Annotated in this window: 52 protein-coding genes (1 of these 52 running past the window's edge); 31 read left to right on the forward strand and 21 right to left on the reverse strand. The window is 66.6% G+C overall.

Translation table 11 applies throughout. The features are described 5' to 3' along the window. Nucleotides 1-176: 176 nt before the first annotated feature. From IE191_RS14365 to IE191_RS14375, 3 genes are all read left to right on the forward strand, one after another. Nucleotides 177-1142 (forward strand): CDP-alcohol phosphatidyltransferase family protein, encoded by a 966-nt coding sequence (locus tag IE191_RS14365; protein WP_229815402.1) that lies wholly within the window; start codon nt 177-179, stop codon nt 1140-1142. A 297-nt stretch (nt 1143-1439) separates the two neighbouring features. Continuing rightward, nucleotides 1440-2543 carry an inositol-3-phosphate synthase gene (locus IE191_RS14370; protein WP_191325073.1) on the forward strand — a complete coding sequence of 368 codons (1104 nt, stop codon included), beginning with the start codon at nt 1440-1442 and terminating at the stop codon, nt 2541-2543. A 2-nt stretch (nt 2544-2545) separates the two neighbouring features. After that, nucleotides 2546-3337 (forward strand): phosphocholine cytidylyltransferase family protein, encoded by a 792-nt coding sequence (locus IE191_RS14375; RefSeq protein WP_191325074.1) that lies wholly within the window; start codon nt 2546-2548, stop codon nt 3335-3337. A 111-nt stretch (nt 3338-3448) separates the two neighbouring features. Here the strand turns inward: IE191_RS14375 and IE191_RS14380 are convergent, their stop codons facing one another. The 4 genes from IE191_RS14380 to IE191_RS14395 all read right to left on the reverse strand — a co-directional run bounded on the left by IE191_RS14380 (nt 3449) and on the right by IE191_RS14395 (nt 9644). Further along, complete coding sequence (locus IE191_RS14380; protein WP_191325075.1) at nt 3449-5104, reverse strand: trimethylamine N-oxide permease; 1656 nt, start codon at nt 5102-5104, stop codon at nt 3449-3451. Next, nucleotides 5101-6771 carry a choline dehydrogenase gene (gene betA / locus IE191_RS14385; protein ID WP_191325076.1) on the reverse strand — a complete coding sequence of 557 codons (1671 nt, stop codon included), beginning with the start codon at nt 6769-6771 and terminating at the stop codon, nt 5101-5103. The genes IE191_RS14380 and betA overlap by 4 nt, the downstream gene beginning before the upstream one ends. Beyond that, the gene (gene betB, locus IE191_RS14390) at nt 6758-8170 is read right to left on the reverse strand and encodes a betaine-aldehyde dehydrogenase (RefSeq protein WP_191325077.1); all 1413 of its coding nucleotides are present in this window, start codon (nt 8168-8170) and stop codon (nt 6758-6760) included. Before betB ends, betA begins: the two co-directional genes overlap by 14 nt. A gap of 193 nt (nt 8171-8363) precedes the next feature. Then, nucleotides 8364-9644 carry a cyclic di-GMP phosphodiesterase gene (locus tag IE191_RS14395; protein ID WP_191325078.1) on the reverse strand — a complete coding sequence of 427 codons (1281 nt, stop codon included), beginning with the start codon at nt 9642-9644 and terminating at the stop codon, nt 8364-8366. 112 nt (nt 9645-9756) lie between these two features. Here IE191_RS14395 and IE191_RS14400 point away from each other — a divergent pair, with 112 nt between their 5' ends. The 21 genes from IE191_RS14400 to IE191_RS14505 all read left to right on the forward strand — a co-directional run bounded on the left by IE191_RS14400 (nt 9757) and on the right by IE191_RS14505 (nt 26868). Next, on the forward strand, nt 9757-10146 hold the full coding sequence (locus tag IE191_RS14400) for a nuclear transport factor 2 family protein (protein ID WP_191325079.1): 390 nt from the start codon (nt 9757-9759) through the stop codon (nt 10144-10146). 572 nt (nt 10147-10718) lie between these two features. Further along, nucleotides 10719-11132 carry a hypothetical protein gene (locus IE191_RS14405; RefSeq protein WP_191325080.1) on the forward strand — a complete coding sequence of 138 codons (414 nt, stop codon included), beginning with the start codon at nt 10719-10721 and terminating at the stop codon, nt 11130-11132. Beyond that, a complete protein-coding gene (locus IE191_RS14410; RefSeq protein WP_191325081.1) occupies nt 11132-11581 on the forward strand; it encodes a terminase small subunit-like protein in 450 nt (149 codons plus the stop codon). Before IE191_RS14405 ends, IE191_RS14410 begins: the two co-directional genes overlap by 1 nt. Before the next feature lie 84 nt (nt 11582-11665). After that, entirely contained in the window at nt 11666-13174 is a 1509-nt protein-coding gene (locus IE191_RS14415) for a terminase (RefSeq protein ID WP_191325082.1), read from the forward strand. A gap of 129 nt (nt 13175-13303) precedes the next feature. Beyond that, nucleotides 13304-13504 (forward strand): hypothetical protein, encoded by a 201-nt coding sequence (locus IE191_RS14420; RefSeq protein ID WP_191325083.1) that lies wholly within the window; start codon nt 13304-13306, stop codon nt 13502-13504. After that, complete coding sequence (locus IE191_RS14425; protein ID WP_229815404.1) at nt 13497-15170, forward strand: portal protein; 1674 nt, start codon at nt 13497-13499, stop codon at nt 15168-15170. The genes IE191_RS14420 and IE191_RS14425 overlap by 8 nt, the downstream gene beginning before the upstream one ends. A gap of 282 nt (nt 15171-15452) precedes the next feature. Further along, nucleotides 15453-16109 (forward strand): hypothetical protein, encoded by a 657-nt coding sequence (locus IE191_RS14435; protein ID WP_229815405.1) that lies wholly within the window; start codon nt 15453-15455, stop codon nt 16107-16109. 12 nt (nt 16110-16121) lie between these two features. Further along, nucleotides 16122-17138: a major capsid protein gene (locus IE191_RS14440; protein WP_191325086.1), complete on the forward strand. Its 1017-nt coding sequence runs from the start codon at nt 16122-16124 to the stop codon at nt 17136-17138. A 79-nt stretch (nt 17139-17217) separates the two neighbouring features. Continuing rightward, nucleotides 17218-17661, forward strand: a complete 444-nt coding sequence (locus IE191_RS14445) for a Bbp16 family capsid cement protein (RefSeq protein ID WP_191325087.1) — start codon at nt 17218-17220, stop codon at nt 17659-17661. Between the two features lie 89 nt (nt 17662-17750). After that, nucleotides 17751-18656 (forward strand): hypothetical protein, encoded by a 906-nt coding sequence (locus IE191_RS14450; RefSeq protein ID WP_191325088.1) that lies wholly within the window; start codon nt 17751-17753, stop codon nt 18654-18656. Nucleotides 18657-18669: 13 nt separating this feature from the next. Next, nucleotides 18670-18837: a hypothetical protein gene (locus IE191_RS14455; protein WP_191325089.1), complete on the forward strand. Its 168-nt coding sequence runs from the start codon at nt 18670-18672 to the stop codon at nt 18835-18837. Between the two features lie 66 nt (nt 18838-18903). Next, a complete protein-coding gene (locus IE191_RS14460) occupies nt 18904-19554 on the forward strand; it encodes a phage connector family protein (protein ID WP_191325090.1) in 651 nt (216 codons plus the stop codon). Then, a complete protein-coding gene (locus IE191_RS14465; protein WP_229815407.1) occupies nt 19551-20201 on the forward strand; it encodes a hypothetical protein in 651 nt (216 codons plus the stop codon). Before IE191_RS14460 ends, IE191_RS14465 begins: the two co-directional genes overlap by 4 nt. After that, nucleotides 20201-22009 carry a phage tail protein gene (locus IE191_RS14470; RefSeq protein ID WP_191325091.1) on the forward strand — a complete coding sequence of 603 codons (1809 nt, stop codon included), beginning with the start codon at nt 20201-20203 and terminating at the stop codon, nt 22007-22009. The genes IE191_RS14465 and IE191_RS14470 overlap by 1 nt, the downstream gene beginning before the upstream one ends. After that, nucleotides 22006-22509, forward strand: a complete 504-nt coding sequence (locus IE191_RS14475) for a hypothetical protein (protein ID WP_229815410.1) — start codon at nt 22006-22008, stop codon at nt 22507-22509. Before IE191_RS14470 ends, IE191_RS14475 begins: the two co-directional genes overlap by 4 nt. Continuing rightward, nucleotides 22509-23006 carry a hypothetical protein gene (locus IE191_RS14480; RefSeq protein WP_191325092.1) on the forward strand — a complete coding sequence of 166 codons (498 nt, stop codon included), beginning with the start codon at nt 22509-22511 and terminating at the stop codon, nt 23004-23006. The genes IE191_RS14475 and IE191_RS14480 overlap by 1 nt, the downstream gene beginning before the upstream one ends. Nucleotides 23007-23103: 97 nt before the next feature. Beyond that, entirely contained in the window at nt 23104-25230 is a 2127-nt protein-coding gene (locus IE191_RS14485; RefSeq protein ID WP_191325093.1) for a glycosyl hydrolase family 28-related protein, read from the forward strand. A gap of 38 nt (nt 25231-25268) precedes the next feature. After that, on the forward strand, nt 25269-25730 hold the full coding sequence (locus tag IE191_RS14490) for a transglutaminase-like domain-containing protein (protein ID WP_191325094.1): 462 nt from the start codon (nt 25269-25271) through the stop codon (nt 25728-25730). Continuing rightward, the gene (locus IE191_RS14495) at nt 25727-25957 is read left to right on the forward strand and encodes a hypothetical protein (RefSeq protein WP_191325095.1); all 231 of its coding nucleotides are present in this window, start codon (nt 25727-25729) and stop codon (nt 25955-25957) included. Before IE191_RS14490 ends, IE191_RS14495 begins: the two co-directional genes overlap by 4 nt. 126 nt (nt 25958-26083) lie before the next feature. Then, on the forward strand, nt 26084-26344 hold the full coding sequence (locus IE191_RS14500) for a Pam3-gp28 family putative phage holin (protein ID WP_191325096.1): 261 nt from the start codon (nt 26084-26086) through the stop codon (nt 26342-26344). Then, nucleotides 26341-26868 (forward strand): hypothetical protein, encoded by a 528-nt coding sequence (locus tag IE191_RS14505; RefSeq protein WP_191325097.1) that lies wholly within the window; start codon nt 26341-26343, stop codon nt 26866-26868. The genes IE191_RS14500 and IE191_RS14505 overlap by 4 nt, the downstream gene beginning before the upstream one ends. Here the strand turns inward: IE191_RS14505 and IE191_RS14510 are convergent, their stop codons facing one another. After that, nucleotides 26869-27297, reverse strand: a complete 429-nt coding sequence (locus IE191_RS14510; protein ID WP_191325098.1) for a VOC family protein — start codon at nt 27295-27297, stop codon at nt 26869-26871. Between the two features lie 182 nt (nt 27298-27479). Here IE191_RS14510 and mtgA point away from each other — a divergent pair, with 182 nt between their 5' ends. Next, complete coding sequence (gene mtgA, locus IE191_RS14515; RefSeq protein ID WP_373299300.1) at nt 27480-28178, forward strand: monofunctional biosynthetic peptidoglycan transglycosylase; 699 nt, start codon at nt 27480-27482, stop codon at nt 28176-28178. 406 nt (nt 28179-28584) lie between these two features. On the opposite strand, the gene IE191_RS14525 is transcribed toward mtgA, so the two are convergent. Both IE191_RS14525 and IE191_RS14530 read right to left on the reverse strand, forming a co-directional pair. Next, entirely contained in the window at nt 28585-31257 is a 2673-nt protein-coding gene (locus IE191_RS14525; RefSeq protein WP_191325100.1) for a TonB-dependent receptor, read from the reverse strand. Nucleotides 31258-31638: 381 nt separating this feature from the next. Next, nucleotides 31639-32454, reverse strand: coding sequence for a metallophosphoesterase family protein (locus IE191_RS14530; protein WP_191325101.1), 816 nt, complete (start codon nt 32452-32454; stop codon nt 31639-31641). A 250-nt stretch (nt 32455-32704) separates the two neighbouring features. Here IE191_RS14530 and IE191_RS14535 point away from each other — a divergent pair, with 250 nt between their 5' ends. Continuing rightward, complete coding sequence (locus IE191_RS14535; RefSeq protein WP_191325102.1) at nt 32705-33499, forward strand: TorF family putative porin; 795 nt, start codon at nt 32705-32707, stop codon at nt 33497-33499. Between the two features lie 91 nt (nt 33500-33590). Here the strand turns inward: IE191_RS14535 and IE191_RS14540 are convergent, their stop codons facing one another. From IE191_RS14540 to IE191_RS14550, 3 genes are read right to left on the reverse strand one after another with little or no spacing between them, the layout of a single operon-like run. Then, nucleotides 33591-35126: an efflux transporter outer membrane subunit gene (locus IE191_RS14540; RefSeq protein ID WP_229815411.1), complete on the reverse strand. Its 1536-nt coding sequence runs from the start codon at nt 35124-35126 to the stop codon at nt 33591-33593. Next, nucleotides 35123-38308: an efflux RND transporter permease subunit gene (locus IE191_RS14545; RefSeq protein WP_191325103.1), complete on the reverse strand. Its 3186-nt coding sequence runs from the start codon at nt 38306-38308 to the stop codon at nt 35123-35125. Before IE191_RS14545 ends, IE191_RS14540 begins: the two co-directional genes overlap by 4 nt. Continuing rightward, the gene (locus IE191_RS14550) at nt 38308-39546 is read right to left on the reverse strand and encodes an efflux RND transporter periplasmic adaptor subunit (protein WP_191325104.1); all 1239 of its coding nucleotides are present in this window, start codon (nt 39544-39546) and stop codon (nt 38308-38310) included. Before IE191_RS14550 ends, IE191_RS14545 begins: the two co-directional genes overlap by 1 nt. Before the next feature lie 242 nt (nt 39547-39788). Here IE191_RS14550 and IE191_RS14555 point away from each other — a divergent pair, with 242 nt between their 5' ends. Then, nucleotides 39789-41099, forward strand: a complete 1311-nt coding sequence (locus IE191_RS14555) for a dicarboxylate/amino acid:cation symporter (protein ID WP_191325105.1) — start codon at nt 39789-39791, stop codon at nt 41097-41099. Nucleotides 41100-41258: 159 nt separating this feature from the next. Here the strand turns inward: IE191_RS14555 and IE191_RS14560 are convergent, their stop codons facing one another. The 3 genes from IE191_RS14560 to dapB are packed head-to-tail and all read right to left on the reverse strand — an operon-like array spanning nt 41259 to nt 43118. Beyond that, nucleotides 41259-41657 (reverse strand): hypothetical protein, encoded by a 399-nt coding sequence (locus IE191_RS14560; RefSeq protein ID WP_191325106.1) that lies wholly within the window; start codon nt 41655-41657, stop codon nt 41259-41261. 31 nt (nt 41658-41688) lie between these two features. Beyond that, entirely contained in the window at nt 41689-42378 is a 690-nt protein-coding gene (gene nth / locus IE191_RS14565; RefSeq protein WP_191325107.1) for an endonuclease III, read from the reverse strand. Continuing rightward, on the reverse strand, nt 42375-43118 hold the full coding sequence (gene dapB, locus IE191_RS14570) for a 4-hydroxy-tetrahydrodipicolinate reductase (RefSeq protein ID WP_191325108.1): 744 nt from the start codon (nt 43116-43118) through the stop codon (nt 42375-42377). The genes nth and dapB overlap by 4 nt, the downstream gene beginning before the upstream one ends. Before the next feature lie 211 nt (nt 43119-43329). On the opposite strand from dapB, the gene IE191_RS14575 reads away from it, so the two are divergent. Beyond that, entirely contained in the window at nt 43330-45153 is a 1824-nt protein-coding gene (locus IE191_RS14575) for a methyl-accepting chemotaxis protein (protein ID WP_191325109.1), read from the forward strand. Here IE191_RS14575 and IE191_RS14580 read toward each other — a convergent pair. Further along, nucleotides 45136-46050: a LysR family transcriptional regulator gene (locus IE191_RS14580; protein ID WP_191325110.1), complete on the reverse strand. Its 915-nt coding sequence runs from the start codon at nt 46048-46050 to the stop codon at nt 45136-45138. The genes IE191_RS14575 and IE191_RS14580 overlap by 18 nt on opposite strands. A 113-nt stretch (nt 46051-46163) precedes the next feature. On the opposite strand from IE191_RS14580, the gene IE191_RS14585 reads away from it, so the two are divergent. Both IE191_RS14585 and IE191_RS14590 read left to right on the forward strand, forming a co-directional pair. After that, nucleotides 46164-47213, forward strand: coding sequence for an NAD(P)-dependent alcohol dehydrogenase (locus IE191_RS14585; protein WP_191325111.1), 1050 nt, complete (start codon nt 46164-46166; stop codon nt 47211-47213). A 57-nt stretch (nt 47214-47270) separates the two neighbouring features. Next, nucleotides 47271-47990 carry an NAD-dependent deacylase gene (locus IE191_RS14590; RefSeq protein WP_191325112.1) on the forward strand — a complete coding sequence of 240 codons (720 nt, stop codon included), beginning with the start codon at nt 47271-47273 and terminating at the stop codon, nt 47988-47990. A gap of 331 nt (nt 47991-48321) precedes the next feature. On the opposite strand, the gene IE191_RS14595 is transcribed toward IE191_RS14590, so the two are convergent. After that, entirely contained in the window at nt 48322-49158 is an 837-nt protein-coding gene (locus tag IE191_RS14595) for a HesA/MoeB/ThiF family protein (RefSeq protein ID WP_373299299.1), read from the reverse strand. Nucleotides 49159-49194: 36 nt separating this feature from the next. On the opposite strand from IE191_RS14595, the gene IE191_RS14600 reads away from it, so the two are divergent. Continuing rightward, a complete protein-coding gene (locus IE191_RS14600) occupies nt 49195-49356 on the forward strand; it encodes a hypothetical protein (RefSeq protein WP_191325114.1) in 162 nt (53 codons plus the stop codon). A gap of 234 nt (nt 49357-49590) precedes the next feature. Here IE191_RS14600 and dnaA read toward each other — a convergent pair whose 3' ends face one another. The 6 genes from dnaA to IE191_RS14630 form a co-directional block, all read right to left on the reverse strand. After that, on the reverse strand, nt 49591-51138 hold the full coding sequence (dnaA, locus tag IE191_RS14605) for a chromosomal replication initiator protein DnaA (protein ID WP_191325151.1): 1548 nt from the start codon (nt 51136-51138) through the stop codon (nt 49591-49593). Between the two features lie 611 nt (nt 51139-51749). Further along, nucleotides 51750-52010, reverse strand: a complete 261-nt coding sequence (rpsT, locus tag IE191_RS14610; protein WP_022675888.1) for a 30S ribosomal protein S20 — start codon at nt 52008-52010, stop codon at nt 51750-51752. 324 nt (nt 52011-52334) lie between these two features. Continuing rightward, nucleotides 52335-53483, reverse strand: coding sequence for a cytochrome P450 (locus tag IE191_RS14615; protein WP_191325115.1), 1149 nt, complete (start codon nt 53481-53483; stop codon nt 52335-52337). A 98-nt stretch (nt 53484-53581) separates the two neighbouring features. After that, nucleotides 53582-54634 (reverse strand): ferrochelatase, encoded by a 1053-nt coding sequence (gene hemH, locus IE191_RS14620; protein ID WP_191325116.1) that lies wholly within the window; start codon nt 54632-54634, stop codon nt 53582-53584. Further along, complete coding sequence (locus tag IE191_RS14625; protein ID WP_229815413.1) at nt 54634-56955, reverse strand: molybdopterin cofactor-binding domain-containing protein; 2322 nt, start codon at nt 56953-56955, stop codon at nt 54634-54636. Before IE191_RS14625 ends, hemH begins: the two co-directional genes overlap by 1 nt. Nucleotides 56956-56965: 10 nt before the next feature. Next, on the reverse strand, nt 56966-57035 hold the final stretch of the coding sequence (locus IE191_RS14630) for an Mrp/NBP35 family ATP-binding protein (protein WP_229815420.1). It continues 719 nt past the right edge of the window; only the last 70 of its 789 coding nucleotides appear in the window; its start codon lies beyond the right edge, outside the window — the gene reads right to left on this strand; its stop codon occupies nt 56966-56968.

Genomic DNA, 57035 nt, shown 5'->3' on the forward strand with positions numbered 1-57035 from the left:
GCTGAGGGGGCCGACCTCCCAACGATAGTACCCTATGGGAGGTCGGGTGGGGGAGCGGGCCGGTGCCGCAAATCCGGCAGAGCCGGATTTCCAAACGGTCACTAAGCCCGAAGGTCGACCGCCACGGTTACGGTTTGCAATTGGCGCAGCGCAGGCTGCGGTATAGGGTGCGGGTGATGAACCCGTCACGTCCCATGGCCCAGGCCGAAACCGTTCCACAAAGCCCTGCCCCATCCGATCCGGCCGCCAGTGGCGAGGCCGGCAGCGCCCGCCTCGCGCGCCCGCCCCGGCCGCTGCGCCCGGCAGAATTGCAGGACTGGCTCAACAGCCGCATCTATCATCCGCTGTCCTGGCGCATGGCCTGGGCGCTGGCGCCCACGCCGATCACGCCGAACATGGTTTCGGTGTTCGGCGCGGTAATGGTGGTAGTCGCCGGGGTGATCTATTGCCAGCCGGGCTGGCCCTGGACCGCGCTGCTCGGGCTGGTGCTGCACATGGGCTGGCACGTGGTGGACGGCGCCGACGGTGACCTGGCGCGGCTGACCAAGCGCAGCGGGCCGAACGGCGAAATGGTCGACGGGCTGTGCGACTATGGCAGCCATACCGTGGTCTACCTGATGCTGGGCTGGTGGCTGCAACAGCATGTCAGCGCCTGGTGCTGGATCGCGGTGGTCGGCGCCGGGCTGAGCCGCATTGTCCAGGCCAACCATTATGAAGTGCAGCGGCGGCAATACCAGTGGTGGGCCTATGGCAACCCCTGGCTGCGACAGGATGACGTGCCGATCACCGGGCCGGGCACGGCCCTGGCGCGCCTTTACCTGCTGCTCGGGCGGGCACTGGCGCCCGGCGGAGCAGAGGTGGACGCGGCCTATGACCGGCTGGTGGCCGACCCTGCGCAGACCGAGGCGGCCCGCAGCATTGCCCGCGCGCATGCCGGAGATCTTCTGCCCAAATGGCGCATCCTGGGTGCCAACAGCCGCACCATCCTGCTTGGGCTGGCCATGCTGGCGGGATCGCCGCTCTATTACTTCCTGTTCGAGGCGATCGCGCTCAACGCGGTCCTGCTGGCCTCTATCACGCATGCAGCGGGCGCCGCGGCGCGCCTTCGCAACGATCTGACGGCGGCAACACGGACTACCTGATGGCACCGAGCCACCGCGACCGGGCGTTGCAGGAGAGCGATGAGCCGAGTAGCTATCTACAACAAGAGCGCAGTATGGCAGTCATAATGTAACAACTGCCCCGCGCTCCATTGCCATGGCCCGAGGATTGCTCTATTTTGACCGCTTCCGGTCCGGACCGTCCGGGTTCAACCTGTTCGCCTTGTGCAAAGGCAGGATGGGCAGCACCGCGAAAAGGCAGTTTCGTTTGAGTGTCAGGCAGGCACCCAGCTCATGACGAGTTGGATTGCGGGCGTGGCCGCAGGAGAATTACCTAAAATGCCATCGATCAAAGTCGCGGTTATTGGCGTCGGCAACTGCGCCAGTTCACTGGTTCAGGGTGTTTTCTATTACAAGAACAACAACTCTTCCCAAGGCCTGATCCATGACGTCATCGGCGACTATGTGCCGGGCGACGTGGAATTCGTGCTGGGGATCGATGTCGATGCCCGCAAGGTTGGCAAGGACCTGGGCGAAGCGATCTTCGCGGCCCCGAACAACACCACCGTGTTCTACAGGGACGTGCCGACCATCGGCGCCAAGGTGATGCGCGGTCGCGTGCTGGACGGCGTGGCCGACCACATGACCGTGGCGGGCGAGCGTGGCTTCATCGTCGCCGAAGGCGAAGACCCGAGCCAGGCCGACATCGTCGCCGCGCTCAAGGCGTCGGGCGCTGAAATCCTGTTGAACTTCCTGCCCGTCGGCTCGCAGAAGGCCAGCGAATTCTACATGGAATGCGCGCTGGAAGCGGGCGTGGCCGTGGTCAACTGCATCCCGGTGTTCATCGCCAGCAACCCGGAATGGGAAGCGCGCTTCCGCGCCGCCGGCCTGCCGATCGTGGGCGACGACATCAAGGCCCAGGTGGGCGCCACCATCGTGCACCGCACGCTGTCCACGCTGTTTTCGGCGCGCGGCGTGACCACCGAGCGCACCTATCAGCTCAACACCGGCGGCAACACCGACTTCCTCAACATGCTCGATCGCCATCGCCTGTCGAGCAAGAAGGAATCGAAGACCGAAGCCGTGCAGGCCATGCTGGCCCAGCGCCTGGCCGAGGAAAACATCCTGATCGGCCCGTCGGAATATGTTCCGTGGCAGAAGGACAACAAGATCTGCTTCCTGCGCATGGAAGGCGTGCAGTGGGGCAACGTTCCGGTGAACCTGGAACTGCGCCTGTCGGTGGAAGACAGCCCCAACGCCGCGGCTTGCGTGATGGATGCGATCCGTTGCTGCAAGGTGGCGCTGGAGCGTGGTGAAGGCGGCGCGCTGATCGGCCCGTCGGCCTATTTCTGCAAGCACCCGCCCGAGCAGTTCATCGACGATGTCGCGCTGCGCATGGTCGACGAATACATCGCTGCTGCCGTTCCGCAGGCGGCCGAGTAAGCATGGAAACCGCTGCCGGGCTGCGGCCCGCCGAACGCGCCGCCGCGCCCCGGCACGCGGTTATCCTGGCGGCTGGATTGGGATCGCGCCTGCGCGATCTCAGCCAGTCCAAGCCGCTGACCCCGGTCTGCGGTTTCCCGCTGCTGGAACTGGGCGTGCGCCAGGCGGCTGCCGCCGGCATTGCCCACATCGTGGTGGTGACCGGGCATGAAGCCGCCCGGGTGGAAGCCGCCCTGCCCGATCTGGCTGCGCGCTGCGGCGTGACGATCGATGCCGCCCGCGTGGCGGACTGGACCCTGCCCAATGGCCATTCGGTGATCGCCGGAGCCGCCAAGGTAGATGGTCCGTTCCTGCTGATGATGGCCGATCACATTTTCTCGGCTGAAATCCTGCAACGGCTGACCCACGAAGGCGCGAATACGCGCGACGTGACGCTGGCGATCGACCGCCGGCTCGACAATCCGCTGGTCGATCCCGACGATGCCACTTGGGTGAAGACGCGGGACAACGGCACGATTGCCACCATCGGCAAGACGATCTTCCCTTATGACGCGGTGGATTGCGGCGCTTTCCTGGCCACCGCCGCCCTGCCCGCGGCGATTGCCCAGGCCGTGGCCATGGGCAAGCCCGGATCGCTGTCCGACGGGATGCAGGTGCTGGCCGATGCCGGCCGCGCCGCGACGATGGAAATCGAAGGCGCCTGGTGGATCGACGTGGACGATCCGCGCGCCCATGCCCAAGCCGAGGCTGATTTGCGCCAGGCCATCCCGGCCTTGTTCAGCGCGGTGGTTTGATTTTTCAAGAACAACGGTGTTTGCTGCAACGCCCAGCATGGTCGCCAACGCTGCGCCAGCCAAAGATAGTGGGGTGAAGGGGGCTCTGCCCCCTTCGTCATAGCCTTTTCTTTAGCCCATGTGATGCAGCGCAAAAGCGTGCGTCACCGCAATCAGCGCAGCACACCCTGCCAGCGCCAGCCAGGGCAGCCAGCCGGCGCGGCGGGTCATCCGGCCCGAGGCATCGCGCGCATAGTCTTCGACCAGGGCATGGGGAAACACGCCCTTGTCCTGCACATAGTGGCGCCAGGCGAAGACTGGCACGATCAGCAGCAGGGCGATCAGGCCGTTGCGCAGCGTGCCCGCACCCCAGACATCGGCCCCGGCGCCCATGAAGGCCATGTTGACGAAGCCGAAGGTGCAGCCCAGCGCCAGCAGCCAGGTGGGGCAGCGGAACGGGCGATCTTTCTCGCCCCGGTCGATGCGGTGAATCCAGCCAGCCTGGAGATTGAGGAAATTGAACGCGAGGTAGCAGACATTGCTGATCATCAGCACGGCGAAATAGTCTGACGCCAGCAACAGGATGAGATTGAAGCCAAGGTCGGTCCACATCGCGGCCGTGGGCGCGCCGTGGCTGTTCACGCGCGAGAGGTAGCGCGGCAGCCAGCCATCGACCGAGGCCTGGTAGAGCGTGCGTGACGAGCCCATCATCGAGGTCATCACGATGAGCAGCAGCGACAGGATCAGCATGGCGATGAACAGGTTGGCGATCAGCACCCCGGCGGGGCTGGAGGCGACAAGGCCTAGCCCCTTGACCACGATGGCGGCCAGCGCCTGCGCCACGCCCGAGCCATCGTAGATGGCCGGAGAGAGCATGCCATCGAGGCCGAGCGAAGCCTGGAACGCCAGCGGCACGAGCGCGAAGACGAGGATGCACAAGACGCCCGAAGCGATGATCGCGCGCGGCGTGTCGCGGGCGGGATCGCGGAATTCGCGGGTGTAGCACACCGCCGTTTCAAAGCCGTAGGTGGACCAACCGGCACCGAACATGGCGCCCATCAGGAGCACGAGGCCATAGCCGTTCCAACTGCCAAAGCCGGCATGGCCCGCCGCATCGCGCAGCATGGGCAGCAGCGGGAAAAGATGATCGCGCGGCAGGTTGCCGGTGAAGACCGGGATCAGCCCAACCAGGATCAGCGGCGCGAGGCAGACCAGGCCGAGGATCTTTTGTGCGTGCGCGGCGCGAGCGGCCCCGCCATGCTGCAACACAAACGTGAGCAGCAGGAAGCCGGTGGCGATGAGCGAGACGGCGTTGATCCGCAGGCTGAGGCCTGGCCGCACGAAGCCGAGATCGACCAGCTTGATCTGCCAAGCCATGATCGCGGCATCGGGCGCGAACAGGCTGGCCATGATGTATCCCGCCGCCAGGCTGGTGGCGAGCGTGAGCACCGGCGACCAGGCCAGCCAGTTCGCCCAGATCGAGATCGGGGCGACAAAGCGGCTGTAGGGCAGCCAGGCCGCCGCGCCATAGACCGAGGCGCCACCCGACTTGTGCGGATAGAGCCCGGCAATCTCGGCATAGACGAAGCTCTGGATGAAACCCATCAGGATCGAGACGATCCACACCACCCAGCTTGGCTGCCCGATCGTGGCGGCAATGCCCCCCATGGTGAGCAGGACACCCGCCGGAACCCCCGACGAGGCCCAGAACGCCCCCTTCCAATCCAGCGACCGATGCAGTTCGCCCGAGGGCGCATCCAGGGCCAAGGCATGGTCTTCACCGATCATCGTTGGTGCGTTTCCCAGTGGGGGTGAACGTAGAAAGGTTCATTGGACGCGGGCAGCAGCGGCTTGCCGAGGATGTGATCGGCGGCCTTTTCGCCGATCATGATCGTGGGCGCGTTGAGATTGCCGGTGGTGATCGAGGGCATGACCGAGCTATCGACCACGCGCAGGCCGGAAACGCCGATCACGCGCAGTTCGGGATCGACCACTGCCAGCGGATCATCGGGGTGGCCCATGCGCGCCGTGCACGAGGGGTGCAGCGCGCTTTCGACCTTGTCGGCGATGAAGGCGTCGATCTGTTCATCCGTCACGCAATCGGCGCCGGGCTGGATTTCCCGGCCGCGATAAGGGGCGAAGGCCGGCTGCTGGAAGATTTCGCGGGTGAGGCGCACGCAGGCGCGCATCTCCGCCCAATCATCAGGATGGCTCATGTAATTGAAGCGGATCACCGCCTTGTCGCGCGGATCGGGACTGCGCAGCGTGACCGTGCCACGGCTTTTCGAGCGCATCGGCCCGACGTGGGCTTGGAAGCCATGCTCGGTGGCGAGCGAGGAGCCATCGTAATTGATGGCCATCGGGAAGAAGTGGTACTGGATATCGGGATAGCGGATGCCGGCGCGGCTGCGGATGAAACCGCAGGATTCAAAGTGGTTGGACGCGCCCAGGCCCTTGCGGCGCAGCAGCCATTCGAGGCCGACCCTGGCCTTGCCCAGCAGGTTGGCATGGCCGAACAGGGTGATCGGCTGGGTGCAGGCCATCTGGAAGTAGAACTCCAGGTGATCCTGGAGATTGGCGCCGACGCCGGCGCGATCGGCCAGCACGGGGATGCCGTGCCCGGCCAGTTCCTGCGCCGGGCCGATGCCCGAGAGCTTGAGCAATTGCACCGAATTGATCGGCCCGCCCGACAGGATCACTTCACGGCCAGCGCGCACGGTGTGCAGCGTTCCGCCGCGTTCGTATTCCACGCCCACGGCACGGGTTCCGTCAAACAGGATGCGGGTGGCGAGCGCATGCTGCACGACCTGGAGATTGGGCCGCTTGACCGCGTCGTAGAGGTGCGCCTTGGCCGAGGAACAGCGCTCCCCGTTGCGCACGGTCATGTCCATGCGGCCGAAGCCTTCCTGCCGGAAGCCGTTGTAATCCTCGGTCAATTGGTAGCCAGCCTGGCGCGCGGCCTCCATCCAGGCGTGGTGCAGCGGATTGTCGAGCGTGCCATAGGTGGTGGAGAGCGGTCCATCGCCGCCGCGATAGGCATTGCCACCTTCCAGGCGGGTTTCGGCGCGCTTGAAGTAGGGCAGCACATTGGCATAGCCCCAGCCGCGCGCGCCCTGTTCCTGCCAATGTTCGAAATCGAGCGGATTGCCGCGCACATAGACGAGGCCGTTGATCGAAGACGAACCACCCAGCCCCTTGCCACGCGGGCAATGCAGGCGCCGGTTGTTGAGATGGGGCTCCGGCTCGGATTCGTAGCGCCAGTTCCACCGTGTGGTGTTCATCGGATAGGCGAGCGCGGCGGGCATCTGGATGAAGATCGAGCGGTCCGAGCCGCCGAATTCGAGCAGCAGGACGCGATGGCGACCATCAGCCGTCAGCCGGTTGGCCAGAACGCAGCCGGCCGACCCGGCGCCGACGATCACATAGTCGAAGGTTTCCGCGTCAGTAGGGGGCATCGATCGGCTCCATGGCGACGTAGACGCTCTTGAGGCGCGTATAGTGCTCGATGGCGGCGCGGCTGTTTTCGCGGCCCAGGCCCGATTGCTTGACCCCGCCGAACGGCAGCTCGATCGGCGTGATATTGTAGGTGTTGATCCAGCAGGTGCCGGCGTCGAGCGCGGCGACGACGCGGTGGGCGCGGGTGATATCCTGGGTGAAGACCGCGCCGGCCAAGCCGAATTCGGTGGCATTGGCGCGGGCGATGACGTCGGCCTCGTCGGTGAACGGCAGGACGGCCATGACCGGGCCGAAGATTTCCTCCCGCACGATGACCATGTCATCAGCGCAGGCGGCAAAGATCGTGGGGGCGACGAATGCGCCCCTGTCACAGCCATTGGCCATGACGCGGTGCCCGCCAGTGACCAGGGTTGCCCCTTCGGCCTTGCCCTGCTCGATATAGCCCAAGACCTTGTCCATGTGGGCCTGGCTGATCAGCGCGCCGACATGGGTGGCCGGATCGGCCGGATCGCCCACCACCATCGCTTCGGTGCGCGTCTTCAGCCGGGCCAGGAAATCGTCCATCACGCTGGCGTGAACGAAGACGCGGGTGCCGTTGGAGCAGACTTCACCGGCCGAATAGAAATTGGCGAGCAAGGCCCCTGACACGGCGTTGTCCAGATCGGCATCGGGAAACACGATCAGCGGGCTCTTGCCGCCCAGTTCGAGCGTGACCTGCTTGAGCGTGGCGGCAGCATCGGCCATGACCTTGCGGCCCGTGCCCACCTCGCCGGTGAGGGAGATCTTGGCGATGCCGGGGTGGCGCGAGAGCAACTGGCCGGTGGCGGCAAAGCCCTGGACGACCTGGAAGACACCCTCGGGCACGCCGGCTTCGAGATAGATCTTTTCCAACTCGATCGCGGTGAGCGGCGTCAGTTCGGCTGGCTTGAAGATCATGGCATTGCCGCAGGCCAGCGCCGGCGCGCTTTTCCAGCAGGCGATCTGGAGCGGATAGTTCCATGCCCCGATCCCGGCGGTGATGCCGAGCGGCTCGCGCCGGGTATAGCCGAAGGCGCCGGGGCCGAGATCGACGTGCTCGCCCGCGATCGTGGCCGCGACATTGGCATAGTATTCGATGCAATCGGCGCCGGAAAGCACATCGACCGCGATGGTTTCCTGGATCGGCTTGCCGGTATCGCGCGTTTCGAGCAGCGCCAGTTCATCGTTGCGGGCGCGGAGGATATCGACCGCGCGGCGCAGGATGCGGCCTCGCTCCGTTCCCGTCAGGCGTGCCCATTGCCGCTGGCCGACACGCGCACGCTCCACCGCCGCGTTGACCTCGGCCTCTCCGGCGATGGGAATGGTGGCGAGCACTTCGCCCGTCGCAGGATTGATCGTGTCGAAGGAAGCCGGTGCCATCGTGCCCTCTGTCTGGCGGTATGTGCCCGACAGAATACGACAAGCCGGCGGGGAATCAATTTTCCCGTCCGTTCGGAAAATTCCACGATCCTGAAAATATCATTTTAAAACATATGCATATTTTTGGATTTCCATCACCTTGGGCGATATCCTGCATAAAGTTTGCTTATGCCGCTGCACGGCCTGCCACCGATCAGGCCGGCAGCGCTTCTGGCGCACCGCGCCACAGCCGGCCACGCAGCCGATTCCAGTCCGGCACGCCCCACTCTTGTGCGCAGGCATGGCCGACGATGCTGTCGAGCGGGTTGGTGTCATCCAGCAGCATGTCTTGCGGAGGCAGGCATTCCCCCTCCCGCGTGGAAAAGAACGCGGTGACGTGCGGGCCGGTGTCATGGCGACGGCCCGGCTGCACAAGTGCCAGGCGATTGCTGCGCAGCCGCACGACCATGCCTGGCGGGAACACGCCGATGCTCTGCATGAAGATGAACAACAAGTCGCGGTCGAAATGTCCGTCCCAGCTCCACATCGCGGCCAGCGCTTCGGGCGGAGACCAGGCCTGCTTGTAGATGCGATCGGAGGTGAGCGCGTCATAGCAATCGCAGATGGCGCCGAACGCGGCGGCGCGACTGATCTGGCTGGCGGCAAGGCCCTGGGGATAGCCCCTGCCATCCTGCCGCTCGTGATGATGGCGGCATACGTCGAGCGCCGTGGCGCAGACATCGCCGGATGCTTCGAGCAGGCGGTAGCCGTGTTCGGGATGATCGCGCACGCAGGCGAATTCCTCTTGGGTGAGCGCGGCGGGCTTGTTGAGCACCTCTTGCGGAATGCCGACCTTGCCCAGATCGTGCAGCAGGCCGGCCTGGCCATAGTCGCGCGTTTCCTGCGGATCGAGACCGAGGAACGTGGCGACATTGATCATCAGGGTGCAGACCGCGACGGAATGGGCGAAGGTGTATTCGTCCTTGGACTTGAGGCGCACGACATCGATCACGGTGCGCGGGCTGTTGGCGACGGCATCGGCGATGTCCTCGACCAGTTTGTGCGTATCGGCCACGCGCACGGCCCGACCCATGCGGGCATCGTCGAACAGGCCACGCATGGTCTGGCGCGCCTCGCCCACCATGCGCTGCACCTGGCGACGCCGCTGGCGGGTGATGGTCTGCATCAGGGTCTGCGACCGATCAGGCGGTGGCAAGGGCACGCGGCGGCAGCGCACAGGTGCCCCAGCGGAACTCGACGGCGTTGGCGCAACAGAGGTGGGGGCGGGTGGATCCTCGAGCTTGCGGCCCCGGGCTTCATCGATGATCACGTAAGGCACGGCAGAAGCTTGGACCTTTTCCAGATCCTCGGCGCTGGCGAGCACGAAGCGGGTGCGCCAGAATGGGTGATCGAACCACGATCCACCGAATCCGTAGATGAACATGCCAATCTTGACGTGCTCGGGGGGAATCTGGCGGATCATGCCCGGCAGCATGCGGGCTCGGGCTTCCCGCGCGCTTAAGGCGACCCTGGGGTAATACCCTATTAGAATGGTTAAATGCGCCAGACTGTTGCCGATGCGGCGTCAAAATCGTCTGTGCAGGACCATGACTCATCCCGCAGACCTTGCCATCCGCCTGCGCCGCGCCGCATTCAACCAAGCCCTTGCCGAGGCCGACCTGGCCGCGATCGGGCCGCTACTGGCCCCGGATGTGGTGCTGGTAACCGGCAGCGACAGCGCGGTCATCGCCGGGCGCAAGGCCCAGTTGTTGGCGTGGAAGCGGGAATTCGCAGCGAGGCCGCGCAGCATCTATCGCCGCACACCGAGCACGATCGAGATATCGCCGGTGGCACCGATCGCGCTGGAAGAGGGCGACTGGCAGGGCCAGCATGCCGACAGCGGCGAGGTCTACGCGGCGGGGCGCTATAGCGCGAAATGGCGCGAGATCGACGGTGCGTGGGTGATCGTGGCGGAGATCTACGTCACCATGGCGTGATGCCGACAGGCTCCGGCTCGACGACCAAGCCCGGCGCGAGGAACCGGCCATCCGGCCCGGCGCGCGCCGGCGACCAGATTTCCCACGCCCGCCGCAGCAAGACAGCCGCGGCGGCATCCGCTGGCTGCGCGAAGCGATGACAGCGCCCGTCGGGCAACCTGGCGCGGAACCACGCCCAGCCAGGCGGAAGAAGTGTGGCCAAGGGCATTGGAGGTGATTCGGGCATGGCTCGCCTGCTGCCCCCTGACTGCCAGGGGAATTTACCGCAGGGGTTAAAAGAAAATTCCTATTGTTGAATCGGCGTTTGAGGAAATTCGGGCTATTTTGGCGCAATCTGACGTGGTAATTTAGGAATTTTCCTATATTCGATACTCACATCGGGATGTCGTGGCACCAAAGGGAACAGGGCCCTCAACGTGGCACAGCCTTCGGAAAATCCACGGCGCTCGATAGCCAAATATCTGGATTACATATCCTTTTAACTCCGAAGCGACGGAACTTTCGTCGTCCGGAGCTGGCTGCTTGCGCCCTGGCGCGAGCGGCCGTCCCGCCCGATCAAAGGAAAAGTCCTGATGACCGAACCTGCCGTTCCTGCCGATACCGCTTCCGCCAAGGTCTCGCTGGCCGGGCTGACGTGGACGGAACGAACCACCTATCGCGCGCTGGCCGAGGCGGCCGAAGCCGGGCTGCCCTGCCCCAGCAACATCGATATCGAGATGCTGTGCGGCTACAACTCGTGCTCGATGGGGCCGGTGATGGTCAAGCGGCTGGAGCGCAAGGGTTTCATCCGCGTGGAACGCTATCAGCGGTTCCGCATCGTGGAAATCGTGGCGACCGGCGCGCGCACGGCGCGGGCCGCGAACATGCGGGCCGATACGCCGCATATTCCCAAGGGCACGCATACGCCCACGCGCAACCTACCGACCAGTGCAACGCCGCGGCCGAGCGACCGCAAACCTTACAAGGCCGGAAAGGGGCTGGCTTGATGACGCGCACCCGCAAGGCCGTACGTGATCCGGTGCTGGAGGAAATCCTGCTGGCCGGCCTGGCCGAAGGCATCACGCTGCGCAAGCTGTGCCGGCGCCACCAGGTTGCGCCCGCGCTGGTGCAGCGCTGGCGGCTGGAAGACCGCGAGTTTGCCCGCCGCTTTGCCCTGGCGCGCGAGGCCGGGTTCGAGGCGATTGCCGAGGAAACCCTGGAAATCGCCGACGATGACGCGGGCGACGTGACTCACAAGGAAAAGGCCGACGGCACCATGTCCGTCGCCAAGAATCCCGACAACGTGGCGCGGGCGCGGCTGCGGGTGGAGACGCGATTGAAACTGCTCTCGAAATGGGCACCCGGGAAATACGGCGAAAGCGCCGGCGCTGGCGACGCGCAGGACTGGAGCGAGCGGCTGGCGGCAGCGCGGGCGCGGGTGTTGAAGGGGCGGTGATGGGTTACTGCTGTGGCAGGGCCTGCCTTCCACCACCCCCCGACCCCCTCCTCTGAAGAGGAGGGGGAGCAGGAAAGGGTTTGCATGGCGAAGAAGGCAGTGGATGCGAGCGATCTGGCCGAGGCGATCGGGGCGTTCACCCACGATCCGCTGGGGCACGCGCTGTTTGCCTATCCCTGGGGCCAAGGCCCGCTGGCCGGAATGAGCGGGCCGCGCCGCTGGCAGCGCGAGGTGCTGGAGGAAATCGGCGCCCATCTGGCCGATCCGGCGACGCGCCACACGCCCTTGCGCCTGGCGCGGGCATCGGGCCATGGCATCGGCAAATCGGCGCTGGTGGCGATGATCGTGAAGTGGGCGCTGGACACCTGCCCCGATGCCCGCGTGCTGGTGACGGCCAACACCGAAAGCCAGCTCGACACCAAGACCGCACCGGAAATCGCGAAATGGGCGGGGCTGGCCCTGACCGCAGGCTGGTTTGCCCAGACACGCCGCGCGCTGGCATCGACTGCGCCGGGCCGTGGCCCCGCCTGGCGCGCAGACCTGGTGACCTGGAGCGAGCACAACACCGAGGCATTTGCCGGCCTGCACAACATGGGCCGGCGCATCGTGTTGATCTTCGACGAAGCCAGCGGCATTGCCGACAAGGTGTGGGAAGTGGCGCTGGGCGCCCTGACCGATGCCGATACCGAATTGATCTGGCTGGCTTTCGGCAACCCGACCCAGAACACCGGGGCGTTTCGCGAATGCTTTGGCAAGCACCGCAACCTGTGGCGCACCGCGCAGATCGATGCGCGCGAGGTGGAAGGCGTGAACACGCAGTATCTGGAGGAACTGGTGGCCGCCTATGGCGCGGACAGCGATGTGGTGCGGGTGCGCGTGCGCGGCCAGTTTCCATCGAGCAGCACGATGCAGTTCATCCCGCAGGACCTGGCCGAAGCCGCGCGGCGCCGGCCGGTGCCGGGGGGACTGCCCACCGATCCGGTGATCTTCGGTGTGGACTGCGCCCGCTTTGGCGACGATGAAAGCGTGCTCGCGATCCGCTGTGGCCGCGATGCGCGCAGCCGGCCCTGGAAAAGCTGGCGCGGGGTGGACGCCATGCGGCTGGCCGGGGACATTGCCCTGGAAGCGGCCCGGCACCGGCCCGATGCCATCTTTGTCGATGCCGGCAACATCGGCGCGGCGGTGGTGGACCGGCTGCGCCAATTGCTGGGCGACACCCCGGTGATCGAGGTCTGGTTCGGCGCCAAGGGCCGCGAGGCGGAGCTGGAGCCGGGGGTGAGCGTGCCCACGGCCAACAAGCGCGCGGAAATGTGGACGCGGATGCGCGCCTGGCTGGCCCAGGCCGCGCTGCCCGACAGCGATCGCCTGCGCGACGACCTGATCGGGCCGACCTATTCCTTTGCCGCCGATGACACCCGCGTGCAGTTGGAGCGCAAGCCGGACATGAAGCGGCGCGGATTGCCCAGCCCGGACTGGGCCGATGCCCTGGCCTGCACTTTTGCCGAGGCGGTGGGACCACGCGCCATGCCGGCCTGGCTGGAGCCCGAACCTGGGGCAGACGATGGCGCCGGCCGCTATGGCGAGCTGGGCTGACGGAGCAGAAAAGCCGAGATTTCACAAAGCCCTGGCCGAATCGGTCGGGGCTTTTTGCCATCCACTTCGCAGCGATTCAAGCCGGTGGCCCGCCGCCCTACAAGCACCATCATTCATGGAGGTGCCTAGATGTGCAGCACGCCCACCGTTCCCACCGCGCCCGAGCGGCAAAGCCTGAAACTGCCTGACCAGGGGGCGCCGGCCGGCGCCATGGACAACAGCCGCTGGCGCCGCGCGATCCTGGCCGGGATGGTCACGTCCCCGCTGGGACTGACCAGCGCCGCGCGCGTTTCTTCGACCACGCTTGGATCGGGAGGCACGCTTGGCTGATCCCAAATCGATCCGCGCCCATTGCGAGGCGCGCCTGGCGGTGATGAAGTCCGTCCGCCAGGACTATGAAGCCGAGGCCGAGCAGATCGCCCGCTTTGCCCAGCCGGCGCGCTCGCGCTTCCTGGCCAGCGGCAAGGACCGTTCGGGCGCGCGGCGCCGGCAATGGAACCGCACCCTGTTCGACCCGCACGGGATCGAGGCGTTCCGCACCCTGACCAACGGCATGACCTCTGGCCTGTCGAGCGCGTCGCGCCCGTGGTTCACGCTCAAGACCGCCGATGACGACCTGATGGAAGCCGACGGCGTGCGCGCCTGGCTTTCGGCGGTCGAGCGGCGGATCTATGCCTTTCTGGCATCGACCAATTTCTATGGCGCGGCCAAGGCCGGCTATGGCGAGATGGGCCTGTTCGGCACCGAAGCCTGCGTGATGGTGGAGCATCCCCACGCCGGCGCGGTGTGCCACGCGCTGACTTTTGGCGAATACTGGATCGCCCTGTCGGACGCGCTGGTGCCCGACACGCTCTATCGCACCTGCCCGATGAGCGTGAAACAGGCGGTCGAGACGTTTGGCGAGGCTGTCTCGCCCGCCGTCCGCGCGCTCTATGATCGCAGCCAATATGAAGCCGTGGTCGAGGTGATGCACGCGATCGAGCCGGACCCGGATCACGATCCGCATCGCTTCGGCTCGAAAGCCTGGCGGAGCGTCTATTGGGAAGCGGGTGCACGCGGCGATCGCCTGCTCAAGATCGCGGGCTACAACGAGCAGCCGTTCTGGGCGCCGCGCTGGGACGTGGTGGGGGGCGATACCTATGGCCATTCGCCCGGCATGGAAGCCCTGCCGGCGCTGCGCGAATTGCAGATGCAGGCCAAGCGCCGCAACGAGGCCATCGACCAGATGGTCAAGCCCGAGAAGATCGTGCCGCCCGGCGTGCGCCTGACCGGCGAGCCGGGCCGCACGGTGACGGCATCGGGCTTGGACCGCGAGGGCGTGCTGATCCCCTATCAGATGCCCTACCAGGCGGTGGCGGCGATCGGCGAGGAAATGGACAAGTGCCGGCGCCAGATCGACGCCCTGAGCTTTGCCGACCTGTTCAACGCGATCACCAACATGCGCGGCGTGCAACCCCGCAACGTGGAAGAGATCGCCAGCCGCAACGAGGAGAAGCTGACCCAGCTTGGCCCGGTGATCGAGCGGGTGGCCAACGAGAAGCTGCAAGTGGCGATCGACCGCGCGTTTGCGATCATGAGCCGGGGCGCGATGCTGCCGCCACCGCCGCCCGCATTGCACGGGCGCGGGGTGCGCGTGGAATTCGTGAGCATCCTGCAACAGATGCAGCGCATGGTCGGCATCGGCCAGATCGAGCGCGTGGTGGGCTTTGTCGGCAACCTGGCCGCCGCGCACCCCGACGTGCTCGACAAGATCGATTTCGACGAGGCGCTGGACGAATATGCCTGGCGCGCGGGCACCCCGGCGCGAATCATGCGGCCGGCGGCCGATGTGTCGCACTTGCGCGCGCAGCGTGGACAGGCAGTCCAGGCCGCGCAGGCCGCCGCGCAGATCAGCCAGATGGTGCCGGCGATGAAGGATGCAGCGGCGGCGGCCGAACTGCTGTCGCGGGCCGACGTGGGCGGTGAAAACCTGCTCAAGCGGCTGATCCAGCCGTGAGCATGACCCCCGAAGATGCTGCCTTCCTGATCGGCCGCCCCGAGTTCCGGCGCTATTTGCACGCAGCGATTCAAGGTGCCGGGCTGCTGGGGCAACAGACCATGGCGAGCGGGGCCGATGGCGCGCTGCTCGCCTTCCTCGAAGGGCGGCGCAGCCTGGGTTTCGACCTCATCGCGCTGGCCCATCGCGGCCAGGAACAGGCCGTGCGCGCCCAGGATCCGCTGGGCCTGACGACCATGCAGGCCGTGCTCGATGCTGCCCTCAGTGCAAAGGAAAACCGCCTTGAGCGACCCCATCCCCGCACCCGATACGACGAGCTTCCCGCCATCGACGCCGATGACCCCGATGCCATCGGCAGCGGCGATCGATCCGGCCAGCGCCGTTTCGACCCTCCCCCCGGCCGCCGCTGAAGCGATTCCTGCCGCCCAGCCCGCCCCCACCCAGCCGACCGGCGTGCCGGAGCGCTATGATCTGGCCCTGGACGGCATGACGCTGGACAGCCAGTTGCTTCAGACCGCCGATCCGGTGCTGCGCGAACTGGGCCTGTCCAACGAGCAGGCAGGCAAGCTGCTGCCCCTGGCGCAGGGCGTGATGCAGCGCACGCAGGAAAGCCTGCTCAACCACTTTGCCGACGCCGCCGCCGCGCAGAAGCGCGCCTGGGCCGAGGAATTTGCCGCCGACCCGGAAATCGGCGGCGCCCGCCGCGCCGAGAGCGAACACCTGGCCGCGCGCGGCCTGGATGCCCTGGGCTTTGGCGAAGGGCACCCGTTCCGCCAGGCCCTGGCCGACAGTGGTTTTGGCAACCACCCCGACATGATCCGCGCGTTCCGCCGCCTGGGCCAATTGCTCAGCGAGGACAGCGGCTTTGCCCGTGCCCATGCCGGCAGCGCCAGCCAGCGCCCCGTCTGGGAACGTCTCTACCCCCAAGAAGCGAAGTAAGGAGATAGCTTCATGGCCATTCTCGGCTCGAGTTACTGGAACCTGATCGATGTGCTCAAGGCCGGCGGCGACGGCCTGGGCGATGTGGTGGAGGCGCTGACCCAGCTCACGCCGTTCATGAAGGATGCCAACGTGGTCGCCTGCAACAGCGGCACCGAGCATCGTTCGACCATCCGCACCGGCCTGCCCAGCGTTTCGTGGGGCGCGCTCTATCAGGGCATCGCCCAGTCCAAGGGCAACTACACCGAAGTCAAGGACACGACCGGCTTTGTCGAAGGCCTGTCTTCGGTGGACGAGCGCCTGCTCAACCTCAAGCCCGCCGAAGCGGCCAAGCTGCGGCTGGTGGAAGGCCAGGGCTTTCTGGAATCGATCGCGCAGACCGTGGAAAGCGCAATCTGGTATTCCGACGTCAAGGTGAACGGCAAGCAGTTCCACGGCATGGCGCCGCGCTACAACTCGCTGTCGAACGCCAACGTGGTGAACGGTGGCGGCAGCCAGAGCGACAACACCTCGATCTGGTTCGTGACCCATGGCGACATGCAGACCAGCGTGATCGTGCCCGACGCCGTGCCCGCCGGCGTGCAGCGCGAGGACATGGGCCGGCAGCGCGTGCTGGATGGCAACGGCAACCCCTATTACGTGAAGGAAGAGAAGTTCACCCAGCACCTGGGGCTGTGCGTGAAGGACTGGCGCTTCAACGGGCGCATCGCCAACATCGACGTGTCCGACGTGGTGGCCGGGACCGTGGCGCTCAATCCGCTGCTGCGCAAGCTCTATTACAAGCTCCAGGGCCGCCGCGCCTATCACATGGAGCGCGAGGGCCAGGTCAGCCCGGGCCGCACCGTGATCTACATGAACCGCCTGCTGCTCGAAGCGCTCGACGCCGAAACCAGCAACGGCCGCAGCGGCGTGGACAATTTCGTGCGCCTCACGCCCATGGAAATCCAGGGCGAGGAAGTGATGACCTGGCGCGGCATTCCCATCCGCGAGACCGACGCGATCGTCACCAACGAAGCGCTGGTCGCCTGATCCGCGCGCGCTCTGGCGGCGCGCCGGCCATGGCGCGTCTGCCAGGGCGGTGTCCCCCGTCCAACCCGGAGATTTCCGCATGATTATCGACAATTCGCTGTTGCTGAGCGATGCCCAGGCGGTGACCGCCTCGGCCGCTTCGGCCAATGTCATCGACCTTGGCACCACCGGCACACCCTATGGTGCCAACGCCGCGCTGCTGCGCGACCTGGGCCGGGGCCCGGAAGTGGACCTGGCCGTGACCGTGACCCAGGCCTTTGCCGGGCTGACCAGCTTGCAGGTGAGTGTGCAGGTTTCGCCCGACAACGCCACCTGGACCACGGTTTCCAGCGGGGCCGTGGTGCCGCTGGCCAGCCTGGCGGCCGGATACCAGTTCAAGGTGCCCGGCAGCATCGAGGAAGGCGTCAATGCGCGCTACCTGCGGCTTTACTACACCGTGGGCGGCAGCAACGCGACCGCCGGCAAGATCACTGCCGCCGTGGTGGCCAGCCGCCAGACCAATCTGGGCGTGGGCGGCCAGTAACGGCCAGGCCCAACGGCTTTTGGCCGGGCGCATGGCGACGTGCGCCCGGCACCTTGCCCCTTTCCTTTTTGCTTACCAAGGAGACGCAGATGCCAGCCGCCACCCAGAGCAGCTTTGGCGCCAACGGCACCTGGCAGGACATTGCCGCCACCCTACCCGCTGCGGCGAATGCCGACGTGTTGTTGCAGAACATCGGCCAGCAGCCGGTGAAAGTGTGCTTTGGCGGCTCGGCCGCCCCTGCCAGCGACCTGGCCGGCGTGACCGTCTATCGCCAGGGCACGATTGTGGGCAATGCCGCCAACGTGTGGGTGCGATCGCCCGGCGGCACCAGCCTGGCCGTGACAGTGGGCCATTCGGGCGGGGTTTCGGGCAACGTGGCAAGCCTCGGCAACGTGGCGGCCGGCGCGACCGACAGCGGCAATCCCGTGAAGATCGGCGGCGTCTACAACGCCACGCAGCCTACCCTTTCCGACGGGCAGCGCGGCAATCTGGTGCTTTCCGCGCGCGGCGAAGTGCTGACGGCAATCGGCAGCCTGGGCAACATGGCCAGCGTGGTGACGGGCGTGGGCGCCGATGCCAGCGGCAGCGTCAACGGCCTCAACGTCTATGCCCGGCCGGGCGTGTTCAACGGCACCACCTGGGACCGCGCCAAGAAGCCGGTGAGCACCACGCGCCTGCTGTCGTCCGCCGCCACCACCAATGCCACCAGCGTGAAGACCAGCATGGCCGACCTGTTCCGCCTGCGCGGCTACAACGCCAGCACCTCGGCCCGCTATCTCAAGCTCTACAACAAGGCCAGCGCGCCGACCGTGGGCACCGACACCCCGGTGGCGACCTACTACCTGCCGCCGTCGAGCCCGTTCGAGATCGCGTTCGATACGCCGCTCTACTTCAGCACCGGCCTGAGCTTTGCACTGACCGGCGTGGCGGTGGACAGCGATACCACGGCGATCGCGGCCGGTGACATCCTCTGCCTCAACATCCACTACGCCTGAAGGAGCACGTTCCATGGCGATCTGGCGCCGCGACGACGACACGCTGGGCGAACTGTTCGACGATGGACTGGACCTCAAGCCGGGCGAGGACGGCTTCACCCGCTCGCTCGCCCAAGCCCACTTCGGCACCAAGGCCTTCAGCTATGTCGGCACGCCCGACTGGCAGGTGCCGAGCGAATAGCCACGCCATCTCCCCTTCTCCGCGCGGGAAGGGGCACGTTTTGCCTGGCAGCAAGGACAAGAGCCCATGGCCCAACTGATCGACATCTGTAACCGCGCCTTGGCGCAGATTGCCGCCGGGCAGATCGCCGATTTCGCCGAAGGCAGCATCGAGGCGCGCGAAGCGAACCGCTTTGCCAAGCCGCTGCTGGCCGAACTGGCGGAATGGGCGCCCTGGCCCTGGGCACGGGCGCGCGTGGTGCTGGCCGAAGTGAGCAACGACCGGCCCGCCGAATGGCTGCATGCCTATGCCGCGCCGACCAACCTGGCGCTGCCGCTGGCGGTGCGCGCGGTGGAGGACGATGCCACTGCGCTGCCGCTGGGCGGATCATTTCCGTTTCCGGTGCAGGATGCCCTGCCGCTGGCGTTCCTGTTTGAAGGCGGCCGGATCTACAGCAACGTGGCCAATGCCACGCTGGTCTTCGTGCGCAGCAACGTAAGCGCGGCCGAGTTGCCGCCGCTGGTGGCGCGCGCATTCGAACTGGAACTGGCCGCACGCCTGGCACTGCCGGTGAAGAAGGATGCCGCCGCCGCGCAAAGCCTGGCACGCGCCGCCGAAATCGCCCGCATGCGCGCCATTGCCGACGAGGCCAACAAGTGCGGCGGGCGCCCAGCGCGCTATGTCAGCGAAGCGGAACTGGCGCGCGCCGGCCTAGCCTGGCCGGGAGACCTGGCATGATGGGCGCGCGCACGGCCCAGGCCAATTTCTGCCGCGGCGAACTGGGGCCGCAGCTCTATGGCCGGTTCGACGTGGACGCCTGGGGCACCGCCCTGCGCAAGGCGCGCAATGTCATCGTGCTGAAGTACGGCGGCATTGCCAAGCGGCCGGGCACCGAACTGGTGGCCGAAGTGCTCGATCCCACGCAGCCGGTGCGGCTGGTGCCATTCCAGTTCTCGCTGAGCCAGACCTATGCGCTGGAAATGGGCCAGGGCTACATGAGCCCCTGCGCCGGTGGCGGCCGCATCCTGGAAGAGGAGCTGGCGATCACGGCGATCAGCAATGCCACGCAGGCGCTGGTGGAAGTGGCCTATCACGGGTTTGCCGTGGGCGACCGGTTCTACATCAGCGGGTGCGCCGGTGCGATGGGCGTCTTGCTCAACGGCCGCGCCTGGACGGTGGTGGCAGTGGTGGATGCCAGCCATTTCCGCATCGATGCCGATACCAGCACGGTGGAGGCCTTTGCCGGCTGCATCGGCGGCACCACCCGCAGCGCGCCGCCGGTTGCGCCGGTCGCGCCGGTCGTGCCGCCGGTGACGCCCGCGCCGACACCCCCGGCAATCTATTACGGCGGCTCCGGCCGATTTGGTGGAAGGGCTCTGGACTGATGGGTGGCGCACGCATCTACAAGGTGGGTTCCCCCTACAACGGGGTGGAGCTGGCCGAACTCGATTTCGAGCAAACCGCCGATACGATGTATCTGGCCCATATCGACCACGCGCCGGCCAAGCTGGTGCGCGCCGGGCACACCGACTGGACCTTTCGCCCCGTGGCCTTTGCGCCGACGGTGGCAGCGCCGGCCGGTTGCTATGCCTTTGCCACGGTGGCCAACACCGACAGCAGCAACGGCAACGCAGCTTATTTCCCGCAGGCAGCCAGCTATTGCGTGACGGCCGTGGATGATGACACCGGCATGGAAAGCCGCGCCAGCAGTGCATCCACCGCCACCAACGACCTGACCCTCAAGCGCAATTTCAACACGATCAACTGGACCGCCGTGCCCGGCGCGACGCGCTACAACGTCTACAAGGCCGACAATTCCCAGTTCTTCGGCTATATCGGCACAACGCAGAGCACGACGTTCCGCGACGACAACATCGCCCCCGGGCTCGATCGCGCGCCGCCTCAGGCCGCCAATCCCTTTGCCGGGGTCAATGACTATCCCTCCACCGTCACGCTGTTCGAGCAGCGGGCGATCTGGGCGCGCACGCGCAATGTGCCGCACGGCATCTGGGCCACGCGCAGCGGCCAGTTGGAGAACATGGACCGTTCGCGGCCGTTGCGGGCCGATGATTCCATGGCGTTCACCATCGTGGCCGGCCGCGTCAACTCGGTGAACCAGTTGGTGACCACCACCAGCCTGCTGGCGCTGACTTCTGACAGCGTGTTTCATATCGACGGTGATGGCTCGGGCGGCGTGCTCGATGCCACGCGCGCGCCGGCGACGCGACGGCAGATCGGGCGCGGTTCGTCTCGCCTGGGGCCGCTGGTGATCGACAACGTGGTGTTCTATCAGCCCAGCGTGGGCCGCACCGTGCGCACGATCGGCTATGACTTCACGATCGACGGCCTCAAATCCAACGATGTCTCGATCTTTTCGCCGCATTTCTTTGACGGGATGGGCATCGTTTCGTGGTGCTATGCCCAGGAACCGCGCAGCGTGATCTGGGCGGTGCGCGACGACGGCAAGCTGGCCTGCTTCACCTGGGAGCAGGAGCAGAACGTGTGGGGCTGGACCCTGTGCGAAACCGACGGAAAAGTGCTGTCGGTCTGCGCCATTGCCGAAGATGGCGAGGACCGGGTCTACCTGGTGGTGGAGCGCGACATCGCCGGCGTCACTCGCCGGTTCGTGGAACGCATGGCAAGCCACGCCTGGTCCGACGTGCGCGAGGCCTGCTACCTCGACTGCGCGGTGAAGGGATCGTTCGAAGAGCCCCGCACCACGTTTACCGGGCTATGGCATCTGGAGGGCCGCAGCGACATTGCCGGGCTGGTCGACGGCGTGGCCGTCAGCGGGCTGACCGTTGCCAACGGCACGATCACCTTGCCCAAGGGCATGGGCGGCGCGCGGCAAGTGATCTTCGGCATTCCCTATCAGGTGGACGTGGAAACGCTGCCGCTGCGCCTTTCGACCAACGCCGGCACCAGCGTCGGCCGGATGTGCCAGGCCGCGCAAGCCGTGCTGACCTTGGCGGACACCCGCCAGATCGAGGCCGGGATCGACGCCGACCACCTGTTCCCGGTCAAGTCCCGCAAGGACGAAGCCTGGAACGCGCCCGACGCGCTGATGAGCGGCGAATACCTGGTCAACCTGGACAACCGCGCGCGCGACGAGTGCGCGATCTGGATCCGCCAGGTGGCGCCGCTGCCGTTCACGCTGCTCGGCGTGGCGATCGATCCGGTGGTGGGCGGATGATGCCGCCCGACAGCCACGGCGTGGTCATCGTGCCGGCGCAGGCCCGCCATGTAGGCTTCCTGGCCCGGCGCATGCGGGCGATCGACCAAATCGAATGCCGCGCCATGGGCCGCGAGCCCAAGGCCGCACTGCGCCACGGCCTGATGGCCTCCACCCGCTGCTGGACCGCGCTGGTCGACGGGCAGCCCCATGCGATGTTTGGTGTGGTGGTGGAATCCGCCCTCACCGGGCGGGGGGTGCCCTGGTTTCTGGGCACCGACGCGGTGTGGCGCCATGGGCGCGCGCTGCTGCGTCTTGGCCCGGCGATCCTGGCGGAAATGCACGATTCAAGCGCCGTGCTGGCCAACCTAGTATCAGCCGACAACGTTCGGGCGATCCGCCTGCTCGAACGATGGGGTTTTGCCGTGGAACACGACCACGTGCGTGTGGGAGAGCTGGCCTTTCGCCGGTTTTCCCGACACCGCCCCGCCCTTGCCACCCTGCAACAGGAGAGACCCTGATGTGCGGCCCTGTCCTTCCGATCATTGCCACCGGCCTTGCCGTTGCCGGCCAAGGCATCAGCACGATCAGCGCCATGCACCAGGCGCAATACCAGCGCGATGCCGCACTGCGCCAGGCCGCGCTGGAACGCAGCGCGGCGCAGGATGCGCGCGATGAGACCATCCGCGCCGTGCAGGACCAGTATCGCCAGATGGCGGCCGAGGAGGGCCGACAGCGCGTGGCGGCCGCAGCCGGCGGCGTGGGCGTCGACTTCGGCACTGCCGCCGATGCTGTGGACAGCACCCGGCTGACCGGCGCGGCCCGCATCAGCGATATCGCCGCGCAAGGCGCGCGCGCGGTGCGCCAGGCCGATGCCGGCGCCGCCTTCGCCATGGGCCGGGCCAGCGCCGCTTCGGCCCAGGGGCAGACCGCCTTGCTGAGCGGGCTGGTCAACATGGGCCAGTCGGTGCTGTCGGGCGCGCGCCAGTATGGCGCAATGCGCGCCCGCATCGGCTGACCCAAGCTCCATCCATTCATTCCGACCGTCTGCGCGGCCGCACCGCCCCTCTGCTGGGCGGCGCCTTGCCACGCGCCTTGCAGGGATACCCAACTTCATGGCCGTTTCCACTACCAACGCCTATGACGGGCCGTTCAGCGCCAATGGCGTCACGCAATCCTTCCCGTTCACCTTCACCGCGCAGAGCGCCGGCGACGTGGCCGTGCTGCTCGACAATCAGCCGATCACCACGGGCTATAGCGTCGAGCTTTACGAAGGCGGCGGCGGCACGGTGACGTTTGCCGTGGCCCCTGGGCCGGGCAACCTGGTGGTATGGCTCGATCCCGATTTCACGCAGACCACGGCGTTCGAAAACGGATCGGCGTGGCTGGCCGCGCCGGTCAACCTGGCCAACGATCGCGCTGCCCTGCGCGACCAGGCGCTGTCGCGTGACCTCAAGCGCTGCATGCGCATCCCGCTGGGCGAAAATGCCGGCACGCTGCCCGCCGCGGCCAAGCGCAAGGGCAAGTATTTCGCCTTTTCCCCGATCGATGGCACGGCCGTTCTGGCCGACGCGGTGAGCACCGACGCATTGCTGCGGGCCGATATCGCCAGCACCGACACCAACAAGGGAGCAACCCTGGTGGGCATGCCCGGCGGCGGAACCTTGCAGGACGTGATCGTGCCGCTCACCACGCGCAGCGCACTGGCCAGCCGCAGCAACCGCGCGACCATGGCCTATCTCCTCGAAACCGGGCGACAGGGCTATTTCTACTGGTCCTCGACCAACCTTGCCACCGCGGTTGCCGCCGATCCCGCGCAGGCGTTCTACGTGCCGCCCAGCACCGACGGCACTGGCGCGAGCGGGGCCTGGGTGCGGGCCGCCACCCAGCCGGGCGTGGCCAATATCACGTGGTTTGGTGCCAAGGGCACCGGCGCCGACGATACGGCCGCGCTCCAGGCTGCTTTCCAGTGGCTGAACGCGGCGCAGGGCCGCACGCTGCACGTGCCGGTGGGCACATTTGCGTTCAGCACCGACTTGCGCGTCCTGCAATACGGTGCGCGCATCCAAGGCGTTGGTGGTGGTCTGTGCCGACTGATGGGCACCAGCAATGCCCGTATCATCCTGGGCCAAGCCGTTGTTGGCCCGGCCGATGCCAACGGCCTGATCTCCAAGCTGGGCACCAAAGTGCAGGACTGCACACTGACCGGCCTGTCGATCCAGCCGGCCAGCAACCACGCCGGTGAATGCGTGCTGCTCGACTATGCCGATAACACCTTGATCGAATTGTGCACCATCGGCCCGTTCGGCAACGATGGCAGCGCCGTCACGATCGGCGTCAAGACCAACTGGGTGCAGTGGGTCTATATCGACAAGAACCAGATCAACGTGAACGGCGCGTGCATCTGGCTCCGGCGCCCGACCACCCAGATCGAGAACGAAGACCATTTCCACATCACCCGCAACCAGCTTTACAACGGCAAGGTTCCGCCCGCCAACGGCTTTACCCCTGCCAATGTGGTGATCGAGGGCGATCCTTCCTGCGGTTATGCCATCTGGGAGTTCGAGCTGCGCGGCAACCATATCGGCAAGTTCATGAGCGGCTCCAACGCCGCGACAACCATGACCGGCGGACTGCGCCTGGTCGGCACCGATACGAGCGGCGATTTCCGCGCGTTTCACAGCGCCACGATCCGCGACAATTTCTTCGAATATGTCAATTATCCGATCGATTTCAAACGCGGCCTGTCCGGCGCCTATGACACCAGCTCGATCGACTTCTCGGGCAATACGGTGCTCTCTGCCACGTTGGTGCTGAACGGCACCAGCACCAACAAGAACTCCGCCTCGCTGGAAGCCAACTATTACCTCCAATGCACCACGCTGGTGGATGGATTCCGGTGCTTCTTCAACGGATACAACCGCTGGAGCTCGGTCCAGACGCTATCGGTCCAGCCGCTCAGCAGCCATCGCTTTGCCCACAAGCAGGCCACGGGCGGATCGGTGCCGGGCGTCTACATGGAAGCGCGCGGGACGGCGACGGCCACGGCCGGGACCACTTATCTCGACATCACCCACAATCTTTCGGCCACGCCCACCGATTGCAACGCCATGCCGACCAGCTCCGGTTGGACGCCGGGTTTCTGGATCAGCAACATCGGCCCGACCACGTTCCGCGTCAATTTCACCGATCCCGGCGCATCGAAGACGTTCCGCTGGACCGCCAGCGTGGCCGACGCCTGACCCTTCCGGTTTGCCCTGTCATTGGAGGAATGCTGCCCATGATCATCGAAAATCCCGGCTTGATGCCGGCCATGGTCGCCACCCTTGCCAGCGTGCGTGCCGATCCGGCCTGCACCGACGCCAACACTGGTCTTTACGTGCGCAAGCACCTGGCGGTGGAAGGCCAGGACCTGACCGTGGCCGAACTTCTGCCGCCCGACCAGATCGACTGGACCGGGCACGCCGTGGACGCAATGCGTCGGGCGCTGGTGGCGGCCGGCTATGGCCCGCAAGGCCTGCTGATCGCGCTGGCTGCGCTGCCCGACGGCAGCCACCATCCGGTTCTCACGGCTGACGTCTCGACGCCCGCGGCCGCCGTTACGTATGTGCTCGACACGCGCAGCGCGGCCGTGTTGCTCTGGGAAGACCTGCCCGCCATCCAGTATCGCGAATGCGCTGATGGCCAGAGCTGGGCGCTGGTCAATCCCATGCCTGCCGACACCTCAACCGGTGCCGCATGACCGCGGCAGAAGATCTGCACCGCGACATCGGACGCATGGAAGGACGGCTCGATGCCATGGAAGACAGCCTCGACCGCATGGCCGCCACACTGGAACGGATCGATGCCAGACTGGCCAAGATCGAAACACGCGAAAGCGCCAGGCGGGGCGCCTTCGCGGCACTGACCGCGCTGGCCAGCACACTGTCCGCTCTCGTCGCCTGGGCCGTAAGCGCCTTTTCCCGCTGACGGCCAGAGTCGCTCGAGCCGCACACGCTCGATCCGGCCCGGCCGATACCAAAACCCATCGCATCCCCGGCGGCCGCCAGAACATCGACCGCCGCCGGCTGGTGCCCCTGCCAAGGGACTGCTGCCATGACCAATCAGCCTCCGCTTGAAATCGACGCTTCACCACGCCCGTACCAGGTGTCCGTGCTGATCCGCCAAGTGCTGCCACCGCTGGTGGCGTTTGCCGTCGGGCGCGGCTGGCTGGCCAACGACAGCGCCACGCTGGTGGCAGCGCTGGCGGCGATCGCCGTGCCGATCCTGGATGGCCAACGGATCAGCCTGCGCCGGAGCCGCGCCTTGATCCGCCTGGGGGCGATCGTGCCTGACGACGTGGCAGTGGTGCGATGAGCGCTGGCCTGTGGCTGCCGCTGCTGCGTCGCGCGGCACCCTGGCTTGTTCCCTGGCTGCTGGTCGCGCTGCTGGCCCTGGCCTGCCGCCACTATGCTGCCGTGGCCACCACGCGCGCGCAACAACTGGCCAGCCAGGACAGCGCCTTTCGCGCCGCACAAGCCCAGGCGCAGGTCGCTGCCGGCGCGGCGCGGGCGCGGCAGGAGGAACACTATCGCCAACAGGCCCAGGCCCAGGAGATTCGCCATGATCAGGAACTGCAAACGGCCCGCGCTGCCGCTGCTCGCTATGCTGCTGCTCATCGCGTGCAGCCCGCGCCCCTTGCAGGTGCAGCCGGCCCTGCCCACGCCGCCGCCGAAGATCACGCCGCCGGCGTTCGCGAAGACCTGCCCGCCGCTGGTGTCGTGGTATCCCAGGACGACGTGCAGGCCTGCACCGAAGTGACGGCCTATGCCCTCTCCCTGCGCGAATGGGCGCTGGGCATCGGCACGTCCGTCACGGCGCCGATGCCAGGCCAGCGATGATTACCAGGTGCCGGTGTTGGGCATGCTGGCCCAGGGCTCTGCCGGTTCGAGACGGCCATCCTGGAGCAGTTCGATCGAGATGCCGTCCGGCGTCTTCACAAACGCCATGTGCCCGTCGCGCGGGGGGCGATTGATCGTGATGCCGGCATCCATCAGCGTCTGGCACGTGGCGTAGATATCGTCCACCTGGAACGCCAGGTGCCCGAAATTGCGCCCGCCAGCATACGTTTCGGCGCGGCCATCGGGATCGGGCCAGTTGTAGGTCAGCTCCACTTCATAATCCTGGCCCGGCGCGGCCAGGTAGATCAGCGTGAAACGCCCCTGCTCGCTGGAAAAGCGCCGGGTTTCCTGCACGCCCAGCAGATTGAAGAAGGCAATCGTGGCCTCAGGGTCGGTCACGCGGATCATGGTGTGGAGAAACTTGGTCATCGTAGGTAGGCTCTGCTCCAGTTGAGCGGTCAAGATAAGCCCGCCCTTCCGGGATTGCACCCCCCTGCCCCATGCATACCCTTCGGCCCAAGGCTCTCGCATGCAGCTTGCCCCCGGACTGCCACATTGCATTGATTGCCGTTTCGCGGCGCGGCATAAGGCGCGCCATGTTCAAGCACCTGATGCCCTCCCGCCCCACCCAGGAACGCTCGCTGGCTTGGCGCATGGGGTGGTGGCTGGGCCGCGCGATCGTGCTGTTCCTGGTCGGCAGCGTGCTGTGGGTGCTGATCTACAAGTGGGTGCCGGTGCCGATCACCGCCACGATGCTGATGGACGGCAATGGCGTGACCAAGGACTGGACGCCGCTGACCCGCATCGACCGCAGCATGGTGGATGCCGCTATCGCCGGCGAGGATTCGCGGTTCTGCACCCATCGCGGGTTTGACCAGGCGGCGATGCTCCAGGCGTTCGAGCGCAACCAGCAGGGCGGGCGCATCCGCGGTGGCTCCACGATCAGCCAGCAAACCGCCAAGAACGTGTTCCTGTGGCAGGGTGGCGGCTATTTCCGCAAGGGTCTTGAGGCCTGGTTCACCGTGCTGATCGAGCAGATCTGGGGCAAGCGACGGATCATGGAAGTCTATCTCAACGTCGCGGAAACCGGCATCGGCACCTATGGGGTGGAGGCCGGGGCCCAGCGCTATTACAACAAGGGCGCGCTGCACCTGTCGCAGATCGAGGCAGCCCGGATCGCCGCCGCGTTTCCCCAGCCCAAGGTGCGCGAAGTGACCGGCGCCAGTGGCTTCGTGCGCCGCCACGGCAATGCCATCGCGGCCCGCTCCGCCGTGGTGCGCGGGCAGTACGACACCTGCGTCTACCAGTAACGCCAAGGGGCAAGACGCCAAAGAGGGGCAAGACGCGAAAGGGCCGCCTCCCTGCATGGGAAGCGACCCCCTCCAGCGTGTAAGCCGAGCCGCCGGATATCGCATCGTGGCAGGCAGGGCTTGCCCCCTTCTTGCCGCATGATCACGCAATCGAACGCAGTGACGACCGAAACGGGCGTCGGATCAATTCTGCTGCGAGGCACAACGATCGATTCCCGGATTCGTTCCGCTCGCGATTTTTTGCTTGGTCACCATGACGCAATCACCGTCCTTCCGGATAGTGCAGTGCAGCACGGCTGACCGCAACATGCGCCCGGCCCGACGCAGCAATAAGGCACTATGCAAAAAACCCGCCGCCACCCATGGGGTGACGACGGGCCTTTGTGCTTGGGCTGGTCCCGAAGGATCAGAAGCCGAAGCTGATCGAACCCATGATCGTGCGCGGCGGGCTGATCTGGGCATAAGTGATCGGCGAGAGAGTCGTCGACTGGCTGTTCAGCGTGCCGCTGAAGCCACCGACGTAGGTTTCGTCGAACACGTTGATCACGTTCAGTTGCAGGAACGTGCGATTGTTGAAGATGGGGCTGACCTTGTCCAGGCTCAGCTTCGCATCCAGGTCGACCTGGGTATAAGCCGGGGCCTTTGCCGGGAAGATTTCCTGGCGAGTGTTGTTGCCTGTGTTCACGTAGAACGGCAGGTTCTGGTCGTTGACATAGCGCGGACCGGTACGCTTGGCCTGCACGCCCAGCGACACGGGGCCGACGGTGCCGTCGATGCGGCCACCGAAGGTATAGACCGGAGCGCCGGATTCACGCTTGCCGGCGGTCTGGTAGTAAGCCGTGCCAGAGGAGGAGAGCACGCCGCCCGTGTTGATGAGGGGGCAACCATACATGCCCAACTGGGCATTTTGCAGCGAGCAGTCACCCGCTTCCACGTTGTCGCGAATCTTGGAGTGCAGGTACGAACCATAGAGATAGATCGCCAGGTCGCGTACCGGGGAGTACGAGAGCGAGCCATCGATGCCGTACTTGTCCACGCGGCCCAGGTTCCGGTAGATCGTGGTGTTCAGGTCACGATCGAAGGTGGAAGCCAGGCGGTTCTGGTAGATCGTGTACCAGGTCGAAACCTGGGCCATGAGCTTGCCCGAACGATAGCGCACGCCAAGGTCGAAGTTGTCGGTCGATTCCGGGTTGGGCGTAGCGGCAGAGCTGCCCCTGGGGAAGTAGAACGAGTTGTAGAGGTTGTCGGTGCCCGGCACCTGCAAGCCCTTCGAATAGTTGGCGAAGATACCCACATTCGAATTCACCGCAAAAGTCGCGCCCACGCTCGGCAAAGCCTTGCTGTAGGTGAAAATGCGCTGCTGCGGTGCAACCCAGTTCGTGGGCGTCAGCACCTTCGTGCCAACCTTTTCGATCGGCAGGTTCGTGTCGGGATCAATCAAATAGGTGCTAGCCGCCGCGAACGCGGCATTCGCCGCATCGCTGCCGAAGCAAGCATAACCGCCAGACCTGTTGGTGAAGCAGTACTGGTTGAGGTTGCGCTTGAAGAACGGCACACGCACGCCGGCGTTGATCGTGAGGCCGCCGAACTTGCCACGGTACTCACCCGAAACCTGGTGCAGGATGGCATAGGACAGGCGATTGCGGCGCTGCATCACGTTGCCGTTCACGTCCGTGATCGGATCGTTGACCGGGAAGTAGGTGCCGGCCGTGCCGTTGGTGTTGTAAGTGCCGAATTCGGCCGTCTGGCGGTGACGGCCACGGTCATACGAATAGGCCAGGCGGATGGTCTGGTCGGGATTGATGTCATATCGCAGCGAGGCGATCAGGCCAAGACGGATGGTCTTGGTCTGGCTCGGCGCGATCAGGCGCACGGTGTCCAGCTTGTCGCCGTCGCCGTTCAGATCCTTGCCGAAGTAATAGTTGGAGCCATCATAACCGGTCAGGCCCGACACGCCATTGATCGTGGTGGTCTTTTCGCTGGCCGTATAGCCCAGGGTGCCGCCATTGGCGCTGGTCCACTGGATCGACGGATCGACCGTCAGCACCAGCCCGTCGGCCAGGGTAAAGCGCGAGGAAATGCGGATGTTGGCCGTGTCGGACGGATTGATGCGATAATCGTAGTCAGATCCGCAGGCGCCCGTTGAAGGCGCCACGTCAGCCGCGCCGGCCACAGGGGCTGCAAAAGTGCAGCGGGCGGTCTGGTAGAAGCGATCGTCGCCCGAAACCGGGTAACGGTTACCCGAACCAGTGCCGACCACGCGCGTGCCGGTGTTCTCGATCCACATCGGGACCGAGCCGAACGCGTTGTTGCGGTTGCGGTTATAGTGGCCGGCGATCGAGATGAAGTCACCGTTGCTGCCCAGCGGTTGGTACAGCTTGGCGTTGTACTGCTGCTTCTGGATCTTGCCGATGCCGCCATAGATCGTGTCGTTGCGCGAATTCGACGCCGTTACATAGGCGCGCAGGCCACCGGCGGTGAGATTGCCGGTATCGACTTCGCCGAAAATGCGCATGTAGCCGTATTCGCCGGCCGAACCGATCATCCGCGCGTGGAAATCCTCGGTGGGATTGCGCGAGCGATAGTTCACCGTCGAACCCGAAGCCGCCGCGGTGGGCGAGTCGACATCGGTGGTGCCCAGGTTCACGTTGACCTGGTCGATGACTTCGGGATCGAGCTGCTGGTTCGAATAGATCGCATAGCCGCCGGTGTCGTTCAACGGGATACCGTCAAAGGTCTGCGAAATGCGGGTGTTGTCGAAGCCGCGAATATAGAGCACGCCGCCCGACGAACCGAACGGATCGTTGTTCTGGAAGCTGACGCCCGGAACGAGGTTGATGATGTCGTTGATCGACTGGCCGGGAGCCTGGTGCGCGATGATCGTCTGGTCGAGAACCTGCTTGGCCTTGGGCGTGTCAGGAAGCTGGACGCCGTTGACCGACTTGGTGGTGCGACCGCTGACGACGATGGTCTGCTGTTCGAAATCGACCGAGCCAGTGGACTGGGCCAGAGCGGGCGTGCTGGCCAGGGCCATGCCCAGCGCCAGCAGAGAGCCGGCGGTAAGGTGCGAGCGGTGCATTGGTGTCCCCGTTGCGTGTTTGCGTCACCGCAACGCAGCGACGCGAGATGGTCCGTTCCCTCGCCGCCGCCGGACAGCCTGACGCAGAAGCGAGAGGCCGACGCATAAGCGAGAGGCCGGCGCTCATTTCCACACACCGGCAGGCTTCCCTGACCGGTTTCTTGTGACACGAAAATGACAAAATTTCTGCAATCTTTACTTGATTTGGGTGAATGCGACAAAATGCTTCCAGCGCCGGCCAGAAAGCTTGCCGATCATTTCAAGTGAAAGCAGTCACACGCAACGATGCTGCAAATTGTGGCGCCTTCGCAACAACAGCAAAGATTTTGAGCATGTGCGGAACATTCCGGCACACAGCCCGAAGCGCGCTGCGGTGTTCCGTCAGGCTTCGCTCGCCGCCACCGAATCGTCCTGCGCCACGAGCAACCAGCGCTCGGCTCCTTCCAGGCCCACGGCAGTCAGGCGGCCCGACGCATAGGCTCCGGTATCGATGCCCAGGCGCAAGGGGGAAAGCTCAGGCTCGTCGACGATGGTGTGGCCATGCACCACGGCGAAATCGCGCGGGCTGCGATCGGCAATGAACTCGCCGCGAATCCAGCGCATGTCGCCCGGCACCTGCTCGTCCAGCGGCACGCCGGGACGAATGCCGGCATGGACGAAGACATAGTCCCCGATTCGCACCTGGTCTTCCAAACTGCGCAGGAAAACGAGGTCATCTTGCGGCACGAAACCGGGCATGGCCGCGCGCAGTTCCTCCAGCGTCATCCGCGCATAGTCATCGGGATCGATGGGATAGCTCAGCAGCGTCTCGCGCCCGCCGTGGCGCAGGAAATGGCGCAGCGTCTCGTCACGCTCGAACGCGCCAAGGAACATTTCCTCGTGATTGCCGGCCAGGATGCGCACGCGCCGCCGCTGCATCCAGGCACGAGCCGCGGCGATCACACCGGCGCTGTCCGGCCCCCGATCGATCAGGTCGCCCAGCAGGATCACGGTGGTCTGTGCCGGCGCCTGGGCGGGGCATTCGCTGTTGCGAGCGGCATCGTCCGCTTCGATCAGCGCAATCATCTGCTCGAACAGGTCGAGCCGCCCATGGATATCGCCCACCGCATAGACGCGCTGCCCCGGCGGTACCAGCGTGGGTGGGGCAGCCGGCTCTGTCCGGCCACCGGAAACAAGGGACTTGAGCAACTTCAGCATGCACCGGCCGTGACTTTTTCCAAACCGATATATGGGCGCAGTTGCGCGCGAGACAAGCGTCAGAAACACTATGATGCACAAAAGACACATTCCAGAACGAGAATGCCACGGCTCGCGGAATGATCTTGTGCAACGCAGCAGGCCCCGGCATCCAGACAAGCGCAAGTCGTCAACCGGTCCACGCAAGAAAGAGGCTGGGGCGATTTGTGCAGGCGGGGCGACGCGTCAAGACAAAACAAAGAGGTATTTCATGCGTACGTCCATCAAGTCGCGCGTGGCCAAGGCTGCCACGGCGCTCAGCCTTGTCGTCGCTGCTGGCTATGCTGTGCCCGCGATGGCCGACGAGACCGCGCCCCCCAGCGATTTCAAGGTGACCGGTTCGGCCGGCGTGATCAGCCAGTACCGGTTCCGCGGCATTTCCCAGTCGAACAACCTGCCCGCCGTCCAGGCTGCCCTCACCGTTTCGCACAGCTCGGGCTTCTATGTCTCGACCTGGGGTTCGAGCGCGTCGGCCAGCCCGGCAGTCAACATCGGCGGCACCGAAATCGACGTCTACGGCGGTTTCACCCACGGCATCGCCAACAGCGGCGTGACGTTCGACGTCGGTCTCTATGGCTACATCTATCCCGGCGCCCCGGGCCTGAACTTCTACGAAGTCTACGGCTCGCTGTCGAAGACGCTCGGCCCGGTCAACGCCAAGGCCGGCATCAACTTCGCCCCGCACCAGAAGAACCTGGATGTCTATGCGACCCGCACCGACACCTATGTCTATGGTGAACTGTCGGGCGCTATCCCCAACACGCCGTTCACGATCCACACCCACCTGGGCCACACCGGCGGCGCGTTCAACTATACCAAGGAATACATCGACTACACCGCCGGTGTCAGCACCACCTGGAAGAACCTGACGCTCGATTTCTCGGTGGTCGGCACCAACGTGAGCCGTTCCGACGCTGCGGCCAATCCCTTTGCCGGGGTTTCGGGCGAGCAGATGTATCGCGCCGGCAAGACCGTGGGCGTTGTCTCGCTGATGGCGACGTTCTGATCGATCAATGTTTTGCAGGCGTCCGTCGGCATGACGGACGAGGGCAACAGGGGGAAAGCCCGCGTCGCACCAGCGACGCGGGCTTTTTCCTTTACGGCTTCGGCGTGGCCGGCTGAGCCGCACCTTGTGGCGCCTGCAACCCGCCACCCAGGGCCACGTAGAGCCCCACGGTATCCGACAGGCGCGCTGCCTTGGCTGCCACGTATTGCGCCCGCGCGGTCTGAGCTACGGCGCTGGCGTTGAGCACTTGCAGCGTGCCAACCCCGCCCAGTTGCAACTGCCGTTTGACAAAGCCGAAGCTGGCCGAGGCCGCCGCATCGCCGCGCTCGGCGATCGACAGCGCCGTGGCATCGGCCGAAAGCGCGGTCAGCGCATTGCTGACATCGGCAAAGGCTTGAAGCGCCGTGCCGCGATAGCCTGCCTTGGCGGCGTCGAGCGCATGCTCGGCCGCCTGCTGCTGCCGCTTGAGCGATCCACCGTGGAAGATTGGTGCGGCAAGGCCACCCAGCAATTGCCAGAACGGGTTGCCATCGGCGAACATGCGGCCGAAATCCTCGGCCGTGCCGCCGGCCGTGGCCGATAGGGTCAGTTGCGGCAGCCGCGCGGCCATCGCCACTTTCACGTCGGCGGCCGCGCCTTCCAGCGTGGCCGCAGCCGCAGCCACGTCGGGCCGTGTCTTGAGCAAGTCCGCCGGCAAGGCCATCGGCAGGTCGGCGGGCAAGGTCAGGTCTTCCAGCGCCGGCAAGGCGCCGCCCGAATCGAACACCGGCATGCCCGGCGCCTTGCCGATCAGGATCGAGAGCGCCGCCTGGTTGGCCGCGCTGGCGCGCACCAGCGGCGGCAGCGTGCCTTCGACCGCAGCCAGCGCGGCTTCCTGTGCAGCCACGTCAGACCGCCCCACGGCGCCCAGCTTCTCGCGCTGGCGCAGCAGGTCCAGCACCTGGCGGTTGCTGGCGATGGCATCGCTGTTGGCGGCGATCTCGGCATCGAGCGCGGCATTCTGGATCACGGCCAGCACCACGTTGGCCGCCACCATCGAGCGCATCGCCTCGGCTTGCGCAGCGGCCACGGCAGCCGCTGCCTTGGCCGAGCGCACTCGCGCCGCGCCTCCGCCGAACAGATCGGGGGAGTAGCTGACGCTCACTTGCGCGGTGTGCAGCGAGAACACCTGCGGATCGGGATTGGCCAGCGGGGTGGACAAGCTGCGCGACAGGCGCTGCCGCTCGCTGGTCAGCCCGGCATCGAGTTGCGGCAGCAAGGCGCCGCGCGCCACGCCGACCAGGGCCTGCGCCTGGGCCAGCCGCGCCTTGGCCGCGATCAGATCGGCATTGGCAGTCAGCGCGCGGTCCACCAGGCTGTTGATCGCCGGGCTGCAGAACGCCAGCCACCAATCCTTGGCCACCGGCGTGCCGGGATGGACGGTCTGCGCCGTGCCATCGTCGGCGGCGATCGGCTGACCCAGCAGATTGCCGGGCGCGCTGCCCGCCGGGGTTGGCGGCATCGGCACCGCGACACTGTCGGTGATCGGCGGGGCCTTGGCCCTGGCAACCGGCGCCAGCGCGGTGGAGGCCAGCAGCACGCCGCCGGCAAGGGTGTGGAGCGAACGGCGCATCGGGAAACGGATCATGCCGGCTCTCCTTCATGCGGCATTGCGGTATCCCCAGCATCGCCGTCCGCACCGGCGCGCTTGCGCGGCCCGGCCACCCGGCTGGAGAAACGGTTGATAAGCAAAGGCAGGACCAGCAGGATCAGGACCGGGGCCAGCGTCATGCCGCCCACCACCACCAAGGCCAGGGGCTTTTGCACCTGGCTGCCGATGCCGGTGGCGACCGCCGCCGGTGCCAGGCCGATCGCCGCCACCAGGCAGGTCATCAACACCGGCCGCAGCGAATTCGTCGTGGCGTGGCGCAGCGCGTCGAGCCGCGCCATGCCTTCGTCCATCGCCTGGTTGAAGCTGGTCACCAGCAAGATGCCGTCCATCACCGCGATGCCGAACAGCGCGACAAAGCCGATCGCTGCCGAGATCGAGAAGGCCGTGCCGGTCAGCATCAGCCCCAGCACCCCGCCAACCACCGCCATCGGGATCACCGAGAAGGCAAGCAGCGTATCGCGCAGCGAACGGAAGTTGGCATAGAGCAGGCCGAGCATCAGCAGAAGGCTGAGCGGCACGACGATTTCCAGCCGCGCCACGGCATTCTTGAGGTTGCTCATCTCGCCCGCCCATTCCAGCGTATAGCCAGCCGGCAGCACCACGTTCTTGGCAATGCGGGCCTGCGCTTCTTCCACCGCGCTGCCCAGGTCGCGATCGCGCACCGAGAACTTGATCGGAATGTAGCGCTCCTGGTGCTCGCGATAGATGAAGCTCGCCCCCGTGGTCAGGCGGATATCCGCCAGTTCCGAGAGCGGCACCGAAATCGCCGTGCCATCGGGCGCGGTCGCCCCCACGGTGATCCGCTTGACCGCTTCAAGGCTGTCACGCTGGTCAGCCTGGAGGCGAACCATGATCGGGAAGTGGCGGTCGGTGTGCGGCTCATAGAGATCGCCCGGCGAAGTGCCACCGATCGCGGCCTGCACCGTCTGGTTGACGTCATCCACGCTCAGGCCATAGCGCGCGGCCTTTTCGCGATCGACGTCGATCCGCACGGTCGGCTGGCCCAGCGACTGGAAGATGCCCAAGTCGGTAATACCGCGCACCTTGGCCATCTGATCGCGGATCTGGCCCGCGATCTTTTCCAGCGTCACCAGGTCAGGCCCGAACAGCTTGACCGAGTTGGCGCCCTTCACGCCCGATGCGGCTTCCTCCACGTTGTCCTCGATGATCTGCGAGAACGAGAAATCCACCCCCGGATAGCGCGATTGCAGCTTGGCCGAGAGATCGGCCACCAGCTTTTCCTTGTCCATGCCCTTGGGCCATTCGTCGAACGGCTTCAACGGCACGAAGTATTCCACGTTGAAGAAGCCGGTCGCATCGGTGCCGTCGTCCGGGCGGCCGTGGGCGGAAAGCACCGCGGTCACTTCGGGATATTGCATGATGTCGCGGCGGATCGCGCGGGCCACCGGCTCACCCGCGTCGAGCGAGATCGCCGCCGGCAGCGAGGCGCGGATATACATGTTGCCTTCTTCCAGGTGCGGCAGGAACTCCACACCCAGCGAGCGTACGCCGATGAACGCGCCGATGACCATGGCCGCGCCCGCGCCGATCGCCAGCAACTGGTTGCGGAAGCAGAACGCGGCAACCGGTTCGTAGACGCGGCGAATGCGCGAGACGAGCCAGGTTTCCGCCTCGTCCAGCTTGTCGGGCAGCATCATCGCCGAAAGCACCGGCGCCACGGTGAACGTGGCGATCAGGCCGCCGATGATGGCATAGGCATAGGTCTTGGCCATCGGGCCGAAGATGTGGCCTTCCACGCCGGTCAGGGTGAACAGCGGCAGGAAGCTGGTGATGATGATCGCGGCGGCAAAGAAGATGCCACGGCTCACTTCGTTGCTGGCTGCCAGCACCGCGCCGATGCGGCTGGCAAAGGTATAGCGCCCGCCCTCGTGCGTTTCCACGTGATGGGATCGCTCGGCCATGTGCCGGAATATGTTCTCCACCATGATGACGGTGGCATCCACCACCAGGCCGAAGTCCAGCGCACCTACCGACAGCAGGTTGGCGCTTTCCCCCTGCACCGTCAGGATCAGCACGGCAAAGGCCAGTGCGAAGGGAATAGTCGCCGCCACGATCAGCGCGCTGCGCAGGTTGCCCAGGAACGCCCATTGCAGGAAGAAGATCAGCAGCACGCCCGCGACCAGGTTTTCCATCACCGTGCGGGTGGTCACGCCGATCAGGTCTGAACGGTCGTAGATGCGTTCCAGGTGGACGCCCGGAGGCAGCACGCCGGTGCTGTTGATCTTGTCGATCTCGGCCTTCACCGCCTGGATCGTCGGCATCGACTGCGCGCCACGGCGCATCAGCACGATGCCCTGCACGATGTCGTCATCGTTGTTGAGGCCGGCAATGCCATTTCGCGGCATATTGCCGATCTTCACCGTGGCCACGTCCCGCACCAGCACCGGCGCGGTGCCATCGCGGCCCACCGGGGTGGTTTCCAGCGCATCGACCGACTGGATCAGGCCGATGCCGCGCACGATCGCGCTCTGCGCACCAAAGTTGATGGTCTGCCCACCGACGTTGGCATTGGCCTTGCCCAGCGCAGAGATGACTTGCGCCACGGTCAGGTGGTGGGCCTGGAGCCGGTTGTTGTCGACCACCACGTCATAGCTGCGCAGCTTGCCGCCCCAGCCGGTCACGTCCACCACGCCGGGGATGGCGCGGAAGCGGCGTTGCAGCACCCAGTCCTGCAAGGTCTTGAGATCTTCGACCGAATAGCCCTTCGGCGCGGCGATGCGATAGCGATAGATTTCGCCCACGGGGCTCGTCGGCGAAATCGTCGGCACTGCGCCGCCGGGCAATTGCGGCAACTGCGCCAGGCGATTGATCACCTGCTGCTGCGCCTGCTCGTAATTAAAATCGTACGTGAACTGGATCTTCACGTCCGACAGGCCGAACAGCGAGATCGCGCGGATCGCCGTCATGTGCGGCAGGCCCGACATCTGCACTTCGATCGGGATCGTGATGTTGCGTTCCATCTCCTCGGCCGAAAGGCCCGAAGACTGCGTCACGATCTCGACCATCGGCGGAACCGGATCGGGATAGGCCTCGATGTTGAGGTTGTAGAAGGCAATCCCGCCCGCCACCAGCATGAGCACGAAGAAGGCCACGATGGTGAGGCGCTGCCCCAGCGCATAGCGTACGAGCTTGATCATCAGTCGAGACCTGCTTCGTTCACGAAGATGGCCCCTTGCGTCACCACCTTCTCACCGGGGTTGAGGCCCGAGATGATCGTCACCCGGCCATCGTGGCTTTCGCCGGTGACCACGTCGCGCGCCTTCACGCGGCCGTGACCCAGCCACACCCACACGCGGGCGCTGTCGCCTTCATGGATCACCGCTTCGGTGGGCAGGCTCAGCAGGCGCGGCGCGACCGGCGCCGGGTTCACTTCCTTTTCCGGCGTCTCGATGGTGAAGTTGGCAAACATCTGCGGCTTGAGTGCGCCATCAGGGTTGGGGATCGTGGCGCGCACCTGCAAGCGATGCGAGACCGGATCGATCTGCGCGCCCACGTTGTCGATCGTGGCGTCGAACGTGCGGCCGGGGAAGGCCGTGGCCGTGACCACCACCTTGTCACCCAGGTGCACGCGCGACGCGTCGCTTTCGGCCACTTGCGCCACCAGCCACACGCGCGAAAGGTCGGCGATCAGGAAGGCAGGCTGGCTGCCCGCCGCATTGGCACCACCGGCCACATACTGCCCCTGCGCGATCGAGCGGGTGACCACCACGCCACCGATCGGCGCGCGCAGCACGGCATCGCTGCCGCCGCCGTTGCCCGCGCCGAACACGCCCAGCTTGGCCCGGGCCGCCGTCACTGCCGCATCGGCAATGCCCAGTTGCGATTGCGCCGCCACCAGATCACTGCGCGCCTGTTGCAGGTCTTTCAGCGCGCCACCCGCGCTGCGATAGATTTCCTCGGCCCGCTGGGCATTCTCGCTGGCCACACGCACTTGCGCAGCGGCGCTGGTGCGTTGCGCCAGGGCAGCGGCCAGCGCGTTGCGCGCATCGGCAATGTCGGTGGTGTGCACCGACAGCAGCGGGCTGCCGGCCTTCACGCGGTCGCCGTTCTGCACGAAGACCTGCTGCACCTGGCCCGAATAGGGCAGGAACACCGGCGTGGAGCGCGTGTCATCGACCGCGATCTGGCCGCTCGCGCCGGTGCGGGCAAAGCCATCGTCCGCGCCGGCCGTCTCGATCTTGAGGCTGGCCACCTGGCTGTCCGTGAGTTGCACTTCGCCGGCCGGCAGCGGCGCCGGCACCGGTTCGGGCTGATGCATCCAGGAATGCAGGGCGCTGGCCCCGGTGGCCACCAGGGCCACGGCGGCCGCCGACAGGGCGAGCACCCTGATCTGCTTGGCGCGGGACATCTGCGGCACGGCGTGTTCGAAATTCATGGCGCGCGGTTCTTCTCTTCGGTCCGAAAGATGGCAACCTGTCTATCAACCGTTGCAGGCAAGAGACAGGCCGATGCTGCCCTCTGGCGTATGCCGCCTTTCCGCCCCCCTAGCGGCCGCGTTAAATTACCGTAATGCTGGGCGCACGCCGCCCCGGGCCAATCGATGGATGCATTCGGCCGCATTCCCGCCTAGGGTTGTCCGCAGACCGTCACACCTGCAACAAATTCGCGGAGCATCTCTTGGCCCGGCGCCTTACGCTTACCATCGTCATCGCCATGATCCTCGGCATCGCCACGGGCTATGCGCTCAACCGCGCGCTGCCGGCCGACAGCACCACGCTGGCCAGTGCGGCCGAAACGCTGAAGCTGCTGCCCGATGTGTTCCTGCGCCTGATCAAGATGATCATCGCGCCACTGATCCTGGCCACGCTGGTCTCGGGCATTGCCGGCATGGGAGACAGCGCGGCCCTGGGCCGCATCGGCGGCCGCGCGCTCGGCTGGTTCATCACCGCCAGTCTGATCTCGATCAGCCTCGGCCTGATGCTGGTGAACCTGTTCCGCCCCGGCCATGGCCTGCAATTTGCCGCCAGTGGCAAAGTCGGCGATCTCGCCACGGCCGATTTCACCGTGCACCACTTCGTGTTGCAGATCGTGCCGACCAGCCTGCTTGATGCCATGGCGCAGAACAACGTACTGCAAATCCTGGTGTTCTCGCTGTTTGCCGGCCTGGCCCTCTCCGCCATCGGCGAAAAGGGCGCGCCGCTGCTGCGCGGGGCTGAGGCCCTGGCCAGCCTGATGCTGACCATGACCGACTATGTGATGAAGGCTGCCCCACTCGCCGTGTTCGGCGCGCTGGCCGCCGTGGTCGCCACCAAGGGTCTGGGCATCATCGTCACCTATGGCGTGTTCGTCTCGGAATTCTATTTCGCGCTGGCCTTGCTGTGGGGCCTGCTGCTGGGCATGGGCGGCATTTTCCTGGGGCGCCGCATTCTCCTGCTGGCGCGCTACATCCGTGAGCCGGTCCTGCTCGCCTTTTCCACGGCCAGTTCGGAAAGCGCCTTGCCGCGCCTGTTCGAACAGCTCGACCGCTTCGGCGTGCCGCGCCGCATCTCAGGCTTCGTCCTGCCACTGGGCTATTCGTTCAACCTCGATGGCTCGATGATGTACACCAGCTTTGCCACGATGTTCATCGCGCAGGCCTACAACATCCCGCTGTCGTGGCAGCAGCAGATCGCCATGCTGCTCACCCTCATGGTCACGTCAAAGGGCATTGCCGGCGTGCCGCGCGCCAGCCTGGTGGTGATCGCCGCCACGCTCACCCAGTTCGGCCTGCCGGTGGAAGGCATTGCCCTGCTGCTTGGCGTGGACACCTTCCTCGACATGGGCCGCACCGCCACCAACGTGGTTGGCAACGCGGTCGCCACGGCGGTGATCACCCGTTGGGAAGGCATGCTCCAGGTGCCGCTCGACCCCGACGCGCCGGCGCCGGTGCCGCCGCACGACACCCCCGAGCACGGCCGGCGCGGGCTGAATCTGGACCAAGGCCAGTAGGGCCCCGTTTTGAAAATGCGCCAAGGCGCATTTTCGTTGCGGCACCGGCCCACTCCCCCACCCGACCTCCCATAGGGTACTATCGTTGGGGGGTCGGGTGGGGGAGTGGGCCGGTGCCGCAAATCCGGCTTTGCCGGATTTCCAAACAATCTCAAAAACCTATTTCGCCAGCGTCACCGGCTGGAATTGGCCCAGCCCGCACGATCCGCGCGGGCCACCGCCGCCGCCGGTCTGGAGCACGGTGATGATGTCCACGCTGCACAACTGCGCCTGGCTGGTGGCATAGCCGAAGGTCTGCTGAAACCCCAGGCCGCTGCATCGCTGCGGCAGCACGTTGCGATACCAATGGCTGCCCACGCGGAAATCGATCGTCCAGTCGTCGCGCACCCGGCTTTCGCTGATCTGGCCGAGCGGAATGCAGTTCTGCGCCGGGCCGATCGGCGTGGCGGCCGGCGTCTTGGGCGACTGGCCCGCCGCACTGGCGGTTTGCGGGCCATCGCCGGGCGTGCAGGCCGCCAGGGCGATGAGCAAGGCGGCAACCGGGATCGAACGAACCATGGCATCCTCTCCTCAGGGTGGCCCTTGGCGCTCAAGCCTTCTTCGTGCGCGCCACTTTCTTCTTGGTAACCGGCGGCTTGGCCCCCTGTTCCAGAACCTTGCCCTTGAATCCGCAAAGGTCAACCACCCCGCAGCGCCAGCATTCGGGCGTGCGCGCCTTGCACACATAGCGCCCATGCAGGATCAGCCAGTGATGCGCGCCCAGCCGGAACGGCCCGGGCACTTTCTTGTCGAGCCCGGCTTCCACCGCCTCGGGCGTCTTGCCCTTGGCCAGGCCGGTGCGGTTGCCCACGCGAAAGATATGCGTGTCCACCGCAAAGGTCTCCATGCCGAACGCGGTGTTGAGCACCACGTTCGCGGTCTTGCGCCCCACGCCGGGCAGCGCGGTCAAGGCATCGCGATCGGCCGGCACTTCGCCGCCATGGTCGCGCACCAGGATTTCCGACAGCGCGATCACGTTCTTGGCCTTGGTGTTGAACAGGCCGATCGACTTGATGTGCGCTTTCAGGCCTTCCTCGCCCAGCGCCACCATCTGCGCGGGAGTCTTGACCTCCTCGAACAGCCGCCGCGTCGCCTTGTTCACCCCCACGTCGGTCGCCTGCGCGGAAATCGTCACCGCCACCAGCAACTGATAGGTGTTGCCATAGGCCAGTTCCGTCTCGGGCGCAGGGTTGGCCTCGGCCAGGCGGCGGAAGAACTCGAAGATCTGGTCTTTCTTCAAGGCCGTTCCTCGCCCAGCCCCAGCACTTGCGGCATGGTGTAGCGACCGGGTTCGCGGGCAAGCAGCCAGTCTGCCGCGCGGATCGCCCCCTTGGCAAAGATGCCCCGGTTTTCCGCCATGTGCGACAGGCTCAGGCGCTCGTTGTCGGCCAGGAAATGCACGGTGTGATCGCCCGCCACGCTGCCGCCGCGCAGCGCGGCAAAGCCGATCGTGCCCGCCTCGCGCTGGCCGGTGATACCATCGCGCCCGCGCACAGCCACGTCCTTGAGGCCCACCTGCCGCCCGCGCGCCGCTGCCTCGCCCAGCAGCAGCGCGGTGCCCGATGGCGCGTCCACTTTCATGCGGTGGTGCGTCTCGACAATCTCGATGTCCCAGTCCTCGCCCAGCCGCGCCGCCGCTTCCTGCACCAGGTGGGCCAGCAGCGTGACGCCCAGCGAGGTATTCCCGGTCTGGAGCACGGGAATCGAAACCGCCGCCGCGTCGATCAGCCAGTGGTGGCGCTCTTCCAGCCCGGTGGTGCCCACCACGATCGGCTTGCCCGCGTGGATCGCCGCGTCGAGATTGAATTCCAGCGCCGCCGGGGCCGAGAAATCCACCAGCACATCGCTCGCCTGCGCGAGGGCCGCCGCATCGCCATCCCGGTCGATCCCGCCGGCCAGGTCATGCCCGGCGGCGACCACGGCAGCCTGCAAGGCCTGCCCCATGCGCCCCGCGCTGCCGATGATGCCGATCCGTGCCATGTCGCTATCCCCGCAATGTTTCCGCGCCTCCATAAGACCGCACCCTTGCGGGGTCGAGCCGGAAAGCGGCCTGGAATGTCGCTGGCCTCGCCCATCCACCTGCGATGAATCCCGTAAAGTATAGCCCACGGTAATTTCATCCACACTGTTTAAAACCGATAGCATCGATGCCTTGCGTCAAGGCAAGGCGAGAATTCGGATGGAGTCCACAATGGCGATTCTGGGCCGTTTCAAGATCACGACGATTTCGTTCAGTTGCAATACGGTGCTGGCCGCCATGGCTGTCGCTTGCGCCGTGGTGCCCATGCAATCGGCCATCCAGGCCAATGTCCAGACGCAGGAACTGGACAGGCGGATCATTCCCGGCATTGCCGAATGGAGCGCCTTGAAGAGCCTGATGATTGCGGTGCGCATCACTTCGGTAAAGACGCTGGTACCACTCAGCGATGAAAGTCGCGCGTCGAACACCAGGAAGATGGCCAAGCAGATCGCTGAAATCGACCAGCGCATCGCCACCTTGCGCGGCCAGGGCCGCGATGACGAGCGCACAGCGGTGGACGAAATCGCCCGGCAGTGGACCGAATGGAAAACCGCATCGGCGGCCGTCCGCACCCAGATTCAAAGCAATCGCGACACGGCCATCGTGCTGTATGAAGAGCATCTCAGCCCGCTTGGCCCCAAGCTGGAAAAGACGATTTCCGCCCATGTCGATGCGCTCCAGGTGCGCGGCCAGCAATTGAGCCAGAAAGGCGCTTCCTCGATCGCGGCATCGATCCGCAGTTCCACCACGCTGTGCATCCTGGCCGCCATGGCCGCGCTCGCCGTGATCCTGCTGCTGCGCCATCGCGTTACCGGGCCATTGCGGCGCCTGGCCCAGGCCATGCGCGAAATGGCCGGCGGCAATCTCGATCGCCCGGTGCCCTGCACCGAACTGACCGATGAAGTCGGCGCGATCAGCCATGCCCTGCTCGGCATCAAGGAAGGCGTGGAGCGCCGCACGCGCGAAGTGGCGGAACGCGACCTGGCGGTGCAACGCCAGGTGGTCACGGAATTGACCGTAGGCTTGCAAAAGCTTGCCGCGCAAGACCTGGAATACCGCATCCGCGCCCCATTCCCCGACCAGTACGAGGAACTGCGCAACAACTACAACCAGGCCAGCACGGCCCTGGCCAAGGCGATCGGCGCGGCCCGCATCGGTGCGCGCCGGCTGCTGACCACGATTCGCGAAATCAATGCCGCAGCCGACGATCTCGCCCAGCGGAACGCCCGCCAGGCCGCCACGGTGGAGGAAACCACCGCCGCGCTGCGCCAGGTGAGCGGCGCGATCCAGGACACCGCCGCCCGCTCGGGGGTCATGCGCGATTGCGTGACGCAGGCGCATGACCAGGCCACGCGCGGCGAAACCGTGGTCAGCAATGCCGTGGTGGCGATGGAAGCGATCGAGCGTTCGGCGCAAGAGATCAACCAGATCATCGGCGTCATCGACGGAATCGCCTTCCAGACCAACCTGTTGGCGCTCAATGCCGGGGTGGAGGCCGCCCGCGCCGGCGACGCGGGCAAGGGCTTTGCCGTGGTGGCCACCGAAGTGCGCGCCTTGGCGCAACGCAGTGCGGACGCGGCCAAGGACATCAAGGAACTGATCGCCACCTCCACCGGCCACGTCAGCGACGGGGTCGGCCTGGTGCAGCAGACCGGCGATGTCCTGGGCCACATCCTGGCGCAAGTGGCGGAACTGACCGGGATGGTGGACGAAATCGCCGCCGGCACCGCGCAGCAAGCCTCGGCCATCGGCGAAGTCAGCACCTCGGTGGTCGATATCGACCGCGTGACCCAGCAGAACGCCGCCATGGTCGAGCAAACCAGCGCCGCCACGGCCGATCTGGGCGCAGAGGCCGCCGCGCTCGACAGCCTCGTGGCGCAGTTCCGCACACGCGATCCCGACCGCCGCCCGCAAGTGGGCGGGGCGCAGCTCCGTCAGGCCTCCCTGGTCGGTCCGGGTGCCCCGGCCGAAGGCGGCTCACGCCTGGTCGCCTGATCCCTCGCCACGCCAGCGCAGGCCGTCGATCACCACGCGCAGCGCGGGCGAGACATGGGCGCGGCTGGGATAATAGAGGTGATAGCCGGGATAGGGCTCGCACCACTCGTCCAGCACCTGAACCAGCCGCCCGGTGGCGATGTCGGCGGCCACCACGCTTTCGGGCAGGAAGGCAAAGCCCAGATCGTCGCGCATGGCCTGCTCGGCCAGCGCCAGGGTGTTGACCGTGACCGGCCCCTCCACCCGCATGCGCTGCGCATCTCCGCCACGGGAGAATTCCCAGGCATAGATGCCGCCGCGCGTGGGCAGGCGAAAGTTGATGCAGGGATGCGCGGCCAGGTCGCGCGGATGGCGGGGCAGTTCGCGGCCACCACAAAAGGCCGGCGTGGCCACCACCACCATGCGCAAGTCCGGCCCGATCGGCACCGCCACCATGTCCCGCGCCAGGATATCGCCCGATCGCACCCCGGCATCGAGCCCCGCCGCCACGATATCGACGAGGCCGTTGTCCACCAGCACTTCCACCTGGATTTCCGGCCAGGCACGCAGGATGCGGCGCAGGCCGGGCCAGACCACGGTATCGACGCAGCCTTCGTCCACCGTCAGCCGCACCAGCCCCGATGGCCGCGCCAAACTTTCGCCCAGCGCATCGACGGCAGCATCGATCGCGGCAAAGTGGGGCGCCACCCCTTGCGCCAGCCGCTCGCCTTCGGGCGTGGGGGAAACCGCGCGCGTGGTGCGGTTGAGCAGGCGCACGCCCATCTGCGCCTCAAGGCCCGCGATCGTGCGGCTCAGCGCCGATTGCGAAGTACCCAGTTGCGCGGCCGCGCGGGTGAAGCTGCGTTCGCGCACCACCGCCAGCAGGGCGCGCAGGTCATCGTGGTCGGGCCGGATCATTGATGCAATCCTGATATCAGTTCATGCCCGAATTGCCCCATTATCAGCTTAATGGCGATCCCCTAGATAGGCGCTCTCCCTCTCCCCTCCTCTTTTGCAAAAGGAATCGCTGCATGACCGTCCTGGCCTATGCCGCTCCCGCGGCCGACCAACCGCTCGGCCCCCTCCCGATCACGCGCCGCGAACCCGGCCTGCACGACGTGGCGATCGCCATCGCCTGGTGCGGCGTGTGCCATTCCGACCTGCACACCGCGCGCAACGAATGGAACAACGCCATCTATCCGGTGGTCCCCGGCCACGAGATCGTCGGCCATGTCACGGCCGTCGGCGCCGAAGTGACCAAGTTCAAGGTGGGTGACACCGTGGGCGTTGGCTGCATGGTCGATTCCTGCGGCCATTGCGGCTCGTGCCACGATGGGCTGGAACAGTTCTGCGAAGAAGGCATGGTCCAGACCTACAATTCGCCCACGGCCGACGCCCCCGGCCATACCCTCGGCGGCTACAGCCAGGCGATCGTGGTCAACGAAGGCTTCGTCCTCCACGTGCGCCACGCCCCCGAACAACTCGCCGCCGTCGCGCCGCTGCTCTGCGCCGGCATCACCACCTGGTCGCCGCTGCGCCACTGGAACGTCGGGCCGGGCAAGAAGGTCGGCATCGTCGGCATCGGCGGCCTTGGCCACATGGGCGTGAAGCTCGCCCGCGCGCTGGGCGCCCATGTCCTGGCCTTCACCACCAGCCCGGCCAAGCGCGAAGAAGCCCTGGCGCTGGGCGCTCACGAAGTGGTCGTCTCGCGCAATGCCGATGAAATGGCCGCGCAGACCGGCAGCCTCGATTTCATCCTCGATACCGTGGCCGCCAGCCACAATCTCGATGCCTTCGTCACTCTGCTCAAGCGCGACGGCACGCTGTGCCTGGTCGGCGCGCCGGAACACCCGCACCCGAGCCCGACGGTGTTCAACCTGATCTTCGGCCGCCGCTCGATCGCCGGCTCGCTGATCGGCGGCATTGCCGAAACCCAGGAAATGCTCGATTTCTGCGCCGAACACGGCATCGTCTCGGAAATCGAGACCATCGCGGTGCAGGATATCAACACCGCATGGGACCGCATGGAAAAGGGTGACGTGCGCTATCGCTTCGTCATCGATTCCAGCACGTTTGCCTGAGCACCCTGGCCATCATGCCGGATTGGCACACCCGTGCCGATCCGGCATGATCGGGCCATGAGCCTTCCCCAGAACATCGTCATCCTGACCGGCGCCGGAGTCAGCGCCGAAAGCGGCATCGACACGTTTCGCGGTGGCGGTGGCCTGTGGGAACAACACCGCGTGGAAGACGTCGCCACGCCCGAGGCCTTTGCCCGCGATCCCGACCTGGTGCTGCGCTTTTACGACATGCGCCGCGCCGCGATCCAGGAAAAGGCGCCGAACGCCGCCCACCGCGCGCTCGCCCGGCTGGAGCGGGAGTGGCCGATCAAGGTGCCCGACGGCAGCGTCACGCTGGTCACCCAGAATGTCGACGACCTGCATCTGCGCGCCGGTTCCGAGCGCCTGATCGCCATGCATGGCCAGCACTTGTCCGCCTGGTGCACCGCCTGCGACACGCGCCACGCCTGGACCGGCCCGCTGATCGATCGGCCGCCCTGCCCCGCCTGCGCCGCACCGGCACTGCGCCCCGATATCGTCTGGTTCGGCGAAGTGCCCTATCGCATGGACGAGATTCACGCCGCGATGGCCCAGGCCGACCTGTTCGTGTCGATCGGCACTTCGGGCGCGGTCTATCCCGCTGCCGGCTTCGTGCGCCTGGCCCGCGAGATCGGTGCGGAAACGCTCGAACTCAATCTCGAACGCAGCCAGGGCTCGGCGTGGTTTCACGAAACCCGGCTGGGGCCGGCAACGCAGATCGTGCCCGATTGGGTGGACGAACTGCTCAAGACGCGGTGACTCTCAGTTTGGAAAATGCGCCAAGGCGCATTTTCACAGCGGCACCGGCCCGCTCCCGTCCCGAAGGCACCGAAAACGTCCGGGGGACGTTTTCGCTGAGGGGGCCGGCCTCCCATAGGGTACTATCGTTGGGAGGCCGGGTGGGGGAGCGGGCCGGTGCCGCCGACACGAAAGAGCCCGACCAAGGGTCCAGGGAGCCTCGGCCCCTGAACCCCTGGCCGAGCCAAGTCCCAGGTTCGCGGCTTGCACCGCGCGCCTGTCGGGTCGCGAGAGGCAGTCTAAGCCAGCGGCTGCGCATGGCCATCCCCCGAACGCGGTATGATTGCGCTTTTTATCCGTCCGTTTCGGAGCCATGGCCGCAAGCCGGGCAAGCCGGATCGTGGGCAATGCGCATCGTGCGTAAGCCGGGCCTGAGCCCGTCGAGCACGTGCAACTGTCCCCACTGCGGATCACCCAGACTGGCCACGCCTTCCAGCAGCACGCGCAGCACGGCCATGGCCCCAAAGGTGCCGACCATGCCGACCATCGCGCCCAGCACACCTTGCGCGGCGCACGTGTCGCAGTCATCGGCATCGAAGGCATCACCCACGAAGCAGCGGTAGCAGGCCTCACCCGGACGATGCCCGGCAAAGTTGGCCACCTGCCCCTGGAACCGCCCCAGCGCGGCGCTGGTCAACGGCACGGCCGCTGCCACGCAGGCGTCTGACACCGCCAGGCGCGTGGCAAAGTTGTCCGATCCATCCAACACCACGTCGGCGCCGCTGACCAACGCGGCCGCATTGTCGCGCCGGATGCGCAGGCGCCGTGCCTCCACCGCCAGCGCGGGATCAAACCGGTCCACCCAGGATGCAGCCGCCTCGGCCTTGCTCTGCCCCACGTCGGCCAGAGTGAAAATGGTCTGGCGCTGGAGATTGGATGGCTCGACCACGTCGTCGTCGATCAGCGTCAACCGCCCGACGCCCGCACCGGCGAGGTATTGCAACGCCGGTGCGCCGATGCCGCCCACGCCCACCAGCACCACGTGGGCGCCCATGATCCGCGCCTGCCCGGCGCCGCCCACTTCGGGCAGCACGATGTGGCGGGCAAAACGGTCGAGGCGGTCGGCGGAAAGGGCTGGCGTCATGCCGCCGGAGGTAGGCGCACCCAGGCCAAAACGCCAGATGGCCATTTGCAAGCGCCGCGCCTTGCGCCACAACTTGCCGCCATGAAAGATCGTATCTGGATCGTGCTGACCCTTGCCCTGCTGCTCGGCGTGGTGATCGGCTGGTGGGGCAAGGGCCACTGGGCCGCCCGCGAATGCGCGCAGGCCGGCGGCACGTGGTTCGATACCGCCAGCGTCTGTGGAAAAGTCAGCGCAAAACCCTGATCACAACCTGTGACCCGGCGGTGGGCAAGCCGGTGGAAACCATGGGCACAAGGCTGTGGCCGACCGGTGCGCAAGCCTGAGGAACACCCTGTCGACAAGGCAGGCAAAAGTCTGTGCACAAGGCGCGCACAAGTCTGTGCATCCGCCGGGCATAAGCCTGTGGAGCAAGGGCAGATATCAGGGGGACAACCCGGGGCCGCAACAAGGCGCCCCCGGGGTTCGCCAATCCGGCGCTCAGTCTTCCAACTGGCGCAGCAGGGTGCGCACGTCGCCGTCCATGTCGGCATCGCGGCTGCGCAGGTCCTCAATCAGGCGCACGGCATGGATCACCGTGGAATGGTCGCGCCCGCCAAACTTGCGCCCGATTTCCGGATAGGACCGGGGAGTGAGCACCTTGGCCAGGTACATCGCCACCTGGCGCGGACGCACCACGGCGCGGGCACGGCGTTTGGAGGCCATTTCCGAGCGGTCGACGCGATAGAACTGGCACACCGTGCGCTGGATCTCGTCGATCGTGATGCGGCGGCGGTTGGCCGAGAGGATATCGGTCAACTGCTCTTCGGCCAGTTGCAGGCTCACCTGCTGGCCGGTGAGCTGGGCGAAGGCAATCAGCTTGTTGAGGCCGCCCACCAGTTCGCGGACGTTGCGGTTGATCGTGCGGGCGAGGAATTCGACCACGTCTTGCGGCACCTGGGCGCTGGTGAAGCGCGACAGGCGGTGCTCCAGGATCTGGCGCCGCAGCTCGATGTCAGCAGCCTGTATATCGGCGACGAGCCCCATCGACAGGCGTGAGAGCAGGCGCTGTTCCACCCCGTCGAGCGCCTGGGGCGCGCGATCGGCGGCCACCACCAGGCGCTTGCCGGCGCTCAGCAGGGCATCGATGGTGTGCAGGAATTCTTCCTGCGTGCTGGCCTTGCCGATGATGAACTGGATGTCGTCCACCAGCAGCATGTCGAAGCTGCGCAGGCGGCTCTTGAACTCGATCATCTCGTTCTGGCGCATGGCCTGGACGAATTCGATCATGAAGCGCTCGGCCGAGCAGTAGAACACCCGCGCGCCAGGCCGGGCGGCGATGAAGCCGTTGGCAATGGCGTGGAGCAGATGCGTCTTGCCCTGGCCGGTCGAGCCCTTGAGGTAGAGCGGCGAGAACTGCGGGGTTTCCGCGGCCGACATGCGCTGCGCGGCATTGAGCGCCAGGACATTGGCACTGCCGGTGACGAAGTCGTTGAAGGTCAGCGAGGGATCGACACCGGACGCGCTGACATCGAAGCCGGCGATCGTCTGCGGCGCCGGCGTGGGCGCCGGGCGGCTGGCCGGGGCCAGCACCGGGGCGGTCTCGTTGGCGGCGGGCACGCGCAACTCGGGCGCGGCACGGCCACCCACGCGCAGCTCTGGCATGGCGCGACGGCGCGGGTGCACGGTGATGCGCACCTGGCGCACTTCGGCCCGCGCGATCTTCCACGCCAGCGAGAGACGGTCGGCAAAGCGGTCCGCCACCCAGTTGGCCGAGAATTCGGTCGGCAGGAACAAGTCCAGCGTGCCGGTTTCCTTGCAGAAACTGCCGAGCTGGATCGGCTTGATCCACTGCGTGTGAAGCTGCGGACCCAGATCCTTCTTCAGCCCCTGGCTGATGTCGGCCCAATCGGCCGCCAGGTCGAGCGCTTCCTGGTCCTCCATGCCCCCGTCACGTCCTTTTCGCAGCGCGGCGGCCTGCCCGGCCCCGCGCCCATTGGTTGCGGCCGTGCCACCTGCACCGCCGATCGCACCGCCGAACTGATCCATCTTCACGCTTCGCCGTCCCACGTAAATTTTCCAGGCCTGCGGCCAGATGACCCAAGATGCGCCCCCAGGATGCGATCCTTCCGCCCCGGGCGCCAAAGCGCCTCCAGACAGATGCCCCCACCAGACGCATCCCGAACGGACACGGCCTGCGGTGCGCGGCCATTCGGACAAAGACCGACCAGCCACGTTTCCGCAGACACAGCTTACCTGCCCGCCGGTGCCCCGATGGCACGGCGGATTGCCGTATCGAACGATGTTTCGTGACACCGTGTGCCGGGCGATCTGCGTCACAGCAAACCGACCAACGCGCGGCGTGGTCTCTGTCTATGAGCCACTGCGGGGGCTGTGCAAGCCCATGGAGCGCAAAATTTCTGAAATAATTAGCCTTGACTCAACAACTCCGCGATCTTCGCTCAAGTTATTGATTTATCGTCAATTGCCAAAAACCCAGTCACGCGAATCGCGACAAATCCGTCACTTGCCGGAAATGACTGTGTCATCGAACCGTCGCACAAGCCGCAGACGAAAATGGCCGGCGTTCATCACGCCGGCCAAAGCCGTAATTGTGCGCAGCAGCCCCCCTTAAGCAAAGGGGGTGCCGTTGCGCCGAATCAGAGCGCGGCGACTCGCTTGCTCAGACGCGAGAGCTTGCGGGCAGCGGTGTTCTTGTGAACCACGCCACGGGCAACGCCACGGGCCAGTTCCGGCTGGGCAGCCTGGAGCGCTTCGGCCGCCACGGCCTTGTCGCCACCGGCGATCGCCGATTCCACCTTCTTCACGAAAGTGCGGATGCGCGAAAGACGGTTGCCGTTGATTTCGGCGCGGCGTTCGTTGCGACGGATGCGCTTGCGGGCTTGCGGCGTATTGGCCATGTCTGTCCTGTTTCTGTCCTCTGGCGGGCCACCCCGAAGGGGCAGACCGGGAAATGTCCTGGTAGCTTGCTCGACTTAGTCGTTCGACAAGGCGGGCAAGCCCGCCGGAAAGCGGCGCCCTTACCGGGCTGTGGACGAATCGTCAAGGCGAGCTTTGCGCCTTGCGACGATCCGCCGGCCAGCTTGCGCCTTGTGCATGGCGCCTGCCGGGTACCACGATCGAACGATTCGCTGCCCGGCCATAGCGGGCCGGGCGCGCGATCTCAATCCGCGCGCCCCTCAATCGGCGCCCCCTCAATCGGCGCCCCCTCAATCGGCGCCCCCTCAATCTGCACGACGCAGCAGCAGCTTGCCCCCTTCGCCCGCCGTAGCCAAGCCAAAGCGCGCCAGCAGGTGGGCCACGCCCAGCCGCGTTGCCGCGATCACCACCGGCGCCACCGGGGCTGGCAGCACGTCGGCCGCGATCCATGCCCCCGGCGCCCGCTCGGCCGTGCGCAGCCGGGCAAAACGCAAGGGATCGAAATGCTGCGGATCGGGCCACAGCGCCGGGTCAGCGTGGGTGGCCGCCGGGCTGATCGCGACGCGCGTGCCCGCCTCCAGCCGGTGCGCACCGATTGCCAGCGGCGCCAGCAGGCGGCGCTCCACCAGCACTGGCGCGGGCATCAGCCGCAAGGCCTCGCAGGTGGCCATGTCGACCAGTTCGCGCAGGCCATCCTGCGTGGCCGTCTCCACCCCCGCAGGCGTCGATAGGCGGTGCGGGCTGCGCACTTCGGCGCGCAACGTATCCTGCCAGTCGGGCGTATCGGCCAGATGGCGCACCAGCGTGCCGAGCGCACGCAGCGCCAGAGCGTGGCTCGCCTGCAAGCTGTCGACCAGCCCCGGCGCATCGGCACCGGCAGCGCGCAGACCCTGGGCCAGCGCCTGTCGCGCCCCGATCGGCGAGGACGGCAGGCCGCGCGGCATCGCCCGGCGCAGCAGGCTGCGCCCTTCATCCAGCGTCGAGAGCGCATTGGCCAGCCGCTCGGCCGCGCCCGAGCCCGGTGCCAGCCCCGTTACGGCCGGCACCAGGGCGCGCGCCAGCGCCATGGCCATGGCCGGCTGAAAGCGGATCGTGCCTTCGCGCCAGCGGGCCAGTTCGGCGGCCAGGACACGCTCCAGCACAGCGGTATCGAGCGCGAGGGCGCCGCCGGGCTCGGCCCTGGGGAACAGCGCGCCATCGTCATCCAGCACCAGGCGGTTGAATGCAGGGTCCAGCAGGATCACACGCTCGCCGCGGCGGAACACCGGGCCGAGCCTAGCTCGCTCGCGCAGCAGCAGCGCCGCCTCGTCACCCCAGGCCAGCGCCCGGCTGACAGGCACGGCACGCCATGGCACGGCCTCGTCGCAATCCGGCGCGTCGGTGTCGGAAATCAGCCCCGGCAGGGGCAGCAGGGCAGGATCCACGTCTTGCAAGGGAATCGCCGATGTCAGCATGCTCTCTCCATCGGGCCGAACCTGTTGCCGGTCCTGGCCCGTGGCGCGGAACATGCCACGTCTGGCGGGCGTGTCAAATCGCCCGGCCCCGCGCCTTTTCAGGCGGCGATCCACCCCGCCAGTTCGCGCCGCACCAGGGCTTCGAGCATGTCCATCCCGGCCTGCGACGTGTTGAGGCAGGACAGCGCGGCAAAGGCGCTGCCGCCCGCGGCAAGAAAATCCTCCTTGCCGCGCAGGCCAAGCTCTTCCAGCGTTTCCAGGCAATCGGCCGAAAAGCCCGGCGCCGCGATCGCCACTTTGCGCGTGCCGGCCTTGGCCAGTTCGACCAGCGTGGTGTCGGTCGCCGGCTCCAGCCACTTGGCGCGGCCAAAGCGGGACTGGAAGCTGGTGATCAGCGCCAGCCCCGGATGGCTTTGGGCAAAGGCATCGGCCAGCAGGCGCGAGGTCTTGCGGCAATGGCAGTGATAGGGATCGCCCAGGTGCAGCGTGCGCTCGGGCATGCCGTGATAGCTCAGCAGCAGCGCCTCGGGCACGAAATCCAGCGCATCGATCTGGCGTGCCATATCGGCATGCAGCGCCGCAATCGCCACGGCATCGTCATGATAGGGCGGCAGCGTGCGCAGGGCCGGGAGGCGGCGGCGCTGCTTGATCCAGTCGGCCACGGCATCGAGCGCGCTGGCGGTGGTGGCCCCGGAATAGTGCGGATAGAGCGGCGCCACCAGGATGCGCTCGCACCCGGCGTCGAGCAGCGCATCGAGTTCGCCGGCCATGGCCGGGCTCTGATAGCGCATGGCGTGGCGCACGATCACCTGCTCGCCCAGCCGGGCCTGGAGCGCGCGCGTCTGCGCCGCCGTGATCGCGGCGAGCGGCGATCCTTCCGGCCCCCAGACCTGGGCATAGGCATGGGCCGATTTCTTGGGCCGCGTGCGCAGGATGATGCCGCGCAGGATCGGCTGCCACAGCAGCGCAGGGATTTCGACCACGCGCTTGTCCGACAGGAATTCCTGGAGGTAGCGCCGCACCGCGCCGACATCGGGCGCATCGGGCGTGCCAAGGTTCACCAGCAGCACGCCGATGCGCCCCGTCGCCACCGGCGGGTGATCGGCCGGCAGGTGGGCGGGGCAGGAATGGGGCGGTGCGGCAACGGTCATCAAACGCCTTCGGACAAGAGGGGAAGCCGGCGCAGACGCAGGCCGGTTGCGGAATGGAGCGCGTTGGCGATGGCCGGCGCCACCGCCACCATCCCCAGTTCGCCGGGGTCGAACGGCTGGGCGTTGCTGTCGACAAACACAACCTCGACCTTGGGGCATTCGGCCAGCAGCGGCAAGCCCAGCTGGCTGAAATGTCCTGCCAGGGGTCGCCCGGCGGCATAGCCGGTGCTGCCGCCCACGGCCAGGCCCAGGCCGAAGATCAACCCGCCCTCGATCTGCTGGCGGGCAAGGTCGGTGTTGATCACCCGCCCGATATCGACGCAGGCGCTCAGGGTTTCCACGCGGATCGCACCATCGACCTGCCGCGCCGTGGCCACCACCGCGATGTGGCCCTCGCGCCGCCCCTCGCGCGCGTCCAGCGCCATGGTGTGGCAGGCGATCCCCTGGCCAGAGGCATCGGCCCCGCCGCCCCACATCGCCAGGTGCGCCACGCCTTGCAGGCAGGCGGCCAGGCGCGGCTGGCCGCCCAGCATGGCCATGCGGAACGCCAGCGGCTCGTTGCCGCCGAAATGGGCGCATTCGTCGATGAAGCTTTCGGTCAGGAACGCGCTGATCGCCGCACCGCCGCCACGCATGCGCGCCGTCGCCAGGGGCAGCGCCACCGGCACATGCTCCACCGCGCATTCGGGAATCGTGTAGGGCGGCAGCGCGCCTTCCAGCGCCAGCGGATCGGCGCTGTCCTGCCAGCGGCGCGCGCTCGCCGCGCTTTCCCCGTCCAGCACGCGGGCGGCGGTTTCGCGCAGCGATGCCGGCATGGCAATGCGGCTGCGCCAGCCCAGCACCTGCTGCTTGTCCGGGCTCATCCCGGCCTCGAGCAAGGCCGACACCGGCGCGCGCGGCAGGCTGGCGAGCGATTCCTGCCAACGCGACCAGGTGAGTTGCACCGGCTTGCCCGTGGCGCGGGCCAGGGCCGCCGCTTCGCCCGCGATCCGCGCATCGAGCCGCGCATCGAAGCTGCCGCCCGCCGCCATCGGATAGACCACCACGTCCGCCTCGGCGAGGCCCGCTGCCCGCGCGCCCTCGCGCCGCGCTGCCTCAGGCGCTTGCGTTGCCAGCCACAGTTCCAGCCGGCCATGCTCGATCCGCGCGGTGCAGGTGCCCGGCTCCAGCGGGGCATGCAGCGCGGCGGCAATGTCATAGCGTGCGGTCAGGCTGGGCTTTTCCAGCAAGGCGGTGGGGTCGCCCTGCCCCCACAGGCGCTGCGCCTTGCCCTGTTGAAGCGCCTTGTCCAGCGCCGCGTCGATGGCGTTGCCATCAGCCACTGGCCCACGCGGGCGAAACCGTGGCTCCATCGCCGCCACCGCGCGATCGGCGGCATGCCAGGTGACGCCGATCGCGGCCAGCCAGCCCTTGGCATGGACCACGCCCAGGCACCCCGGCACCCGCGCCGCGCCCTGCGCATCCCAGGATGAGAGCACGCAATCGCCCTGCGGCCCATGGGCAATCGCGGCATGGACCATGCCGGGCAGGCGCACATCGGCGGCAAACACGAAGCTGCCGTCGACTTTGGCCGGCAGGTCGAGCCGGGGAAAGGCCGGTTTGCTGCCGGCCGGAAAGCGTGCGGGCGCTTCACGCGCCGGGCTGGCGCGCAGCGGCGCATCGGCAGGAGGATCGCGATCGAGCGCGGCTTCGACCAGCCGGGCAAACGGCAGGCGCTTGCCCCCGCCGATCACGGCATGATCCTGGGTATCGAGCTTTGCCGCGTCCACGCCCCACTGCGCGGCCGCAGCGTCGATCAGTTGCGCACGCAGGGCCGCGGCGGCCACGCGCAACGGTTGCTCGAATGCGGCCAGGCCGGTGCCCGCAACGGTCAGCATCATCGGCCCGCGCTCGGCCTTGAGTGCGGTCAGGCCATTGCCGGGCTGGCCCAGCGCATCGTCCAGAATCGGCAACCAGGTGGGCAGCCAGAGCGGCGCCCAATGCGCCGCCAGCACCGCATCGGCATAGGCCGGGCTGAGCGGCGCGGGCTCCACCGCCACTTGCGCCCAGTCCGCGCCCAGTTCCACCGCCACGATCTGGGCAAACAGAGTGGTCACCCCCTGCCCCATCTCGCAGGCCGGCACGGCGACGGTCAGCGTGCCGTCGCGCGCCAGCTTGAGGAACGCATTGACCACGCGCGTGTCCTTGCCCGCCTTCAGCGGCGGGGCATAGTGGCGCGGCACCAAGGCAAAGGCGGCGATCAGCGCGCCCCCTGCGCCCGCGCCGATCAACACCCCGCGCCGCGTCGGTTTCAGCCTGCGGGCGAGCGGCGGCAGCGCCATGGCGCGGCGGTCAGGCCGGCTGGTCCAGCGCGGCCAGCACGGCCCGCGCGATCGTGGCAAAGGCCTGCGCCTGCGGTCCC

Source organism: Novosphingobium pokkalii, from assembly GCF_014652855.1.
Lineage (GTDB): Bacteria > Pseudomonadota > Alphaproteobacteria > Sphingomonadales > Sphingomonadaceae > Novosphingobium > Novosphingobium pokkalii.

Bases quoted from the DNA above. Each gene is read 5' to 3' on its own strand.
- hemH (WP_191325116.1), bottom strand. From the start codon at position 54,634: ATGACCGTTGCCGCACCGCCCCATTCCTGCCCCGCCCACCTGCCGGCC.
- dapB (WP_191325108.1), bottom strand. From the start codon at position 43,118: ATGGCACGGATCGGCATCATCGGCAGCGCGGGGCGCATGGGGCAGGCC.
- IE191_RS14575 (WP_191325109.1), top strand. From the start codon at position 43,330: ATGGCGATTCTGGGCCGTTTCAAGATCACGACGATTTCGTTCAGTTGC.
- IE191_RS14460 (WP_191325090.1), top strand. From the start codon at position 18,904: ATGGCCCAACTGATCGACATCTGTAACCGCGCCTTGGCGCAGATTGCC.
- IE191_RS14510 (WP_191325098.1), bottom strand. From the start codon at position 27,297: ATGACCAAGTTTCTCCACACCATGATCCGCGTGACCGACCCTGAGGCC.
- IE191_RS14375 (WP_191325074.1), top strand. From the start codon at position 2,546: ATGGAAACCGCTGCCGGGCTGCGGCCCGCCGAACGCGCCGCCGCGCCC.
- mtgA (WP_373299300.1), top strand. From the start codon at position 27,480: ATGCCCTCCCGCCCCACCCAGGAACGCTCGCTGGCTTGGCGCATGGGG.
- IE191_RS14540 (WP_229815411.1), bottom strand. From the start codon at position 35,126: ATGATCCGTTTCCCGATGCGCCGTTCGCTCCACACCCTTGCCGGCGGC.
- IE191_RS14405 (WP_191325080.1), top strand. From the start codon at position 10,719: ATGACCGAACCTGCCGTTCCTGCCGATACCGCTTCCGCCAAGGTCTCG.
- IE191_RS14585 (WP_191325111.1), top strand. From the start codon at position 46,164: ATGACCGTCCTGGCCTATGCCGCTCCCGCGGCCGACCAACCGCTCGGC.
- rpsT (WP_022675888.1), bottom strand. From the start codon at position 52,010: ATGGCCAATACGCCGCAAGCCCGCAAGCGCATCCGTCGCAACGAACGC.
- IE191_RS14560 (WP_191325106.1), bottom strand. From the start codon at position 41,657: ATGGTTCGTTCGATCCCGGTTGCCGCCTTGCTCATCGCCCTGGCGGCC.
- IE191_RS14615 (WP_191325115.1), bottom strand. From the start codon at position 53,483: ATGCTGACATCGGCGATTCCCTTGCAAGACGTGGATCCTGCCCTGCTG.
- IE191_RS14450 (WP_191325088.1), top strand. From the start codon at position 17,751: ATGCCAGCCGCCACCCAGAGCAGCTTTGGCGCCAACGGCACCTGGCAG.
- IE191_RS14525 (WP_191325100.1), bottom strand. From the start codon at position 31,257: ATGCACCGCTCGCACCTTACCGCCGGCTCTCTGCTGGCGCTGGGCATG.
- IE191_RS14365 (WP_229815402.1), top strand. From the start codon at position 177: ATGAACCCGTCACGTCCCATGGCCCAGGCCGAAACCGTTCCACAAAGC.
- IE191_RS14440 (WP_191325086.1), top strand. From the start codon at position 16,122: ATGGCCATTCTCGGCTCGAGTTACTGGAACCTGATCGATGTGCTCAAG.
- IE191_RS14545 (WP_191325103.1), bottom strand. From the start codon at position 38,308: ATGATCAAGCTCGTACGCTATGCGCTGGGGCAGCGCCTCACCATCGTG.
- IE191_RS14470 (WP_191325091.1), top strand. From the start codon at position 20,201: ATGGGTGGCGCACGCATCTACAAGGTGGGTTCCCCCTACAACGGGGTG.
- IE191_RS14495 (WP_191325095.1), top strand. From the start codon at position 25,727: ATGACCGCGGCAGAAGATCTGCACCGCGACATCGGACGCATGGAAGGA.
- IE191_RS14370 (WP_191325073.1), top strand. From the start codon at position 1,440: ATGCCATCGATCAAAGTCGCGGTTATTGGCGTCGGCAACTGCGCCAGT.
- betB (WP_191325077.1), bottom strand. From the start codon at position 8,170: ATGGCACCGGCTTCCTTCGACACGATCAATCCTGCGACGGGCGAAGTG.
- IE191_RS14500 (WP_191325096.1), top strand. From the start codon at position 26,084: ATGACCAATCAGCCTCCGCTTGAAATCGACGCTTCACCACGCCCGTAC.
- IE191_RS14530 (WP_191325101.1), bottom strand. From the start codon at position 32,454: ATGCTGAAGTTGCTCAAGTCCCTTGTTTCCGGTGGCCGGACAGAGCCG.
- IE191_RS14445 (WP_191325087.1), top strand. From the start codon at position 17,218: ATGATTATCGACAATTCGCTGTTGCTGAGCGATGCCCAGGCGGTGACC.
- IE191_RS14590 (WP_191325112.1), top strand. From the start codon at position 47,271: ATGAGCCTTCCCCAGAACATCGTCATCCTGACCGGCGCCGGAGTCAGC.
- IE191_RS14455 (WP_191325089.1), top strand. From the start codon at position 18,670: ATGGCGATCTGGCGCCGCGACGACGACACGCTGGGCGAACTGTTCGAC.
- IE191_RS14465 (WP_229815407.1), top strand. From the start codon at position 19,551: ATGATGGGCGCGCGCACGGCCCAGGCCAATTTCTGCCGCGGCGAACTG.
- IE191_RS14485 (WP_191325093.1), top strand. From the start codon at position 23,104: ATGGCCGTTTCCACTACCAACGCCTATGACGGGCCGTTCAGCGCCAAT.
- IE191_RS14505 (WP_191325097.1), top strand. From the start codon at position 26,341: ATGAGCGCTGGCCTGTGGCTGCCGCTGCTGCGTCGCGCGGCACCCTGG.
- IE191_RS14600 (WP_191325114.1), top strand. From the start codon at position 49,195: ATGAAAGATCGTATCTGGATCGTGCTGACCCTTGCCCTGCTGCTCGGC.
- IE191_RS14535 (WP_191325102.1), top strand. From the start codon at position 32,705: ATGCGTACGTCCATCAAGTCGCGCGTGGCCAAGGCTGCCACGGCGCTC.
- dnaA (WP_191325151.1), bottom strand. From the start codon at position 51,138: ATGGATCAGTTCGGCGGTGCGATCGGCGGTGCAGGTGGCACGGCCGCA.
- IE191_RS14395 (WP_191325078.1), bottom strand. From the start codon at position 9,644: ATGCTGCCGGGCATGATCCGCCAGATTCCCCCCGAGCACGTCAAGATT.
- IE191_RS14475 (WP_229815410.1), top strand. From the start codon at position 22,006: ATGATGCCGCCCGACAGCCACGGCGTGGTCATCGTGCCGGCGCAGGCC.
- IE191_RS14410 (WP_191325081.1), top strand. From the start codon at position 11,132: ATGACGCGCACCCGCAAGGCCGTACGTGATCCGGTGCTGGAGGAAATC.
- IE191_RS14550 (WP_191325104.1), bottom strand. From the start codon at position 39,546: ATGAATTTCGAACACGCCGTGCCGCAGATGTCCCGCGCCAAGCAGATC.
- IE191_RS14415 (WP_191325082.1), top strand. From the start codon at position 11,666: ATGGCGAAGAAGGCAGTGGATGCGAGCGATCTGGCCGAGGCGATCGGG.
- IE191_RS14490 (WP_191325094.1), top strand. From the start codon at position 25,269: ATGATCATCGAAAATCCCGGCTTGATGCCGGCCATGGTCGCCACCCTT.
- IE191_RS14380 (WP_191325075.1), bottom strand. From the start codon at position 5,104: ATGATCGGTGAAGACCATGCCTTGGCCCTGGATGCGCCCTCGGGCGAA.
- IE191_RS14625 (WP_229815413.1), bottom strand. From the start codon at position 56,955: ATGGCGCTGCCGCCGCTCGCCCGCAGGCTGAAACCGACGCGGCGCGGG.
- IE191_RS14595 (WP_373299299.1), bottom strand. From the start codon at position 49,158: ATGGCCATCTGGCGTTTTGGCCTGGGTGCGCCTACCTCCGGCGGCATG.
- IE191_RS14420 (WP_191325083.1), top strand. From the start codon at position 13,304: ATGTGCAGCACGCCCACCGTTCCCACCGCGCCCGAGCGGCAAAGCCTG.
- betA (WP_191325076.1), bottom strand. From the start codon at position 6,771: ATGCCCCCTACTGACGCGGAAACCTTCGACTATGTGATCGTCGGCGCC.
- IE191_RS14580 (WP_191325110.1), bottom strand. From the start codon at position 46,050: ATGATCCGGCCCGACCACGATGACCTGCGCGCCCTGCTGGCGGTGGTG.
- IE191_RS14400 (WP_191325079.1), top strand. From the start codon at position 9,757: ATGACTCATCCCGCAGACCTTGCCATCCGCCTGCGCCGCGCCGCATTC.
- IE191_RS14480 (WP_191325092.1), top strand. From the start codon at position 22,509: ATGTGCGGCCCTGTCCTTCCGATCATTGCCACCGGCCTTGCCGTTGCC.